This window comes from Streptomyces sp. NPDC087263 (genome assembly GCF_044744645.1).
Lineage (GTDB): Bacteria > Actinomycetota > Actinomycetes > Streptomycetales > Streptomycetaceae > Streptomyces.
This window is the reverse complement of record NZ_JBIUYT010000020.1, coordinates 1-57,671: the sequence shown is the minus strand read 5'-3', so window position 1 is coordinate 57,671 and position 57,671 is coordinate 1. Positions and strand designations below refer to the sequence as shown.

42 protein-coding genes and 1 pseudogene (1 of these 43 running past the window's edge) are annotated in these 57,671 nt (G+C 68.7%); 13 read left to right on the top strand and 30 right to left on the bottom strand.

Going from position 1 to position 57,671, the window contains the following annotated elements:
- Positions 1 to 703, top strand: partial view of a tyrosine-type recombinase/integrase gene (locus ACIPC1_RS39420; RefSeq protein ID WP_402526426.1) — the 3' portion only. It extends 164 nt beyond the left edge of the window; only the last 703 of its 867 coding nucleotides appear in the window; its start codon lies beyond the left edge, outside the window; its stop codon occupies positions 701 to 703.
- 166 nt (positions 704 to 869) lie between these two features.
- Complete coding sequence (locus ACIPC1_RS39415; protein ID WP_402526423.1) at positions 870 to 1,418, top strand: GNAT family N-acetyltransferase; 549 nt, start codon at positions 870 to 872, stop codon at positions 1,416 to 1,418.
- 68 nt (positions 1,419 to 1,486) lie between these two features.
- Here the strand turns inward: ACIPC1_RS39415 and ACIPC1_RS39410 are convergent, their stop codons facing one another.
- Positions 1,487 to 1,738 carry a DUF6192 family protein gene (locus ACIPC1_RS39410; RefSeq protein ID WP_402526420.1) on the bottom strand — a complete coding sequence of 84 codons (252 nt, stop codon included), beginning with the start codon at positions 1,736 to 1,738 and terminating at the stop codon, positions 1,487 to 1,489.
- Positions 1,739 to 2,097: 359 nt separating this feature from the next.
- Between ACIPC1_RS39410 and ACIPC1_RS39405 the strand changes: the two genes are divergently transcribed.
- On the top strand, positions 2,098 to 2,412 hold the full coding sequence (locus tag ACIPC1_RS39405; RefSeq protein ID WP_402526418.1) for a hypothetical protein: 315 nt from the start codon (positions 2,098 to 2,100) through the stop codon (positions 2,410 to 2,412).
- A gap of 27 nt (positions 2,413 to 2,439) precedes the next feature.
- On the opposite strand, the gene ACIPC1_RS39400 is transcribed toward ACIPC1_RS39405, so the two are convergent.
- Entirely contained in the window at positions 2,440 to 4,731 is a 2,292-nt protein-coding gene (locus tag ACIPC1_RS39400; protein WP_402526415.1) for a caspase family protein, read from the bottom strand.
- A 2-nt stretch (positions 4,732 to 4,733) separates the two neighbouring features.
- A complete protein-coding gene (locus ACIPC1_RS39395; protein WP_402526412.1) occupies positions 4,734 to 5,132 on the bottom strand; it encodes a hypothetical protein in 399 nt (132 codons plus the stop codon).
- Between the two features lie 370 nt (positions 5,133 to 5,502).
- Between ACIPC1_RS39395 and ACIPC1_RS39390 the strand changes: the two genes are divergently transcribed.
- The gene (locus tag ACIPC1_RS39390) at positions 5,503 to 6,651 is read left to right on the top strand and encodes a hypothetical protein (RefSeq protein WP_402526409.1); all 1,149 of its coding nucleotides are present in this window, start codon (positions 5,503 to 5,505) and stop codon (positions 6,649 to 6,651) included.
- 205 nt (positions 6,652 to 6,856) lie between these two features.
- Here ACIPC1_RS39390 and ACIPC1_RS39385 read toward each other — a convergent pair whose 3' ends face one another.
- From ACIPC1_RS39385 to ACIPC1_RS39375, 3 genes are all read right to left on the bottom strand, one after another.
- Complete coding sequence (locus tag ACIPC1_RS39385; protein WP_402526406.1) at positions 6,857 to 7,900, bottom strand: hypothetical protein; 1,044 nt, start codon at positions 7,898 to 7,900, stop codon at positions 6,857 to 6,859.
- A gap of 321 nt (positions 7,901 to 8,221) precedes the next feature.
- Positions 8,222 to 8,560: a tetratricopeptide repeat protein gene (locus ACIPC1_RS39380; protein ID WP_402526403.1), complete on the bottom strand. Its 339-nt coding sequence runs from the start codon at positions 8,558 to 8,560 to the stop codon at positions 8,222 to 8,224.
- Positions 8,561 to 8,632: 72 nt separating this feature from the next.
- Positions 8,633 to 9,217 (bottom strand): hypothetical protein, encoded by a 585-nt coding sequence (locus ACIPC1_RS39375; protein WP_402526400.1) that lies wholly within the window; start codon positions 9,215 to 9,217, stop codon positions 8,633 to 8,635.
- Positions 9,218 to 9,378: 161 nt separating this feature from the next.
- Here ACIPC1_RS39375 and ACIPC1_RS39370 point away from each other — a divergent pair, with 161 nt between their 5' ends.
- The gene (locus tag ACIPC1_RS39370; protein ID WP_402526397.1) at positions 9,379 to 9,660 is read left to right on the top strand and encodes a hypothetical protein; all 282 of its coding nucleotides are present in this window, start codon (positions 9,379 to 9,381) and stop codon (positions 9,658 to 9,660) included.
- Here the strand turns inward: ACIPC1_RS39370 and ACIPC1_RS39365 are convergent.
- Positions 9,599 to 10,234: a hypothetical protein gene (locus tag ACIPC1_RS39365; RefSeq protein ID WP_402526441.1), complete on the bottom strand. Its 636-nt coding sequence runs from the start codon at positions 10,232 to 10,234 to the stop codon at positions 9,599 to 9,601. The genes ACIPC1_RS39370 and ACIPC1_RS39365 overlap by 62 nt on opposite strands.
- A 189-nt stretch (positions 10,235 to 10,423) precedes the next feature.
- Between ACIPC1_RS39365 and ACIPC1_RS39360 the strand changes: the two genes are divergently transcribed.
- Positions 10,424 to 10,963, top strand: coding sequence for a YrhB domain-containing protein (locus ACIPC1_RS39360; protein WP_402526395.1), 540 nt, complete (start codon positions 10,424 to 10,426; stop codon positions 10,961 to 10,963).
- A gap of 68 nt (positions 10,964 to 11,031) precedes the next feature.
- Here the strand turns inward: ACIPC1_RS39360 and ACIPC1_RS39355 are convergent, their stop codons facing one another.
- Positions 11,032 to 11,616, bottom strand: coding sequence for a hypothetical protein (locus tag ACIPC1_RS39355; RefSeq protein WP_402526392.1), 585 nt, complete (start codon positions 11,614 to 11,616; stop codon positions 11,032 to 11,034).
- 760 nt (positions 11,617 to 12,376) lie between these two features.
- Here ACIPC1_RS39355 and ACIPC1_RS39350 point away from each other — a divergent pair.
- The 5 genes from ACIPC1_RS39350 (at position 12,377) to ACIPC1_RS39330 (ending at position 16,400) form a co-directional block, all read left to right on the top strand.
- The gene (locus ACIPC1_RS39350) at positions 12,377 to 12,973 is read left to right on the top strand and encodes a hypothetical protein (protein ID WP_402526389.1); all 597 of its coding nucleotides are present in this window, start codon (positions 12,377 to 12,379) and stop codon (positions 12,971 to 12,973) included.
- Positions 12,974 to 13,492: 519 nt separating this feature from the next.
- A complete protein-coding gene (locus ACIPC1_RS39345; protein ID WP_402526386.1) occupies positions 13,493 to 13,738 on the top strand; it encodes a replication-relaxation family protein in 246 nt (81 codons plus the stop codon).
- Positions 13,735 to 14,283 (top strand): replication-relaxation family protein, encoded by a 549-nt coding sequence (locus tag ACIPC1_RS39340; protein ID WP_402526383.1) that lies wholly within the window; start codon positions 13,735 to 13,737, stop codon positions 14,281 to 14,283. The genes ACIPC1_RS39345 and ACIPC1_RS39340 overlap by 4 nt, the downstream gene beginning before the upstream one ends.
- Before the next feature lie 185 nt (positions 14,284 to 14,468).
- Entirely contained in the window at positions 14,469 to 14,951 is a 483-nt protein-coding gene (locus ACIPC1_RS39335; RefSeq protein WP_402526380.1) for a helix-turn-helix domain-containing protein, read from the top strand.
- A 180-nt stretch (positions 14,952 to 15,131) separates the two neighbouring features.
- On the top strand, positions 15,132 to 16,400 hold the full coding sequence (locus tag ACIPC1_RS39330; RefSeq protein WP_402526377.1) for an AAA family ATPase: 1,269 nt from the start codon (positions 15,132 to 15,134) through the stop codon (positions 16,398 to 16,400).
- Between the two features lie 901 nt (positions 16,401 to 17,301).
- On the opposite strand, the gene ACIPC1_RS39325 is transcribed toward ACIPC1_RS39330, so the two are convergent.
- From ACIPC1_RS39325 to ACIPC1_RS39280, 10 genes and pseudogenes are all read right to left on the bottom strand, one after another.
- Positions 17,302 to 17,859 carry a hypothetical protein gene (locus ACIPC1_RS39325; RefSeq protein WP_402526374.1) on the bottom strand — a complete coding sequence of 186 codons (558 nt, stop codon included), beginning with the start codon at positions 17,857 to 17,859 and terminating at the stop codon, positions 17,302 to 17,304.
- A gap of 24 nt (positions 17,860 to 17,883) precedes the next feature.
- Positions 17,884 to 19,353, bottom strand: coding sequence for a Wadjet anti-phage system protein JetD domain-containing protein (locus tag ACIPC1_RS39320; RefSeq protein ID WP_402526371.1), 1,470 nt, complete (start codon positions 19,351 to 19,353; stop codon positions 17,884 to 17,886).
- Positions 19,346 to 22,438, bottom strand: coding sequence for a hypothetical protein (locus tag ACIPC1_RS39315; protein WP_402526368.1), 3,093 nt, complete (start codon positions 22,436 to 22,438; stop codon positions 19,346 to 19,348). The genes ACIPC1_RS39320 and ACIPC1_RS39315 overlap by 8 nt, the downstream gene beginning before the upstream one ends.
- Positions 22,435 to 23,070 (bottom strand): hypothetical protein, encoded by a 636-nt coding sequence (locus ACIPC1_RS39310; protein WP_402526365.1) that lies wholly within the window; start codon positions 23,068 to 23,070, stop codon positions 22,435 to 22,437. Before ACIPC1_RS39310 ends, ACIPC1_RS39315 begins: the two co-directional genes overlap by 4 nt.
- Before the next feature lie 3 nt (positions 23,071 to 23,073).
- Positions 23,074 to 23,640 carry a hypothetical protein gene (locus ACIPC1_RS39305; RefSeq protein WP_402526363.1) on the bottom strand — a complete coding sequence of 189 codons (567 nt, stop codon included), beginning with the start codon at positions 23,638 to 23,640 and terminating at the stop codon, positions 23,074 to 23,076.
- Positions 23,637 to 24,806, bottom strand: coding sequence for a hypothetical protein (locus ACIPC1_RS39300; RefSeq protein WP_402526360.1), 1,170 nt, complete (start codon positions 24,804 to 24,806; stop codon positions 23,637 to 23,639). The genes ACIPC1_RS39305 and ACIPC1_RS39300 overlap by 4 nt, the downstream gene beginning before the upstream one ends.
- Before the next feature lie 333 nt (positions 24,807 to 25,139).
- Complete coding sequence (locus ACIPC1_RS39295; protein WP_402526357.1) at positions 25,140 to 27,509, bottom strand: hypothetical protein; 2,370 nt, start codon at positions 27,507 to 27,509, stop codon at positions 25,140 to 25,142.
- Positions 27,510 to 27,616: 107 nt separating this feature from the next.
- Positions 27,617 to 28,033: a hypothetical protein gene (locus ACIPC1_RS39290; RefSeq protein ID WP_402526354.1), complete on the bottom strand. Its 417-nt coding sequence runs from the start codon at positions 28,031 to 28,033 to the stop codon at positions 27,617 to 27,619.
- Between the two features lie 256 nt (positions 28,034 to 28,289).
- Positions 28,290 to 29,543: pseudogene (locus ACIPC1_RS39285) on the bottom strand (IS256 family transposase).
- A gap of 138 nt (positions 29,544 to 29,681) precedes the next feature.
- Entirely contained in the window at positions 29,682 to 32,510 is a 2,829-nt protein-coding gene (locus ACIPC1_RS39280; RefSeq protein WP_402526351.1) for a dsDNA nuclease domain-containing protein, read from the bottom strand.
- A gap of 397 nt (positions 32,511 to 32,907) precedes the next feature.
- On the opposite strand from ACIPC1_RS39280, the gene ACIPC1_RS39275 reads away from it, so the two are divergent.
- Together ACIPC1_RS39275 and ACIPC1_RS39270 are read left to right on the top strand one after the other, a co-directional pair.
- Positions 32,908 to 33,801 carry an endopeptidase gene (locus ACIPC1_RS39275; RefSeq protein ID WP_402526348.1) on the top strand — a complete coding sequence of 298 codons (894 nt, stop codon included), beginning with the start codon at positions 32,908 to 32,910 and terminating at the stop codon, positions 33,799 to 33,801.
- The gene (locus ACIPC1_RS39270) at positions 33,798 to 38,258 is read left to right on the top strand and encodes an AAA family ATPase (RefSeq protein WP_402526345.1); all 4,461 of its coding nucleotides are present in this window, start codon (positions 33,798 to 33,800) and stop codon (positions 38,256 to 38,258) included. The genes ACIPC1_RS39275 and ACIPC1_RS39270 overlap by 4 nt, the downstream gene beginning before the upstream one ends.
- Before the next feature lie 94 nt (positions 38,259 to 38,352).
- Here ACIPC1_RS39270 and ACIPC1_RS39265 read toward each other — a convergent pair whose 3' ends face one another.
- The 12 genes from ACIPC1_RS39265 to ACIPC1_RS39210 all read right to left on the bottom strand — a co-directional run bounded on the left by ACIPC1_RS39265 (position 38,353) and on the right by ACIPC1_RS39210 (position 57,105).
- Positions 38,353 to 38,598 (bottom strand): hypothetical protein, encoded by a 246-nt coding sequence (locus ACIPC1_RS39265; protein ID WP_402526342.1) that lies wholly within the window; start codon positions 38,596 to 38,598, stop codon positions 38,353 to 38,355.
- A 224-nt stretch (positions 38,599 to 38,822) separates the two neighbouring features.
- Positions 38,823 to 39,794, bottom strand: a complete 972-nt coding sequence (locus ACIPC1_RS39260; RefSeq protein WP_402526339.1) for a hypothetical protein — start codon at positions 39,792 to 39,794, stop codon at positions 38,823 to 38,825.
- Positions 39,791 to 40,021, bottom strand: coding sequence for a hypothetical protein (locus tag ACIPC1_RS39255; RefSeq protein ID WP_402526336.1), 231 nt, complete (start codon positions 40,019 to 40,021; stop codon positions 39,791 to 39,793). The genes ACIPC1_RS39260 and ACIPC1_RS39255 overlap by 4 nt, the downstream gene beginning before the upstream one ends.
- A gap of 46 nt (positions 40,022 to 40,067) precedes the next feature.
- On the bottom strand, positions 40,068 to 43,223 hold the full coding sequence (locus ACIPC1_RS39250; protein WP_402526333.1) for a Helicase associated domain protein: 3,156 nt from the start codon (positions 43,221 to 43,223) through the stop codon (positions 40,068 to 40,070).
- A 164-nt stretch (positions 43,224 to 43,387) separates the two neighbouring features.
- A complete protein-coding gene (locus ACIPC1_RS39245) occupies positions 43,388 to 44,416 on the bottom strand; it encodes a TniB family NTP-binding protein (RefSeq protein ID WP_402526330.1) in 1,029 nt (342 codons plus the stop codon).
- Positions 44,410 to 46,656: a transposase gene (locus ACIPC1_RS39240; RefSeq protein WP_402526327.1), complete on the bottom strand. Its 2,247-nt coding sequence runs from the start codon at positions 46,654 to 46,656 to the stop codon at positions 44,410 to 44,412. The genes ACIPC1_RS39245 and ACIPC1_RS39240 overlap by 7 nt, the downstream gene beginning before the upstream one ends.
- Positions 46,653 to 47,363, bottom strand: coding sequence for a TnsA-like heteromeric transposase endonuclease subunit (locus ACIPC1_RS39235; protein ID WP_402526324.1), 711 nt, complete (start codon positions 47,361 to 47,363; stop codon positions 46,653 to 46,655). Before ACIPC1_RS39235 ends, ACIPC1_RS39240 begins: the two co-directional genes overlap by 4 nt.
- Positions 47,364 to 47,743: 380 nt before the next feature.
- Entirely contained in the window at positions 47,744 to 48,547 is an 804-nt protein-coding gene (locus tag ACIPC1_RS39230; protein WP_402526321.1) for a hypothetical protein, read from the bottom strand.
- 1,121 nt (positions 48,548 to 49,668) lie between these two features.
- Positions 49,669 to 51,528, bottom strand: a complete 1,860-nt coding sequence (locus ACIPC1_RS39225; RefSeq protein ID WP_402526318.1) for an ATP-dependent nuclease — start codon at positions 51,526 to 51,528, stop codon at positions 49,669 to 49,671.
- 371 nt (positions 51,529 to 51,899) lie between these two features.
- Positions 51,900 to 52,457 (bottom strand): telomere-protecting terminal protein Tpg, encoded by a 558-nt coding sequence (gene tpg / locus ACIPC1_RS39220; RefSeq protein ID WP_402526315.1) that lies wholly within the window; start codon positions 52,455 to 52,457, stop codon positions 51,900 to 51,902.
- An 88-nt stretch (positions 52,458 to 52,545) separates the two neighbouring features.
- Complete coding sequence (gene tap, locus ACIPC1_RS39215) at positions 52,546 to 54,636, bottom strand: telomere-associated protein Tap (protein ID WP_402526312.1); 2,091 nt, start codon at positions 54,634 to 54,636, stop codon at positions 52,546 to 52,548.
- Positions 54,637 to 54,693: 57 nt separating this feature from the next.
- On the bottom strand, positions 54,694 to 57,105 hold the full coding sequence (locus ACIPC1_RS39210; protein WP_402526309.1) for a Helicase associated domain protein: 2,412 nt from the start codon (positions 57,103 to 57,105) through the stop codon (positions 54,694 to 54,696).
- Positions 57,106 to 57,671 lie beyond the last annotated feature (566 nt).

Genomic DNA, 57,671 nt, shown 5'->3' with positions numbered 1-57,671 from the left:
CGGGCCGCCGCTGCCGCACCTCTTCCAGCGACGGATCGGCTGGAAACACGACGTCATCAGCACGAACACGCTCTACCAGCTACTCAACGACACCCTGGCCCGAGCTGCCCTCACCGACCAGACGGGCAAGCCGCTGCACTTCACGCCGCATGACTTCCGCAGAATCTTCGCGACCGAGGCCGTCGCCGGCGGACTGCCCGTCCATATCGCCGCCCGTTTGCTCGGCCATACCAACACGAGCACCACGGAGGCGTACCTGGCCGTCTTCCAGGAGGACCTGATCCGCTCCTACCGGGCCTTCCTCGACCAGCGGCGAGCGACACGGCCCAAAGAGGAATACCGCGAACCCACGACGGACGAATGGCGCGAGTTCCAGGAACACTTCCACACCCGCAAGCTGGAACTCGGCGACTGCGCACGGCCCTACGGAACCCCGTGCCAGCATGAGCACTCGTGCCTGCGCTGCCCGATGCTACGGGTTTCCCCCAGGCAGCGGCCCCGGCTGGTCGAGATCATCCGCAACCTCGCCGAGCGCATCGCAGAAGCGCGGACGAATGGCTGGCTCGGCGAAGTCCAAGGACTCCAAGTCAGCCTCACCAAGGCCAAGGAGAAGCTCGTCGCCCTTGACCGCACTTTGGAACGAAGCCATGGCCAGGGTGGTCCCACCGACCTCGGCATGCCCGTCATCACCAGATCACGATGACGAGTTAGCTGACTGAGCTCAGAACCCATCCTTAAACCCGCAGGGCGAAGCAGTGCGGCTGTGGCTCGTTGGAGGGGATGTGAGAGAAGAAGGACGGGCCCGGGCAGGAGGGGTGACCGGTCCGCGAACCTTGATCGCTGCTGAGCCTGCTGATTAGCTGGCCGACATGACTGAATTAGGACCCGTCGCCTGGCCGCCTGCCCCGATCAGGGCCGAGAGGCTCATGCTCCGTGAGCCCGAGGCCCGGGACCGTGCAGCGGTCATCGAGTTGTTCACCTCGCCCGAGGTGGGCACCTACATCGGTGGCCCTCGACAGCGTGACGAGTTCGAGCGTGCGGTGCCCGAGGCGCCCAAGCGGCGCCCTGGCCTCTTCTTGGTCGATCTCGACGGGGCGATGATCGGGATCGTCACGCTCGAACGGCGCGACCCGAAGCATCCAGTCCACGTCCGCCCCGGGGCCTCGGAGGTCGAGCTCGGCTACATGTTCCTGCCGCAGGCGTGGGGACACGGCTACGCCGCGGAGGCGTGCGCGGCGGCACTCGACTGGTGTGCCAAAGCGCTGCCCGGTGAGCCAGTGGTGCTCACCACCCAAACTGCCAACGAGCGCTCGATGCGCCTCGCGGCGAAGCTGGGGTTCACCGAGGTGCAACGGTACGAGGATTGGGGCGCCGAGCAGTGGTTCGGCATGTGGTCCCCGGTCGCGCTGTCCAACTGAGGTCGTGCTCGGCAGTGTCCGCACTCATCGCGATGAAGCCGGGCGAGCGTGAGGAGACCAATCGAGGTTCAAGGATGGGTTCTCAAGCCGCCCGCCGGTAGTCCGGATAACCGTCGGCCATCGCTTTCGAGGCGACCGCCGCGCAGGAAGTCGGTGGCCACCTGCGCGGCCACCTGGTCGTCGGCGGCCAGGTCGTGGATCGCGTCCACCTTCTCCTGGACGCTCTCGGGGGTGTCGACCTTCCAGCCGACGATCCGTTTCGCGCTGTCGTGCGTCCAGCGCGCGGGCCCGCCGCGCGCATTGGGCGGGGGGTTGTCCACCGCCTCGAACCGTTCCTGCAGGAGCGCATCGGCTCGATCTCCACGGCCGCGGCCCCGAGCTGCCACTGGACGCTGCTCATCTCGGAGACCCAGTCCCGCCCCAGCTTGACCAGCTCGTCGTAGCGCTGCCGGGTCACACTGCCAACCATCCCGGTCATCCGGACACCACCCCCACGAGCCCGGCTGCGACACCCGTGCGTGCCGTCAACTCGCCCTGGAAACCCGTCACTTCGCACCATCCGACCGCCTCGCCCCGCAGACAAGGGCGTACGGCCCCGGCGCCCGAAGCAGCCCCGCATCCATCGAACGCGCAGGCTCACACCCCGCCAGGCCGCGCGCGCCGCGCATGCCAGGCCCGTTTGCGGCAGGCGGGAGAGCAGTACACCGCCGAGACCAGACGGTCGACCCCCACCGTCCACACCGCCCCGCACTGCGGGCACGAGGCCGTCACGCCGGCCTTCACCGCCCCGGTCCGAGCCCGCGCCCGACGCATCCGCCGCCAGTGCCTGGAGCGGCACGCGTCCTCACAGAACGCCGCCGTCGACTTCACCGACGGCCCACCGCACCCCCGGCACAACCTCGGACCGGTGTCGTCACCTGCGACCACGACCAGCCGTAACCGGAGCATATCCAACCTGCCCATGTCGTCACCGTACGACTTCTTCTCAAGGTGAGCTGATCCCTGACGCTGGCAACGAAGCCTACGAGGCTGCCTTCACGCGGGCGACATCCCACAGTCGCACCTCGGCCTTGTCGGCGTCGCCTGTGGCGAGGGTGCGGCCGTCCGGGGACCACGCGACGGAGGACAAGCCTCTTTCGCTTGCGGTGAATTGGGTGATGACCTTGTGTGTGGTCACGTTCCATAGCAGTAGTCCGCCGTTGTCGCCGACGGAGGCCAGGATGTTTCCGTCCTTGGGATCGAAGGCCACCCCCGTCACGCTGCCGCTGGACCGGGTGTCCGTCTGCAAGGTGCCCAGGGGTTTGCCCGTGGCCACGTTCCGGAGCCGGATCGTGCCGTCGATGCTGCCGGAGGCGAGCGTCTGTCCGTCCGGGCTGAACGCCAGAGTGTTCACCCCGTACGTATGGCCGGTCAGGGTGCGCCGGAGCTTGCGGGCGGCGACGTCCCACAGTCGCACGGTCTTGTCGCTGCTCCCGGTGGCGAGCGTTTTGCCGTCGGGGCTGAACGCCACGCTGCAAACGCACCGAGGCCAGTCGTCTTGAACGCGGATCAGTGTGGTGAGCAGCTTTCCCGTGGCCGCGTCCCACAGTTTGGCGGTGCCGTCCCAGTCGCCGGTGGCGAGCATCTTGCCGTCAGGGCTGAGGGCCACACTGGCCACCGCTTCCGTGTGGCCGGTCGTCGTGGCACCGCTATCCCCGGCAGGAAGCTGCCATACCTGTGCCTTGCCGCCCGTGCCGAGGCCGTTGGTGGTTCCGGCAGCCAGGGCCTTGCCGTCGGGGCTGAACGTCACGCTGGTCACAGCCTTGCTGGTGGTAGTGATCGATGTGAGGGACCGATGGGTAGCGGCATCCCACAGCTGTACCGCCCGGTCACCGTTGCTGACAGCGGCGAGCTTTTTGCCGTCGGGGCTGAAGGCCAGGTCGCTGACGGAACCGATTGCACTGCTGCGGACGGTCAGGACGGCACTGGGCCGGTCCAGCTCGATTTTGGGGGCGCCCGTGGAATCGGAAGAGGCGCTGCCGTCGAAAGAATCCGCAAGGTGCCAGGGGCCGAACGCGAGGACAGCCGCGACCAGAACCGCAAAACCGGCGGTCATGGCCCTGACACGGCGGGTGCGGGGTATGAGGCGTGACGCCCAAGGGGTGGTCGGGGTAGGAGTCCTGGCGCTCGGCGCGGTAGGTGGCGCGGACCCGGCGAGTGGACGGCTGGATACGTGGGAGCCTTCCGCGTGTTGGACCGCACGGCTCGCCTGTGGCGGTGGCGCGGGAGTTGGTGCCGGTGACTCAGCCCGCTCCTGCGGCACCGGCCCCGTTGGGCCGGGCTCCTGCTCCAGCGGCCTGTGCTGTTCCGGCGGAGTCTCTGGAGAGTTCGGCTGAAGGGCCCGCAAGCGCCCGGCGGCGGCAATCGAGACGAGCTTGCTGTCGTCGTCCACCAACCCCTGGAGCCCATCGAGGGCGTGCCGCCGCACGAGGTCGTTACCGATCCGGTGCAAGTGAGCGAGCCCGTCCACGGCACCGAGGCGGTCGGTGGCGATGGGGCTGCCGAGCGCATGGCGCAGGTGTGCCGGCAGGGACCAGTTGATGTTCCGGGCGATGACGATGCGGCCCTCGACGTTGTCCTGTTTCTTGGGCCGCTGCTGTGGCATCTCGTCGACGACCCGGTCGTGAACGTAGCCGTACAACTCGTCGAGGGTGATGTCACCGTCGCCGTCGAGGTCCGCGCTGCCGTCGCGCAGACCCTGGACCAGGTAGCGGGTGAACACCGACTGCACCGCCTGGCCGTGCGCCTGGTTCCCCTCGAACGAGTACTGCGTCGCGTCCGACGCGGTCAGCACCGTGCGGCCGCGGCCCTGGAAGCGTTCCAGCGCGTGCACCGCCGTATCCGCCTTGGCAAGCCGACCGGTCGGGAACGCACCGCTGTAACAGCAGTCCAGAATCAGTACCTTCTGCCGCGAGACGCAGCCCTCCATGGCCTGGTCGATCTGCTCGGCGGAGATCGCGGTGAACAGCAGGCTGTCGCGGCGGGTGTTGGTCATCGCCAGGTACAGGAGGCCGTTGTCGTCCTTGAGGCCGTGGCCGGTGAAGTAGAGCAGGGTCAGATCGTCGCGGCGGCGGTCGCGGTAGAAGTCGCCGATGGCCTCGCCGATCCGGTGATGCGGTTTGTTGACCAGCGTGGTGACCTCGAACCCGGCGATGGCCGGGTCCCGCAGCACCGCGGCGAACGCCTCCGCGTCGTGCGCCGGAGCGGTCAGCCGCCGCAGTCCGGTGTCCTGGTAGTCGTAGGTGGCGATCAGCAGCGCCAGTCGGCGTCCCATGGCTAACTGCCGGTGTGGCGGCGGATGTAGGCGTCGATGAGGTCTCGCCGCTCGGCGGCGGATGCCCGCTCCAGTTCGATCGTGTCCCCGTCGATGGTCAGCGAGACGCGATGCCGGGCGGAAGACCTGGTCAGCCAGTCACGCAGGGACTCGATGAGCGCGGTGAACACGCCACCTGACGCGCTCAGTGCCACGACAATGGCCCCGGGAGTGACGGGATCGGTGCCCTTCACGCCGTCAGGAGCTGGGCCGCCGGGCCCGAGACGGATCGATTCGACGTCCAGCTCGGCGATCTCGGCCCGTAGCTGGCGTGCCAGCCGTTCCCCCGCCTCCGAGTCCAGCTCGGGGTCGGGCGAGAGGACCAGCAGTACTTTCATCGCGCCGTCCGCCCGCTGATCCATGTGGCCGCCTCTCATCGAAGCGTTGTCCTTCATTCGTCCCCCGGTGGCAAGTTGTCGCGAACTGCCCCTCACAGTGTGGCGGCATGCGGCTGCCGACGGCAGCCCGTCGGGACAACTTGCCGAGTCGACAGGGGAAGTGGCGGTCGCCTGCTCATCGGCAGCCATAGCCCCAACCCGAGGATTTGCCATGAACCATCACCGAAGCGTTCCCATCGCCTTTGACAGGTCGGGATCAGAAACAGCTTCTAAAGCCCCTCTGTGCTCGGACGGACTGACACTGATCCGGCAAGCCCCGTCCACGTTCGAGTGATGTCGCGCCGCTTGCATACGACCTCTGGCTACGCTGCCTGCTGGCGGCCATGGTTGGGCCGTGTTCTCCCTGGATGCTGTCGGCCCGTTGAGCGTCCTGCAGTGGGGAGCGAAGGAGTCCAGCTTCACGCCACGGCAACGCACGCAGCAGACACTCGGGAACGGCTCGATCGCCGTACCGGCGGCCGAACGGTACGGAGAACAGGACCTCCTGATGCGTCGTGACCGGATCAGTCGTCTCGCCGACCGCCGTCGCCTCTACACCAACGAGACGTACGACCAGGCCCGCTCGCAGCTGCGCGCCGGGCAGTCGCCGATCCCGGCCCCGTCCGGTGAACAGCTCCGCTTCGAGGCTGACCTCTTCCACCAGATCCTCGACTCCCGCTACGACTTCACGGCCTACCCCTTCGGGATCCGCCGCGTGCGCCCCGGCATTGACACCATCGAGCTGGAGGTGGAGAGCGAGAAGCGCGCGCACGAGATCCTCCGCACGATCCTTCCCTCGTACGAGCCCGGCGGCGAGGTTCACGGCATGCCCGGTCTACGGATCTGGCAGCGCACGAAGAACGGCATCGAGATCCACCAGTCCGGCCGGGCGACATCGGCGTGGCTGACGGGTTTGCCCGCCAGCGTGTGGAAGCGGGCAGAGGCGGATGCGCTCGACATCATCCTTTCCGAACTCGCCTGGCGGCCGCTGTGGAGGGGACCGGACCGATGGTCCGAGGAAGAGCTCGGCTTCGAGCAGCAATGGAACATGGGGGAGTGGTCCCGCAACTTCCAGGCCGGCGCATGGTGCACCAGCGGCCTGCTGCGCCGCGTCGCCCTCTTCCACACAATCGTGCCCGCCGACTACGTCGGCGGCTACCGGGGTCTCGGGATCCGCGGCTACGGGGGACTGGGACCGGTGAGGTGGTGCCTCGACCTCGATCACCGGACCGGCGTCAAGTACCGAAAGCAGGAACTGGTCGACGCGCTGACCGACCCTGAATTCGGTCTGCCCGTCGCGCGGGCCCACCACCTCGATGCGATCTACCCGCCGCACGAGTTCGGGAACTGGATCCGGCTGGACGATGAAGCCCGCACCGGCCTGATCGAGCTGCGGTTCGCCACCTTCAACTACCCCTCGCTCCAACAGAAGACGGACTCCCAGTACCGGGCGATCGTTGAAACCATCCAGACCCGAGTGGACGCGGTGCTGGCGTCTGGCTGACCAACAGGGACTTTGGCCTTCGGCCGGGTCAGGGTCCGGCGAGGACGTCATGGGTGCCGATGAGGCGCCAGACGATTTGCGGGACCCCTGACCCCTCGCAGCGAAGGTTGAGCATTCTCATCAAACACTGAGTGCCTGTCCGCAGGGGCCCAGAAGGAACACGTCCGGAGTGAGCGCCAGCGGTGCTGGTCAGAAGCCGAACGGCTCATTCATCCAGGCGAAGGTTGCGGTACCCGGGGATGTCGGGGTCCAAGTCGTCGGGCTCGTCCACGAGGGGGCCCATCACCGTTTCACTCTGATCAGGGTTGGGCGCGAACGCTCTCGCCCGCTTATCGCCGAGCACCGGCACCTCGGGTATCCCGGTTTCGCTCTGATCCGGGCTGGGCGCGCGCGGTATCACCCGATTCTCGCCGACCTCCGGCACCTTCCCGAAGATGGAGCGGCGACCCTTCGGGGTGTAGGGGTCTGGCGACCTCATGAGCGTGACGTGGGGCGGATAGATCGGCAGGGGGTCGTCGAACTTCGAGCCAGGGCTTTCTGACTGCGTCACGGGTTGGCTGTAGGACGTCGGCTCCGGTACGCCGACGGCGGAGGTCGGCACCTGCACCGCGGCGGGGTGGGGCGGTCGGGGGTCCGAGTAGTGCCGTAGCAAGCGCGTCAGATCGTACAGGCGGGTCACATTGATGCTGTGCAAGGCCTCGCCGGTGACGCCGGTCACGTCGTCGGCAAGGGCCAGGAAGGTGGGGTGCAGGACGTACTTGCCGAGCTTGACCACCGCCTCCAGCTTCTCGTCACCACGGGCCAGGTCGGTGACGAGGGTGGCGGTCCAGCCCTCGGACGAGGAGTCAGGGAGCATCAGCCGACCGAGGACGTCGAAAGCGTCAGCTGCCTGGCGCTCCCCGGGGTGCGGTACGTCGGCCTGGCCCAACACTCCGAGCGGGCCGAGGTCGGCCATCGCCCAACTGTGCGCGCGTACCTGCACGGCGAGAGCGAGGGCAGTGCGGACGAACTCCTCCTGCGCTGCGGCCCCGGCCGGCGGGTGGTCTGGCAGGTCGGGGCCCAGCATTGCCTGTATCTGGCCCGCGAGCTTACCGAGGGCCCACGTCCGTCGATCCGGGTCCGGAGACTCCCGCCGCAGCTCCCGGGCCGCGTCGCGGGCGGCCCTCAGCACTGCGCGGGCCAACCAGTCGAAATGCTCAGGCGACGTGGTGGTCCACTGACGCGGCCCAGTGCGGTCGTCGGCGTCCATGCTGCTCCCCCTCCCCGGCCGGTCCGACAGTATGAGCGGGAAAAGCCGGTAAGCACAGGATGCCCCGTCTGGTGCCGTTGTCCAGAAGCAGTACCAAACCCGCCAACGCAGGGAGAGCGAGGGACATATCCAGCACTCAACCTTCAGCGAGAATCGCTCAACTTTCGCTGAGACGGGTCAACCCCTTCTCTGAACGAGGAGTTGATCAAGCGACCGGGACGTCCTTGGGAGTCACCGACGGAATGCGCTGACCTGCGTGGATGCCTGACTGACTTTGATCCTTTCCCGGTTCGATCTGTGGTACTCCCAGGCGGCCAGTTGTCAGTCAGATGTCCTCAACGCCTGATTCCGCCAGTTGACGAGGTCACGCTGGGTAGTGAGGGTGTCGGGGTGGTCGGGGCCCAATACCCGAAGCCGGTCGGCCAGCATTTCGGCTAGGGCGGCCGCCGCACCCGCGGAATCGTCGGCCTCCCCCTGCCAGTTGGCGAGGTTGGCCCGAGTGGCGAGGGTGTTGGGGTGGTCGGGGCCGCTGAGGCCGAGCGTGAGGGCTGGCTCGGCGAAGTCGAAGGGCTGAAAGTCAGCCTCGCTGGAGCAGAGGAGAAACTCACCCAGCTGGACCGCCGTCCCACCGTCCACCTCGGTATGCCCGACATCGGCCACATCGTCGAGCCGACCGTCACGGGCCCGAAACCGTCAGAAGGCAATGCCTGACACCGTGGGCCCAGCCACCAATCATCGCCAGCCCGGGTTGTCGGCGGGCAGGAACGTCCCGAAGAGAGTTTCGTACTCGTCGCCCGACTCGGTGACCACAACGTGGCCCGGCTCGGTGCTGGTCACTGCATCTCGCAGCCGGGCGAGGAGTTCAGGCACGGGTACCCGGCGCAACGACAGCGCCGCGGCGACGCGGTCCCGGTGCTCGTCGATCTCGGGTTCGTCACGAACCAGGTCCCTTTCGAGGAGCGCAGCGGCGGCCGCCATAGCCTCCAAGCTTCCGCCACCGGAGAACTTCAGGCAGTCCTGCCACACAGCCAGGCCAGTGATGGTCTCTAGCGCGGCCTTCAAGTCGTCAGCGATCACGCCGCCCTGTCCCTCAGAGCTCGCATACACCACAGGTCGGCGCCCGCCCTCGTCATGGCTCAGGAAGAAGGTTCCGCCAGCCCAGTCACCAGCGATGGGCTCCAGCGCGGCACCCGAGGCCGCTCGGACCTCCTCGCCGTGGTCGTTGCGGAAGATGCCGAACTCGAAGGACGAATGCAGCAGGTCAGCGATGCCGGGGGTGTCTCGGATCAATGCGAGCAGATGATCGGTTGTGGTCACGGCGCGGACCCTAACAGGAGCCTGACACGGCCTCGGGCGCAAGGGTGAAGAGCACCTCGCCGGAAGCGAAGTGCCTACCGTGGACCCTCACTTGGAGGGCATTCAGTTAGTTCAGAGAAGCCTGTGTCAGATGCCCCCTACTGCTCGTGGATCCTGCCCAGATGCCACGCCTCCAGGAGATCCACACCAACCTCATCGACCGGCTCCAGGAGGCCAAGGAGCAGGGATGGCTCGGCGAAGTCGCCGCCATCGAGACCACCATGGCCGCCGCCGCGCAGAAACTGGAAGCCATGCGCGAGCGTGCAGCGCAACCGTCCACCGTCCACCTGGGCATGCCCGACTTCCGCCGGCACGCCGGACGGAGTGGCGGTTCCGGCCGTCCTACGACTCTGGTGGGACGGCCGGACCGGGCAGGTCGAGAACGCGGGCGAGAGCGGTTGTGACGGGAGCGCAGTAGTCAGGCAAGTGCCCGGATGCCCAGTCGGCTGCCAGTGCGAGGAAGTCAGCCAAGTCGCGCTCGGCGCCGGCGAGTAGGTGGTGGAGCTCGGTGATGGGCAGTGTGATCACCGGACTGTCGCGCTGCTCTGCGTTGACAGTGAGTCTGACAATGCCGCCGAAGCGCTCCGCAAGCGGTGACACGGGATCGTGGCCGAATCCAAGCGGGTTGCCGTCGTCGGCGAACCGATGCCAGTCGCGCCAGCTCTCCAGCCCGTCACAGCAGCCAGGCAGGAAGGTGACGCTCGTGGATGTGTCGATGACTCGCAGACCGCCCGGCGCGACGATGTCGTCCTCAAGCGTGAGCAGTCCGCGCAAGAAAGAGCCGAGAGCGTTGGCTGGCCGTGGTGTGTGATCGCCATCCGAGTCGGCCTCGTTGTAGTCGGCGATGCGCATCACGACCGCCCCTACTTCGGCGGGTGAGAGCTCCCCGCTGAGGCGCAGGAAGCTGAACGGCTCGAAGTCAGCGACAGGCCAAAGATCGAAGCCGTCAGGTGCGTACATCTCCAGGACGGGCTGCATCGTGATCACTCTGGGAAGTGTTCCGTACCCGCCGCCCGTATCGCCTCCCGATTACGCCGAGCCTCCTCGTCGCGGCCGACCGGGCTGAGCACCTTCGGCTGTACTGCCCTGCGCAAAAAGAGGTGTACGCCGACAAGCGGAGCGAATAACCGCTGTCCATGCGCGGCAGCGTGCGAGATGCTGCCGCGCATGATCGATCGCGAGTTCGCCGTTCGGGCGGCCCAGGAAGACCTGAACCGCCGATACTCAGGACAGCTGGTGGTGTCCGGGGCCGAAGAACACGAACTCGTCTGGATCGTCTACTACCAGAGCGCGGAGTACCTGCGGACCGGGGACTTGAGCCACATGCTGGGCGGCAACGGACCCTACCTGGTCGACCGTGTCGACGGCGGTCTCCACCAGATCGGGCCAGTGTCCGCCGCCATCGGCGCCTGGGAGGCCGACTACCGCAGCCGCATCCGGAAGATGCCTGTCCGGACCGCCGTGGACGACCTGCACGACGAGATCCGCCAGACTGCGGCGGCCCAGGGACGGAGCATGGCTATGCACCTGCTGCGACAGCACGTTCCAGAACTGGCACACGGCGAAGTCATCGAATACGTGACCACCCTGCAGACCGGCCCCGCACCACCTCATCTTGTGGACGCTGTCACCAGGGCCCTCATCCCAGCTCTTGATCCTGTTCTCGCCGTGCGCACTATCCACTCCGGGCAGAGCACTGAGCGCTGAACTCGGGCAACCATCCCGTGGTCCGGATAGGCCGTGCCCGACCGAGCACCTGGGACCACGAGATTAGTTCAGGCGTGCGGCGACAGGATCTCGATCACGGTAGCCGTTCCAGCAACAGGTCGGGCTTCGTGCATGGTGATCACATCGCCGCACTTCAGATGCCTCCACTGCTCGGGGCACAAGGGAGCCAGCCGAACGTCGGCGGTCTCTCCCGGGCCGAGCTCCTGCGCATACTCCACCCACAGCCTTGCGATGTTCAGCTCTCGCTCCCCGTCGGCATTGCGGTTGCCGATGTCCCACATCGGCCGGATCCGTCCGTCTGCGGCGAAAGCAGTCCGGCGGCAGCCCTCCTCTGCACTCACCAGGCTCAGGGTCGCCCGGACGGTGCCGTTTTGGACCTCCCAGCCACGCCACTCGCACCAACGACGGCTGCGGTCGAGCATCATCTGCCGAGCAGCTTCGGCTAGGAGGTCCCAGAAGTCCACGGACACGGGGTGGACATCCCCGATCTCGATGAGAACGCCGAGCACCATCTCCCACTCCTGGCGCCCGATTTCATCGCGCACATCCCCGACCGTCTGGCCGTTCTCTGCCGCTGCCTCCTCCGGCAGCAGGACGACGGCTTGGCGAAGGAGTGTGAACGCGTCATCCATGTGCTGCATTCTCCCCCGTCTCCGGACGCCCGCTGGAGGGCGACCAGGCCGGCCGGAGTTGGCAGCGCGACATGCCCGAATGCTCCCTGGCCTCGAGATTATTGCCCGCTACTTTGAGCAACTCGACTGCGATTCGGCCCCGCCAGGCAGTCTGGGCTAGTTCGGATAAACAGGAGTGTTCATGGATGCAGTCGGTTTCCGGCGTCGAGTCTCGGCCGGGCTCCCACAAACCCACTGGAGGAGTCACGTGACCACACCGCCCGTCGACCGACGCTCGGGGCCATCGCCGCCCTGGTGGAGGAAGCCATCCAGGAGCGCGGCGTCACGTACGGGGCTTCGACCTATCAGCCCCTCTGGAAGAGGCCCCGGAAGCCGAAGACGAAGAAGCAGAAGAATAAGGACCTGCGCGAGCAGCGCAAGCGGCTCAAGGCGGCTGGGATCCGCCGCCACGCATCCGGGCAGTCCCGACGGCCGGTGCCCGGCAGAGCCGCATCGGCAGCGCGGCCGCGCCCGCGACGCGCGCGCCCTGTCCCGGCTCCGGCACTCCAACGTCTGGCGGTGAACGACGGCGCCGCACCGGGTGCGCACGATGAACGCATCGGATGCGCACCGCCCCGCCGGAGCCAATCACTCACCTGCGGATTTCATGAGTGATGCCGGGCGTTGCAGCCTCCCGCGAAGGAGTCGCGAGCTCGACACGCAGCAGACCTCCACCTATTTGGTGTCATGCTCCTCCGACCATCCGTCACCATGTTCTGTCATGGATCTCTCTGGCGCCGCAGCGATCGTTGCTACCGCAGGTATCCCGGTGAGCGTGCTGATAGCTCGGTGGCAGAAGCGCACTGCTCTGGAGCAAGCGGAAGCGACCCATCGGACCGCGTTGGAGGTTGCGGAAGCGACCCATCGGACGGCGTTGGCGGTCGCCGATGCGACGCACCGCGCAACGCTGGAGCAGGCTGAGGCGAACCACCGCGCAGCACTGGAGATTGCAGACGGTCAGGCGGAGGCCGAGCGCATCCGGAGGTTGGTTGCCGCGCGATGGACTGCGTACGACCACCTCCGGTCCGAGTTGACCAAGTTTCGTACGTCCCTGTTGAACGGTGAAGATCAGAGCAAGCTGCGCGAGATCTACGACGGGATTCACGACGCAAATCATCAAATCCAGGAGGTCGGGCCTCTTGAGGTAGTCCGCATTGGCAGGCACATCCAGCTGAAGTGCGAGGACATTTTGAGGCAGGTCAGGGGGCAAGCGATGCCCCTTCAGGCATGCGAAGAGGCTTGGAAGACGGAGATATCTCCGCTGCGCACTGCTCTCCACCAGACCATCGCCCGCGTGATGGGTACCCACCAGACGTGAGCATTGCTCGGCCAGCAACGCATTGTTGTCCGTCGCAGTACCTGCGCCTTGCACGGCTCTGACCACGGCCGACATGAGGTCCGAGAGAGGCCGTCCACGGCCTCTTGCCGAGACCGGGTCGGCAACGGCGGGATGGCCGTGGCCGGGTGTTTCCCCTTGGCGAGCTGTACTCAAGGCCGCGAACAGACCGCGGACAAGGGGGTCGTCTTCACGCTGCTCCTTCGACCACCGCCACGGCGGCGGGGCAGCGAAGGAGACGAGACGATGACGTACACCAAAAGCCCGCGGGGCGGCCGGACAAGGGGTACGCGGCCGCCCGGATACGGCTCGGAGTCCAGTGCCGTGTCCAGTGCCGTGAACGATTCGCCGGCCGACGGCGAAGACGCAGGCCACACACCCCGCGCACGGGCCCGCGTGAACGCCGACACATCTCTGTCTGTGCCTGCTGTGTCAGCGGCAGGCCAGAGGTCTCCTTCTTCCACCCCCACATCGCCGAAGGTCCGCGCGGATGCTCTGCGGATGCTGGGGTGCGTACGGGTCGCCACGGCGTCGCAGATGGCCCGGGTGATCACGGCCGGGGACAAGGACGGACGCTCCTACGTACGCAGGGCGATGCGGAAGCTCGAAGAGCAGGGCCTGGCGGAGACGAACGGAAAGATCGACAAGGAGAAGATCTGGAACCTGACCCGGCACGGACAGCAGACCATCGTCAACGGGGGAGAACTGCTGCTGCGCCGACGGCCGGAACCGGCGCCGACGGGGTGAAGGCCGGCCTCGGTCCGCACGGCGTCGCGGTGACGGACATGATCCTCGCCTACGGCGGCCGCGAGCACCTGGCTTCCTGGCAGGTAGAGGTCAGCCACCGCATCAAGGAGACCGGCCTGAACTTCAACACGGACGCTGTCCTCGCGCTGCCCACCGCTTCCAGCGAGGTGCGGCTGTTCGAGCTCGACAACGGCACCATGAGCCAGGCCCGCCTCGCGAAGGAGGTCTGGGACTACGAGCGTTATGCCGGGCACCGGATCTGGGAGGGCGCCCGCGGCACCATCGGCAAGACGTACGCCTTCTGGTCGCGCTACCGCTACACGCGCAGCGAGCAATTCCCCACGCTGCACGTGGTCCTGGCGGGCAAGCCCGAGCACCTGCTCGACAACCGACTGAAGGCGCTCGCCCACAACGTGCGCGGCATCACCGTCCCCGTGCTCGCCATCACGCTGCCTGCCATCCAGCGCGGCGAGCCGTGGCGGCAGATCGGTGTCGATGACCCGTATCGCCGCAGGGAGCGCTACCCCGAGCCGGTCGGCCGCTGACCCGGCAAGTCGCCTCCAGGACAGCCCGCCAGACCACCGGCCGCCCGGCGGGCAAAGAGCCGGCCGGGGAGGATGCGCCCGCGCCGCGGACAGCGGGAATTTCGCGGCGCGGCGCCTTCCTGCTTCGCTAGCTTGACCAGGTGGACACCTTCGAACCACAGCATTCCAGCGCAGAGGCGGCCGGTATGACGTCTACCGCTTCCCTGTTCGCCTGCCGCTCCGAGGACGTGACCCTGGAGCGCGTCCGCGAGCTTGTCGCCGTCGGTCAGCCCGAAAGCCTGACCTTGGAGTACAAGGAAAGCTACGCGTCCAAGATCCCCGACTCGGTCGCGGCGATGGCCAACAGCTACGGCGGCCTCATCCTGGTCGGCGTCACCGAGCGCAACGTGGACGACCGGATCACCGGCGTTCCGGAGCCAACGATCGTCCAGGTGGTCAACGGCTGCCATCAGAAACTGGAGCCGCCCTGGGTACCGGAGATCATCCCGGTACCCCTCCCGGGGACCGACGGCCTGATGGTCCTGGTCATCCGTGTGGACCCCGCGAAGGCACCGCGCCCGCTTCTGATCCAAGGGGCCGCCCCTGCGATGTGCCGGTTTGGTGTCAGTGGGTGGGTGTCAGTGACGGCATGTCAGGCCAGGGTGTTTTCACTGTTGGTGGGGTGTTGAGCATGGCGGTCACTGACATGGGGCGGTGTCTGGTGTCGTCGCGGCTGTCATGGGGCGGTACACCCCGCTCCGCTCCGCTGTCATGGGAACGGCACTTCTGATCCTTCGGGGGCCGGGCGGCGGCACGGTGGTCGGCGTCGGGTTTGTGCGTCGGAAGGGTGTGGGGTGGGGGAGCCGGGCGTGTGGGGTGAGGTCACGGCGGGGCTGATGGTGTCCAGGCCGGTGCTGGTCGCGCGGCTGCTCGAGCTCGAGGCGGCCGGGGCGTGTACCACGGCGCACGTGCGTGCGGGCGCGCAGGTCGGTGGGGTGAATGTGCGCACGGTGTGGCGCTGGCTGGATGCGGCGCGGACGGAAGGCCGTGTGGAGCGCAGGCCGCGGGCCCGGCTGGAGTTGTCCGAGCAGGTGTGGGAGGTGCTGGCACAGGCGGGCGGGAACGTGTCGGTGCTGCACCGGCATTTGAAGGATGCCGGGGGAGAGGTGCCGTCGCTGGCGTCGCTGTACCGGGTGGTGCGCCGGGACCTGGAGGCCGGAAGGGTCCTGCCGGACCGCGTGGTGGTGCGGCGGGCGCGGGAGGAGCAGCGGACACGGCAGGCGCTGGCTGACCTTGCGCTGGCTGGGCCGCGCGAGGGCGGCGCGGCGAAGGCGGCGGCGCGCCGGCCGCCGCACTCCGTGCCGGCGGCGTCCGAAGTCCTGTCGTCGGGGGAGAGCGGTGCGGTGACGGGCGTGGCGTTGCCAGCCGGAGCGCAGCTGGTGGGGACGTCGTCGGTGCGGGCGGTGGCCGAGGCGATCGGGCAGGCGATGGCGGCGGAGGGCGCGGTGTGTGTGTTCGGCGACCCGGGCCGGGGCAAGACTGCGGCCGTGCGGATGGCGCTCCACGAGGTCCCGCCGGGCTGGAAGGTGACGTGGGTGCCGGTGCCGGTGCGCCCGTCGGTGTCCGGCGTGAGGCGGGCGGTGTTCGACGCTCTGGCGCTGCCGGGCCGCTTCCCGCACACGTCGGCGCGGGCCGACGCCGTGGTCGCGGGGGCTTTGGGTGAGGCGCGGGTGCTGGTGGTCGATGAGGCGCAGCGCCTGCCTGTGCCGTGCCTGGAGTACCTGCAGAGCCTGTGGGACCACCCCGGCACGCGGATCACGCTGGTGCTGTGCGGGTCGGGCAGCGAACGGGCGCTGTCCCGACTGCCGCAGCTGGCGTCGCGGGTCGGCGCGTGGCAGGAGGTTCCGCGCCTGGCCGCAGAGGAAGTGCCGGCCGTGGTGACCGGCTTCCATCCGCTGTGGCGCACCGTCCCGGCCCCGGATCTGGCGTGGATCGACCGGTCGTGCGCCCACGGCACGTTCCGCATGTGGGCCGCTCTGACCGCGCACCTGCAGAACGCGCTGCTGACCACCGCTGACGCGGCCGTCGACCGGGCTTTGCTGGGACGGCTGCTGCGCAGGGTCGCGCCGCCGCTGTGAACCAAGCGCTCCTGCAAGAGGCGGGAGGCGATCGCATGCGCTCGGCACGTACACGAGGTCCCGCCGCGCGAGGGGAACTGACATGGAGGACGGTGACGCCTGTGAGGTCTCATCGATGTTGCGGTAGCCGGACGGCTGTGACCTGCGGTCCTGCAGATGTGCTGAGACAGCCTTGAGGGGTGGTTCGGGGGAGGGGAGCACGCCTGAACTGCGATCCTGCAAGTCGATTGAGACTGCCGCAGATGTTGTGAGAACGCCTATGGGCCTCCACGGATGGCCGTCGAGATGGGAACCAGGTGACACTGAAGCAGGTGGTCTTGCCGTCGTTGGGATCGAATGCGGTCCGGCCGGTGCTGTTCGGCGCGGGGTGCAGGGGCTCAAGGGTCTGGGATCGGGGAAAACGGGCCGGGGCGCCCCAGCAGTCCAGCACCTGCAGTGCGGTTCTCCCTGATGTGGGGCTGTCCCGGTCTACGGTGTCCCACAGGTCTGGCCATGGCGCAGCGTGGCCAGACCACACGACGTCTTCCGGGCGACCGTGGACCTACGGGTGTCCGGTGCGAGACAGGTGCAGCAAACCGGCGCTCGCTGTACCGCCACGAAGTACTCCACCTTGCCGCCTCGACAGACGAGCTGCCGCCGGTGCCAACGGCTCATCCGGCAGCGTCTTCAGGAGGGGCTGTTCGACCAATGCCCCATCGCAGAACGGAACATGTCCACGCCCCCTACCGCAAGCCTGGTGGTGCTGCGTTGCCGAACGCACCGACACCCGTGTGCCTCAACGTTCCGCTCTCTGCAACTTCACGTTCGAATCGGCTGTGGCCTGACGCCTTGGGGGGCGAACACACCACACACGTCGAGCCAGAGCGACAAACCATGGCGTGCTGATGCGGCGGGTTGGCAGTCAAATTTCCGACAGGAAGTTGTCGTCGGTCAGCCGCCAAGTCACGCCGGACGCGTCGGTGAAGACGGTGGTGACGGCGATCTCCTCGACGCGGTCCATCGAGGAGTCCTTGGAGGCGAACTGGTAGGCCTGCCGCGGGCCGATGCCACACGGTGCATCGACGATTCGGTGATCCGGTACACGGGTCGCCTGAACCTGATCCGCAGTGAGATCACCGAACTCGACGTCGACATCGGTGATGGGGCGGTCGCTGCTGTTGCTCACGACGGCCTGGAGATAGCAGCCGTCGGCTGCGTCCGGCCCGTCGGGGCCGATCACCAGCCGGGTGCGCAGCGTGACCTGGCGGGCCTGAGCGGAGCGCCGGTCTTGTGCCGCAACTACGAGCGCATCACGCTCCGCCTGCAGATTCACCAGCTGCTCGCCGATGAAAACGCGCTGCTCGTCCAGCTGTTGGCGCTGGCTGCGCAGTGTGATGAAGGTGAAGGCCGCTGCGGCTGCAGCGAATATGGCGCCGGCCCAGGTGGGCGCGTCACCCCAGTTGATCGATTCCAAGCTCATGGAAGGGGACTGTAGAGGCGGTGATCACGCGGTGTCTGCGCGTCCGGGTGCTTCCTCAGCCAGCCTGGTCGCGGTGGAGCCGTCGGTGAGCTGGTTCAGTATGTCGGCCAGGGTCGGCAGGACTTCGTCGTAGAGGGTTTCATGCTCGCAGCCGTCGCCGCCGTTGCGGGCGATCTCGGAGGCCAGGGCGCGCAAGGAGGGCGGACCGCTGACGGCGAGCCGGTGGGCGAGCTTGAGGTTCTCCTCCTGCTTTCCAGGTTTCTGGCGGTACTTCGTACCGTCCTTGTACAGGTTGACGTCCATACCGACGGGGGTGATGGTGCGGCCGATGCGTTCGGTGAGGTTGGCGATGATCTGGATGCCGTGGGCGTCCAAGTCCTGCCAGGCGGCCACCGGCAGCGGTGCCATGGCCTTGAGGAACGCGGCCAGCCCGTGCGTGGCGTAGCCGGCACCCCACATGCACAGCCACCGGTCGGCGATCTTCGGATGCTTGCACACCTCAGTGAAGGTGTCCTCGTTCTCGATGAGGAGCACACCCACAGCTGAGCAGTCGATCAGGCCGAGACTGAGCAAGCCGCGGGCGGGCAGGCCCAGCCAGGGGTGGCATGCCGCGGCGTCGGCGATGACGGTGTCGACCCGCCAGCGCAGTGGGCCGCGCATCCGCAACTCGGTCTCGCTCTCTTCCACGGCCTGGTCGAAGGGCATACCGACGAGGTTGGCGAACGCCTGCCGACGTGGCGGGGTCCAGGGGACCTTGGTGTCACGCATGCTCTTGCCGACCAGGGCTTTGGCGGTCAGTTGCCGAGATCTGGGCTGGGCGGACCACCACACCGCGGCGGACCTGACTGCCACCTCGTACACCCGCCAGTCCTCGGTGCCGGTGGCGCTGCCTACCGGGACCTTGACGGTACGGCCCGGGGGAGTGGCGGCCAACAGGGCGTGTTCATTGGCAAGTTGGGGGACCCCTGCCATGGCGTGCAGCAGCTCGGCATGCAACTGCAGCGGGTCCGGGTGTCCCCGTAGTTGTGTGAGCTTGTCTTCACGCAGGTGGGCCCAGGACTGTGTCAGTCGCCAGGAGTCGGGGACGAATCCGGTGGTCTTCACGACCTTGCAGCGCAGGACGACAGCCCCGCTCCGGATCAGGGACACCGCGGTGCGCCATGCCTCCTGCGGACCGAACTCGGCCTCGATGGTCGCCCACCGCTTGTAGGTCCGGGTCGACAGGACCTTGATCAATTCGCTGGTCGACATGCCGGGCGGTGGGTCGTAGGCCTGGACAGGGTCGGAGGCGATGAGGTCAACGATGGTGGGTTTGACGCGTCGTTTGCGGTCGAGGGGCACGCGCAGGAGTACCTCGTTGCCGTCCTTGCTGGTGCGGGGCACGGTGACCGCGACAACCCCGGCCGGAAGGCCGGTGAGCGGCACCTCTCGTCGGCCGTAGGCTTCGCCGATCAGCAACGGAGGGCGGGGGAGGGGCGTGGGGGTGTCAGGCATGGGAGCGTCCTGCGGTGATCCAGTCGGCGGTCAGTTCCACGCGCTGGGCGTTCGGGTCGTATCCCCAGGCGCGGGTGGGCTGGTTGTAGGCGTCGGAGGAGGCGGCGTGGGTGAACCACAGCAGCTCGTCGCAGACGTCCGCGGCATCCACCAGGACGCTGTCCTGGCAGGTGCCCAGGATGGTCAGTTGCTGCCGGCGGGCCACGTCGCGCAGGGCGGCGAGCATGTCCTTGCGGTTGACCTCGCCCAGGCTGTTGCCGAGCTCGTCCAGGATCAGGACGCGGCCGCGGGTCTCGGCGTCGGCGAGGAGGGCAGCCAGGACCAGCTGGATGGCATACACCTTCACCTGGGCGCCGTTGGCGTTCTCCCGGTAATGCACGTAGCCGCCGCGAGCTGAGCGTTTCCAGTGGGGGGTGACCTCCCAGCGCCAGGGCATGGCGCCCTCGGGCCGCACGCTCGCCTTCTCCAAGCGGGCCCCATCGCCGCCGCGCTGGCGGTCCAGGGCGTCGAAGGCGTCGTTGATCTGGGTGAGCAGCCCGTCGATATGCCGCTCGATCATGTCCTGCAGCGTCTCAAGGGTGCGGGCACTGTTCTCCGCCCCCTCGGTGAGCTCGGCCAGGGCCTGCTTGCCCAGGGCACGGTCGGCGGCGATCTGGGCGGCCACGACGGTATCCCGTTCGGCGTATCCGTCCAGCCGGATCTGCAAAGGCAAGGCCATGTTGTCAAAGCTGGTTCCTGGCAGCGCCGACGGGTCTTCTTCGGCGAAACGGGCCCGCGCCTGCCCTGCGAGACGCAAGTCGCCCTCGGCGGCAGCCAGCGCACCGTCCGGCAGGCCGTAGTGTCCGTAGGCGATGCGCAGTTGGTCCTCGACCTCGCGCCGCAGCCGGCCGGGCCGGGGTACCGGCGTGTCGACGTCACCCATCCCCAGCAGCTCAGCAGCCTCCTCGACTGAGGCCCCCCACAACTGCAGCCACGCCGGACAGGCGATCTCGGCCCGGGTCTTCTCCAGCGCGCCGTTCTCCCTGAGCCGCTCCTTGTGAGCCTTGACGGCCGTATCCAGAGTCAGCTGCGCGACCAATACTCTCTCCTGGTGGGCTGACAGGGCGGCCTGGGCCCGTTCCCACGCCCCTTGCAGTTTCTCCTCAGTGCCACGGACGGCGGTGACATCCACGTCCGCAGCCGCCACCGCGGCGGTCAATTCAGCGTCCTGCACCTGCAGGGCGGCCAGGCGCTGTGCTGCCACAGCAGCGTCGTACTCGATCTGAGCGATCTCCAGCTGCGCCTCGGCAGTCTCCACGCCCGCGTCCGCCGTACCCGCCTTGCTCCTGCACTGCTCCAGGTGCGCCCTGGCCTGGACGAGCCGGGCAGCCCGACCTGCAACCGGGGCGTCGAATCCTCCCAGGACCGTCAGGGACAGGCCGGGATCGCACACGGCCAGCGGCTCGTCGACCGTGCTCATGCGCTCCTGGAGCGTATTCAGGAACCCGGTGAGCGGCATCCGGCTGCGCACTCCCTGGGGCCACACCCCCACCACGTCGTCAGCATCCGCGGCGATGACCTGTGCACCGGGCAGGCTGCCCAGCGTCTCCCGCGCGCGTTCGGCCCACTCGTGCGGCACCACCACGGCATCACGCCAGGCCCACAGACGCGGCTCCCACGCCGCACGGGCCGACTCTTCCAGCTGCAGCTGGTCCATCAACCCGAGAGCGGTGATGCGTTCTGCGGCGAGAACCTCAAGCGCCTGGCCAGCTGCCCCGCTGCGCCCTTGCTCCACCGCCGTCATCAGCTCACGGGCCTCTCCGACGGCACGGTGTGCATCCTCCGCCTGCCGCTGTGCGCCGTACAGGCCGCCACGGGCCTCCTCCAGGCCGACACGTGCGTCGGCGGCGCTCGCCCCCCGCCACAGGGAGGTCTGCGGCCTCAGACTGGCCATCTCCTGGCGCACCAGGCCTTGCCTGGTAGCCGCCGAGGTCCGTACCGCACTGGCCTCCTCGGTGATCTGTTTGGCGTCCGACCACGCCTGGCGGGCTGTGTCGGCGAGGCCGGCCAGATCGGTGGCTGCCCGCAGCTCGTCGAAGCGGCTGCGGGCCTGCTCGACCAGATCCTGCGCCTGGCGCACCTGTTCGTTCTTGTCGTCCAGCTCCGCCCCCAGTTTCTGGTCGGCCTGGACGGACTGGAGACAGGAGGATGCCACGAAGCGCTGCCATGCGCGGCGCCCCTCTTCGAGAGCGGCACGTGCCAGGGCCCGGGCCCGCACACCCTCCAGCACGGACTCGCCTTCCGCCATGGTCTGTGCGTGATCGGCCTGAACCTTCTCCAGCTCCCGGGCATGCTCCAGAGCTTTGCCGCGGCGGGCCGCCTCCTGCTCCAGCAGATGGGTCATGCCGGACAGGGCGATCAGGGCCTCCCCGATCTCGTGCGGTTCCATCGCGGTCAGCTGCTGGCTCAGCAGCGAGGGCACTGCTGGCCGCAGCGGGGTGTCGAGGTAGGTCAGGCATCGCGGCGCGTTGCCGTAGAGCTCTTCGGCCATCCGGCGCACCGACAGGATGCGGGCGGTGCCCAGCTCCTGCCACCGGTCGTCCGCCTGCACCGCACGCTCGGCATCGGTTGAGGCGTCGGCCACATGGATGCCCTCAGTCCAGTTGGCCTGGACGTAGGGGGCGGACGCGGCGAGGCGTACCCACACCGTCAGCGCATCCGCGGCAGGATCGCTTTCAGCGCCGGTGAAAACACCTACCACGTAGCCGTGGGTGGCCGCCGGCATCTGCTGGGCCCGGTCCACCCCTGCCGCATCCGGCTTGAACAGGATGCCGCTGGCGTACAACCCGTGGTTGGACTCGAACCGCCACTGAGGATCGGCCAGCAGCAGGGAGACCGCGATGAGGAACGAGGTCTTGCCGGAACCGTTGGAGTCTTCCTTGGGGCCCATCCCGGATACGGCGACGAACGTCTCGGGGACCACAGGGACCGCGTGGGTGGTCAGCCGGGCGATGTCGAAGGTCTGGACCGCCACGAGGTGACGGTCGCCGACGATGCCGCGATGTTCGGCGAGCCGGGGGAGCTCCTCAAACAGATACTCGTTCACCACGCCTCTTCGCTCCAGTCAGCCTGGGATGTGTTGCGTGCTCTCAGCCGCAAGATTGACCCAGCGAGCGCCCCTGCCGGCTCAGCCAGCAGCACCAACTGCTCGAACAGGGCTGTCTGGGCCGCCGGGGTCAGCCGCAGCAGCTGGCTGCCCAGCACGATCCCCGCCGCCGTGAAGCGCACCAAGTCGGCCGCGGCCAGACGGCGCAGCGCGGCGTCCACCACACCGTCGGACACCGCAGACTCCTTCAGCCGCTCCCGGCTCACCGGCACGCCCTGGGTCCACAAGGTTTGCGGCAGAACGCTGCCGCGAGCCCGGGGGACGGCGACACTGAACAGCATCACCAGCGCCAGCACGGCGCGGTCCTCACGCGGCAGGATTCCGATCCCCTCGGCGGCCAGCCGCTCTCGGACCGCGTCGTCGTAGCCGGACAAGAACCCCTCGCCCACAGCGAGCAGCTCCCGCCCCGAGGCTGCCAGTACTTCTTCCACCACCCGGCGCAGCGGCACCTCCGCCAGCGCTCGGAAGTGGGCCGCAGGCACAGGAAGACGTGCGGTCTCCACCGCACATACCGCGGCCCGCACCTCTGCCCGGCGCTGTTCCGGCAGTGCCTGAAGCAATGTCAGCTCCATGCCCTACTCCTTTTCCGCACAAGGCAGACAGTTGTAGCCGCGCCGCAGCTCGTCGATGTCCCGCTCACTCCATGCGGCCACCATCGGTCCCAGGCGCACTAGACCGTCCCCCACATCGGCAGCCAGGTAGCCGCAGGCACGCAGGGTCCGCAGCGCACGGCGATAAGGAGAGGTCTGCCCGATCGATGCGATGCCCTCGAGCAGGGGGCCGTCGCCCGGCGGGGCGCAGGCCGCGAGCACGTCCTCCTCGGCCACCGCGCGCCCCGGGTAGGGGCCAGCGCGGTCGGGATCAGGCCAGCACAGGCGCAGCGCAGCCCCCAGTGTCAGCAACTGCGACGGCGTAGCCTCCCGGTGGGTCTTTGGATCCGCCACCACACCGCTGACCGGCTCCACATCAGGCAACCAGCGCATCATGACGCCCCGGCCACCGCCCGGCATCGCCACCTCCACCAGACGCCGCTCCACATCAGCCGCCGCCTGCTGCAACTCCCGCAGTTCACCGGCCGCTGCGGCAAGCGACACGGCCCGCACAGCGCGCGCCCGGGCCAGCCGATAGGCGTCATCGTTCACGCCCGCTCCTCCTGCTCCGCGGACGCATCCGGATCCGCAGCACCCGAGACGTCCTCAGGCAGGCGGTACAGCGACAGCGGGGAGGCGTACGTGACCGTGCCAGCCGGCTCCACCAGGATGCCGTCGCTGACCTGAACGAAATACGGAGTGGTGGGATCTGCGGACGCCTGCAGCAGGTCCACCACCGCGGCGATCGCCGCAGGCCACGGCAGCGCCCGCAACGGCGCAGTCAAATCCGCCTCCTGACCGCCACTCAGCCACAACTGCATGGACGCCGCCCGCCGTTGGCGCAGCTGCCGTGCCTTCTGACGGGCCACCTCCAGCGGATCAGGGCCCGGCGGCAGCGCCGCGGGCCGTGCCGGACGCCGACGAGGCACCGGAGGCCGCCGCTCCTCAGCCGCCACTAGCACCTGCGCCGCGGTAATCTCCACACTGGCCGGGTCGAAGACAGCGGCGGCGAACACCTCCGCAAGCGCATCTACCGGTGCGCTCAGCGCGGCGGACACATACTGCTCGGGCTGCAGCATGGTGAAGTCCCGCCGGGCCCTGGCCTGCTCCAGCAACCGGTCAGAGAACTCATCCACCGCAGCCGAATACCGCAGCGCCTCATCGATCAGACGCGTTCCCGATGCCCTCAGCCGCGGAAAATGGCTGCTGACCGCCTCGACCAGCCGATGCGCGTGGGTCAGCAAGACTGCCTTCGAGCGATGGTGATGACGCTCGCCCACCAACTCTTCGATGGGCTTGGACCGCACCAGCCGCAGCAGATGCCCGGTGTTGATGGACAGATCGCGCCGCGCCCGCAACAGCTTGGCCGCCAACTGGCCCTCATCCAGCAGCCCCTGTTGCAGGCTGTCATGCGTGCGGTCCAGCAGCGTCGTGATCTCCTCGACGCCGCCAACCTGCGCCAGCCGCTCGAAGACCAGCAGGGCCGCTCCGCTGGTCGGATTGAAGACGTAGCGCCCTTCATAGGCCTTGCCGCGGGGCCGCTCCAGCAGCCGCAGACCCACGAAGACCTTGAACCGGGCATCGAACGCTTCTCCCGACGCCACCGAAGCGCACGCCGTCGCAAGCTCCGAGCGGGTCAGTCCCAGTTCGGGGGCAAGGTCACCGAACACGTCATGGATGGCCTCGGCGAGCCGCAGCGACAGCGGATCCTCCGTCACCGCGTTGGCGGACGCTGCTACCGGAGCCATAAATGGCAGCACGTAGTCCAGGGGCCCAGGGCGCGTCTCATCGGCTAAGTCAGCGAACAGATCACCCTGCTCGGCGCTGCTCTCCTCTAAAGGCAAGGTCCCCCCTGGCCAGAACGGACGCCCCCGCCCCCTCCTTCAAGGGGCCGAACCTATCCGCCACGGGCGCCGCGCGCTGGCACATCGTCAACATCCCTCGCTTTAGTGACGGATGGCACAAACAGGCCGTCTGGATACCGGAGGGCACGCACCCGCAGGCAGTCCATTCCTCGGCCCGGACCTGGGGCGCAAGCCCGCGGGCAGGCGCTACGGGAGACCCGTGCGCAGAGTTCGCGGCCCACTATCGGTGAGGTGGAGGCGATGGAGGTCTTCGTGGAGCCAGGCGTAGGCGTAGTTGATGGCGGGCGCGTCGCCGAGGACTTCCGGTTCGCTGAGCACCGGCGTACTCGGGCGTGCCCACGGAGACCTTGCTGGCTCGTTCCCGGGTGGAACAGGAGGCACCGGAGCGTAGAGGTCGTCTTCTGACGGGACGAGACGGACGGTGACCGAACCTCTTGGCGAGGGGCGGAGGGAGAGCCGCATGAGGGGCGGTTCATACGAGTCGCTGTCGCCAGGCGGACAGTACAGGTCGGCGCCGAGTGCGAAGGGGGCGGCACTGGCCAGGCCGAGGACCTGCTTGAGGTGGGGGAACCAGGTGTCGACGAGCGCGGTGTAGATCTCGACTGCGGCGGTCAGGACCTGCTCGGTGCGCAGTCTGAACTGTTGTGCCTCCCAGGGCCCGTGTGCGTGAGGGCCGTGCGCCTGGTCGGGGACGGCGTAGGGGTGGTGAAGCATGCCGTTGGCGTCGGCCCATCGACCGCTGGCGAGTTCCTCGTCGATCCGGAGCAACTCCGCCCGCCAGGCGGTGAACTGCCGGCCGTAGCCGGACCGGACCGGCAGGCTTCCCCTGGAGTAGAGGCGTTGGCGCAGAGCCTGGTGCACTTCGTCCGCCCGCATCGGGGCGAAGCGACGAGAGGTACGTCCCAGCAGGCCCTCTCCCGCCAACCACAGGCGCTCCTTGGTGTAGGCGTCGCAGTCGGCCAGGTCGAAGTCCTTGCGCCCGCACAGCGTGTGCAGGCCTGAGGCGAGTACGCCCAGTGTCTGCTGCCAGGGCCAAGCGGCGTAGTCCGCCGCGATCAGCCCAGCCGATGCCGTCATGGGACGTATCCCACGTGGTTCCGCCCAGCGATGGGCAACCGGGATCGCGAGTCCCGGAGTGTGGTTGCCGTCGCGGCGCAGGATGTGCAGCCCCAGCCTGTTGCCCTCCAGACGGGCATCGACCGTCACCGGACCGGTCCATCCCGCGTAGAGGAAGATACGGTCACCCGCCGGGCTGAGCGTGCGTTGCCAGGCCTCAAGCGTCATCTGCAGACGACGGCTGACCACGCTGGCAGGAAGATCCGGCCACGGGCCTTCCCCCTCCGACACGTCACGCGGGATGGCCTCGTGGACAGCCCAGGCCGCGACGCCCGGCTGGGCACGCAGCAAAGGATCAAGCACCGTGCCTACCAACTCCCAGCCGCCCGAGGCGATCGCCATGGCCAGCCCGTAGCGCCACCGGTCCAGCAGCTCCACGCTCTGCATCACCTCTGCCAGCACCCCGCCGGCCAGCAGGGCCTGGCCGGCGAAGTACTGCTCGAGCACGGGCAGAGCGAAGGCCAGATGCCGGTCGCCGAGACGCACCACCAGCCGGGTGCCCAGCAGCGCCCGCACCTCGCCAGGGGTGCCCACGTCAGCGGCCGCCGCCAGGCCTCCGGTGCTGGCACAAGCCGCAGCCAGCCGCTGCAACAGCCGCTCGGCACGTTCTTCCTGGACGCTTTCGACATCGCGCAACGCCCGGGTGACCAGAGCGTCGAGGAAGGCCACCGGACTGTTCGGCAGACGCTCGCGATCGCGCTGGAGCTGCGCCCCGATGATGGCGAACAGAGGCCGACGCAGCACGCTGCGCACCATGCTCGATTGGCTGCGCACCGCGAGGCCGCTTCCGCCGAGCCGGTCCATCAGCGCCGCCGCTTCCTCTTCGGCCAGCTCTGGCATGACCCTGCGCAACTTGGCGTCCATCTCCAGGCCGGGACGGGCGGTGAGCAGGATGCGCCAGCGCCCACCGGTCGCAGACGCGGCCCAGCTGAGGGCTTGGTCCAGCAGCTCTTTACCGCGGATCGGACCGGGCTCATCCAGCCCGTCCACCACCAGCGCAACACCGCGTGCGGCAGGATCGCCGAGTGCGCGTGCCGCGCGGGTGGCCGCGTCGATCACGTTGCCCGGAATGTGCTGAGCGACGAGGTGAACTGGAATGGGGGCCTGCGCGTCGGCGCGGACGGCGGCGATGTCCTGCTGGTGCTGCCGCTCGGCGGCCAGCGACTTACCCGCTCCGAAGCCGCCCTCCAGAACGACAACACCGGTCTCCGGCAAGGTGGCCGCTACCGCTGTGGGCAGGGCTCCCAGCTGCGAGCTGTCAGCGAATTCGGCTGCCACCGCGAGGGGAACACCGGCCGCGTGCCAGCGCTGCACCATGCGGGCCCGGCCTGCGGCGGCCAGGTCATCCAGCGTTACCCGCTCATCAGGCCACAGCTGCCCCACGAACACGGTGTTGCCGTGCCCGGACACGGCAATCTCGGCAGACCCGCCGATCGCCATGGCTCCTTCACCCGATGCCGACACTGTGCCCGGCACGGCCGAAGTCTGGGGCGGGCACAGAGATGCATCGTTGCGCGGCCGGAAACCGAAGCAGCTCCACCAGGCTTTCACGTGCTGTTGCCGTCCCCGGTGACCGCCTCACCGATGGAACCGCCTGCCGACACCGACTTCGGGCCAGACGCCTCCACAGGCCCGCTCGGGGCTGCCGGCCCTGGGAGAGGAGAGGGCGCCGGGCCCGACGACTGGCTGCGGTTGCCCGTGACAGCTCTGCCAATGCTGCCGCCGGCGGCAACGGAACCTGCGCCGGACGCAGTGACCGTCTGGGCGGTCTGTTGCGCGGACTGCAGCAGCAAGCCACGGACGGCAAAGATGGTCATGACGAGCGTGGCGGTATCGGCAGCAAGACCCGCCACGCTGCCCGCTGTGCCGAGATCCTTCAGCCACAACAACAAGGCCAGCCCCACGCAGGTCAGGCCGGCTACTCCCGTCACCACCCACAACACGCCCCGGTGCCAGCCCGCCATCACAACACCCCGCCAGTCCCTGATCTGTTGCGGCACCCTAACCGAAGGACGGCAGACGTGCGCCGCACCTCTCAGCCCTGCGCGGTTGCTCTGCTGCCTGGCGCACCACGGACCTTGTGCCACACGGTCGGCTTGCCACCTCCGACGCCGCTCCCGAGACCCCGGCGACGTCGAACTCGACCGCCCACGCCAACACACGCACGCTGTCGAGCACAGCGGGAGTAATTGTCAATATCTGTGGATCGGTTGAGGTTGTTCAGGCTGCGTGAGCCTCGGGGCGTTCGACGAGGTGCCCGCGTTCGAAGCGGGCTCCGGCGCGGACGAGGGCCACGAGGTGGGGCGCGTTGACCGCCCTCCAGCGCGCCTGGGTGGACTCGACGAGCTTGAAGACCATGGCGAGCGCGGCGGCCGCGCTGCCCGCACCCTTGGTGACCTTGGTCCTCAGCCGCACGGTCGCGAAGGTCGATTCGATGGGATTCGTCGTGCGCAGGTGAACCCAGTGCTCGGCCGGGAAGCCGTAGAACGCCAGCAGCTCGTCGACATCATCGGTGATCTTCTTGACGGCCTTGGGCCACTTCGCGCCGTAGGTCTTCTCGAATGCGGCGACGGCCTTGACCGCGTGTTCGCGGTCCTCGGCGTTGAGATGTCCTGCAGCGCCTTTCGCGCGCCAGGCTGGGCCGACGACGGGATCGCGTTGAGCACATTGGCCGTTTTATGAACCCAGCACCGCTGATGGCGGGCCTCGGGGAAAACCTCTGCCAGGGCCTTCCAGAAGCCCAATGCTCCGTCGCCGACCGCGAGGACCGGAGCGCGCATCCCGCGCCGGGAGCAATCACGCAGGAGATCGGCCCAGGACTCGGCGGACTCGCGGTAGCCGTCGGCCATCGCGATCAGCTCCTTGGTGCCGTCCGCGCGCACGCCCATGACGACGAGCACGCAGGACTTCACCTCGGCCAGGCGGATCCGCAGGAGGGATCCCGTCGGCCCAGACGTAGACGTAGTCCGTGGCCGACAGGTCGCGCTCGCCGAATGCCTTGTGATCGGCCTGCCACTGCGTCGTCAGCCGGGTGATGGTGGCGGGCGAGAGGCCGGCGGAGGAACCGAGGAACTGCTCCAGAGCGGGCACGAAGTCACCCGATGACAGGCCGTGCAGGTAAAGCAGGGGCAGCACCTCGCTGATCTTCGGGGACTTGCGGGCCCAGGGCGGCAGGATCGCTGAGGAGAACCGCTTGCGCTCCCCGGTCGTCTCGTCGACGCGCTTGTCATTGACCCGCGGGGCCTTGACCTCGATCGCCCCGGCCGCGGTGGTGACCCTTCTGGGCTGGTGGTAGCCGTTGCGCACGACCAGACGCCGCCCGGACTCGTCTCGCTGATCGGCCAACTCGGCTATGTAGGTGTTGACTTCGGCTTCCAACGCGGCGGCCAGCATCCGCCGAGCACCCTCGCGGACGATCTCGTCAATCAGGGAGCCGTGTGGTGTCGTTCCGTCTTCGTTGACTACCGTGAGCACGGGCGTGCCTTCCCGACCGACGCGCCAACGTCGGCCTACTCGATGACCATCACAGGATCATTCGGGAAGGTACGCCCTTCGCGCGCCAACCCGAGGTTGATCCACAGGTCTTGAGCATTGCTCTTTCGGGCTCGGGTGTCAGAGGCCGGTTGAGAGCTCGCCGGTGATCTGCTGGCCGCCTTGGTCGCCCAGCTCGGTCAGGGCCTGGGTGGCGGCTACGCACCAGTCGAGCCAGTCCGGGTCGCCCCGGTAGTCCTCGATCAGTTTGTGCAGCGCGCGAACTGCCGCCTCGGGATCCAGGGGTGAGAGGCGGGTCGCTGCGTCGAGGCGGTCGTCGAAGTGGATGTCCGCTCCGGCGAGGTACACCAAGGCGGGGCGGGCGCGTTCGTCCCCGACAGACAGGAGTACCTCAGCGGCTCGTACCCGGACGGTCTCGTACAGGTGAGAGTCGCGGACGAGCCGGTGGCAGGCGTCTCTTCCACGCACCGGGTCCAGCTCCAGCAAAGACCTGGCAGCCAGGAGACGGTTGCTGAAATCCGGGCTGTGCGGGTCCTCGTTGAACTCCTCGTCCAGGAGCCGATCGTCCACCAGCGTCTCGAGCGCGGTGATGCCCTCCTGCAGGTCCAGTTCCGCCAGCACGCTCGCCGCCCAGACGCGTGAGGTGGCGTCGCTGTCGGGATCTGCGCTCGCTGTTGCCATGGCCTGTGCGGCCGTCTGGACCAGTGGCTTCCACGTGTCGGCGAGCAGGGTGCCCAGGGACAGCTGGGTGGCGATCAGCAGGCACCCGCGGATGTTGTCGGGCACCGCCAGCGCCCTGAGGGAAGTGGCGGGGTCGGTGGGCGGGGCGGTTCCGGGGTCGATGAGGAAGCCGATGTAGGAGGCGGTGTCCGGCGGTGCACCCCACGGGGTCGTCCCCCAGCCCTCCTCCCAGGGGTCGAGCAGCCGATCGAGCTCACGGGCATGGGCAAAAGGAGTGCGCGCGAGGTGGCGGGCAGCGCAGTACTCCTGAAGGGTCTGGTGGAGGAAGGCGAAACCGTCCCCGGAGCGAGTGAACAGCCCGCTGCGCCCCAGGACCGAGGCCAGGAAACCGTTCCAGTCGTCCTCCGGCACGGCGCGGGGGCGCCGCGCGCTGTCCAGGGAGGCCAGCGCGCCGACCCAGGACGTCAGACTGCCGCTGCGGTGGCCATACGCCAGGCTGTCGATCGTGTCCGGCAGTTGATCGAGCAGGTCATGGGCCCGTGACACGGCCGTGGGGCCGAAACACGCAAGGGCAGCTTCGGCCTGGCTCCGCACCCCCGACAGGCCCCTGCCGCTCATCCGGCGGTGCAGCAGGTCGGTGAATCTCGCATACAGAGCTCCCCGGGTGGCTGGCAGTGACTGCCCGGGATCTGCGGCATACAGCTGGCACAGCATCGTCGCCATGAGCGGAGTACGGGCGAAACCGGTCAGGTGTGCGTCGTCCAGCACGCGGACGAAGCGGCCCGCCGCCTCCTGGGAGTCGGGCACACCCAAGCCGTCCAGGACGCGCTGGGCAGCGCTGGACAGTTCACTGCGGGAGAAGGGCACCAACTGGTAGCGGGGCACGTCGTGGCCCAGGGCGCGGAGGTCCTTCCCGGGAAGCGGCCGGGTGGCCACGACGAACCGGTACAGGGGGTCGGGCTCGGCGGCGAAGTTGGCCAGGGTGCGCAGGAGGTTCTGCCGGTCGTCCCGGTCGGTGATCTCATCGAGTCCGTCGACCAGCACGAGCCAGCAGGCGCCCGGGGCGGGCCTGCTGAGGAAGAGCTCGTCGGACAGCGTCCGCTGCAGTGCGAAAGCGGCCAGCTGTGTGGTTGCCGCTGCAGCCAGAGCATTTGGCAGGGGAGAGCCGAGCAGCGCTGTGGCCGGCACGGTCACCCCGAGCAGTTGCTGGTCCTCGCGGGCGAGCCAGCGTTCGGCCGAGTCGGCCTGCACAGCGCGCAGGAGGCTGGACTTCCCGCCGCCCGGGCCGGCAAGCACCAGGCACACGGGTGCGCGTCCCAAGAGCGCGGAGGCGTCGGCAACATCGCCGGGAGACTGATCTGCCGGACTGTCGTGCTGTCGCCCGTTCTCCGAGGCGACCCGGTGCAGGCGCTGCGGCACGTAGACGGAACTCAGCGACGGCACGGTCGCCTGCCCGGCCTCGGGATAGGGATGCGTCTGTGCTGCGAGCCGGCTCGCGCGCACGTAGTCGGCCAGGTCCGGGCGGGTCAGACGCAGCGCGACGTCGCGGAGCTTCTGCGGCGTCAGGCGCTTGCGCAGGACCGGCTCCGGTACATCGGGCTGTGTCACTAGCGCCTGCCAGCGCGGTCCCAGGCTCCCGCCCATCGCGAGCCTGACCCGGTTGAGGAGATCCGCGCGCAGCACCTCGACTTCCCCGACCCGTAGATGCGGGGCCAAGGCGAAGAGCACATCGCGGTTGCAGCGCTCCAGCTCGTAACGGTCCGGCAGTTCCTTGATGCGTACCAGCCGCAGGAACTCTGCAGTCTCGGTAGGGTCCGCATCGAGGTACTTGGCGATCCTGCCCAGCCGCTTCGTGCTGTCGCTTCCCCGTCCCTGTGCGACAGCACGCACATCTGCCTCGGAGCTCAGCGGACCCTCCACGCCGACCGTTAGGAGGTACGGCAGGTCCTTGTGCTCCCACAGGGCCCGATGGGTGCGTAGAAGGCTTGCCAGAGCCTTGCTCCGGAGCACCTTGGACAAGGTCCAACTATCGTGCTTCTCTCGGGACTTGATTTGCTGGAAATCCCACAGCGCCACGCCGTCTGACACTGTGCCGCCGGCCCGGGCGACCAGGACATCCTCGAAATGCTCGCACGTCACGTGGACCACTCCGGCACCCGCCAGCATCTCCAACACCCCACGGAGCGTGGCCTGCGCCTGGTAGGTGAAACGCTCCTCGGTCGCCGAGCCCGTGTCGTCAGGCGCCGGAAGGCGGCCTGGATCCTGCATCCCCCGATGATCCTCTCTGTGGGCCGGTCCCCTCCGGCCGCAGCATAGTGACAACCCGTCACGCGGGTGCAGGCCGCGCGACCGGCGCCAGACGACGACCGGCACCGGCTGGAGCGCAGACCGGTGGCCGGGGAGCGCCACCGCGCAGCTGGGAACATCGATTACGGCGACTACGGCCGCAGTTCGGGAATGCCTCCTCCCGGACGTCCTTGACGGCCCTGCCGATGAGCCTGTGGAGCACCGGCCACAGCTCAAGCAGGATGCCCTTGTTGAGGAAGCGGCGCAGGTCGTGCTGCGTTTATCCGTGTGAGAGGGATTGGTGCTCCGATTGGGATGCGGCCGCACCCGTAGAGTGTCCTCCCGGCACGGCAGGTCAAGGGGACAGGGCGGGTAGCGGGTGGGGCAGCAGCATGTGCTCGGGGTGCACGGGATCGGGCAGGGCAAGACATCACAGCGTGAGCTGACCAAGAGTTGGCGCGATGCCCTCGACCGCGGTGTGAAACTGCTCCACAACGCTGCGATGCCCACGGCGGAGAGCGCGCTCGCCCCGGTGCTGAAGGTGCCGCACTGGTCGGCTCTCCTGGCTGATGACGGGGGCGGGCTGAGCACGCAGACGGCATTCCCTGACGACGCGACACCGTTCACCGCGGACGAGGAGGCTTTCATCGTCCAGGCGCTGGACGACCTGCTCACCTCACAGGAACGCGACTACGCCGCGCAGGTCGACCCCACGACCCTCGGGCTGGTCAAGGTGCCGCCGAGCATCACCCGGCGTGCGATCGCCTACGACCGGCGCAAGCCCGGCGGCCGGGCCAGCAAGATCATTCTTTCCCTGCGCGAGGTTCACACCTATCTGACCGAACCGGACCTGGCCGACCAGGTCCGCCAATACGTCCTGGAGAGCGCCGACGCGCGCACCACGGTCCTGATCGGCCACTCGTTGGGCAGCGTGATCGCCTACGATCTCGTCCGTCGCGAGGAGATCGCCGCGCCCGGCACGGCGGGTGCGACCGTGCACACCTTCGTCACCTGTGGCTCCCCCCTGGCCATCCCCACCGTCCAGCGGGGCATGGGGATCACCGGCGGGCGGCTGGCGCAGATCGCCCCCCACCTTCGGTGGATCAATGTGTTCGACCCGGACGACGCCGTCACCGGCGCCGCGGGCCTGGCCCTGGCGACGAATCAGGTCAGGGACGCCGAGGTCGACAACGGCCGCCTCGACCCGCATGCCGCCGTCAAGTACCTGCGCACCCTCCCCGTCGCCCGCGCCGTCACCGCCACCTGGTCATGACCGACGAGCACGCCCCCGCCACCTCCGAGCGCCGCCTCTTCGTGATCGCCGTCAGCGACTACGACGACGGCACCCCGGCCAAACGCAGGGCCTTCCGCGAGGGCATCGACGCCCAGGTCACCGTCGTCGAGGACTGGTGGAACAGCTCTCGCCTCGACGATCAGCGCCGCTTCACACCCACCCACCCGCCCAAACCACTGCAAAGCGTTCATGACCTGAGAACGTTCCTCATCGGCAAGGACCTCATCGGCGCATCCGACGACGAAGCCCTCGTCATCTACCTCACCGGCCACGGCCTGGCCCCTGCGGGACCGCAGCACTTCCTCCGTCTGCCCGACACCCACACTGACCGGCCCCTCGCCACCGCATTCCCCACAGCCGAACTCATCGCCGCGGCCCTCGACTCCCCGGCCGAGCACGTGCTGGTCATGGTCGACTCCTGCTTCTCCGGCCGCCTCGCCGAAGAGCTCGACCGCACCCTCAAGGCCCTGCACCCCGACCGGCATGCCCTGAGCTCGCTGGTCGTCCTGGCCGCAGGCAACGAAGACAGCACACCCCGCCTGCGCGCCTTCACCGCCGCCCTGGCGGCCGTTCACGCGCACTGTGCCGACGAAGCCAACGGCTATGCCCGCTCCCACCTGAGCTGGGAAGACTTCCACACCATCCTGGACACGGTGTGGGATTCGGCGCAGATGGCCGACCTCCATGTCCTGTGGCCGCCTCGCAGCGTCAGCCGCCGTCTCGCCGCCCGTGAGCTGAGCCCCTGCCTGCCCAACCCCGGCCACACCGACACCGCCCTGCTGGAGGACGCCCGCAGCCAACTGGGATGGACACGGCCCGACGTCGACGACTACTGGATCACCAGGGCCAGCGGTCAGATGTCCGGCGATGCGGGCTGGTACTTCACCGGCCGCACCGCACTCGTCACCCGCATGAACGCCTTCCTCGCCGGCAGCGGCAGCACGCTCATCGTCACCGGGCAGGCCGGCTCCGGCAAAAGCGCGCTGCTAGCTCGCCTGGTCACCCTCAGCGACCCGCGTTTCTGCGACAACCCCATCTACCGCCCCTACCTGGAGGCGATCCCAGAAGAACTGCGGGTGCCCATCGGCGCCATCGACGCCGCGGTGCTGGCCCGCAACACCGACCCGCAGGAACTGTCCGCCGCGCTCTACCGGGCACTCACCGGCCAGCCCGTGCCGGCCGGCACGGACGCCTCCGAACTGCTGCGCGGCCATGCCCGCACCGCCCTGGCCCGCACCGGCCGGCCGCTCACCGTGGTCGTCGACGGCATCGACGAAGCGAAGACCCCCCGCCGCATCATCACCGACGTCCTGGGCCCCCTCGCCGCCCTGCGCAGCGACGGCCAAAACGCGGTCCGGCTCATCCTCGGCATCCGCAGCTCACCACCCCCCTCCCGCCACACCCTGCCGGTCAGGGACACGCACGCCGAACGGGGCCTCCTCGACCTGCTCCGACAGGCCACCCACGCAACCGCCCCACTGCGTACCGACGATGACAGTGCACAAGAGGACATCGCCGCCTACACCGCAGCCCTGCTGCACGCCGAACCCGCCACAGGATCCCGGCTGGTCCACCGCAGTGACCAGCCCATTGCCGACATCGCCGCCGCCATCGCACAGGAAGTCACCCCTTCCTTCCTGGACGCCCGGCTGGCCGCCCAGCAACTGCACGCCCGCACTTTCCTGCCCGCGCCGTCCGACGCCTCATGGCGCCGCCAACTGCGCGAGGGCACCCAGGAACTGCTGCGGCAGGATCTCGCGGACGTCGCTCAGCACACCCGCACCAGGCCCGAGGACCTTCTGGCTGTCCTGCGCGCCACGGCGTTCGCACTGGGCGCCGGACTGCCGTGGGCGACCGTGTGGCCGACCGCCGTCCGCGGCCTCGAACCCGGCTGCGACAGCCCGGAAGCGACGATCCGGCTGGTGCGCAACAGCCGCCTCACCGGATACCTGACGACCGCCGTCGAGGACGGCCGAACCGTTTACCGGCCCATCCATGAACGCGTCAGCGAAACCCTGCGCACCGCCCCTCAGACCCTGCTCATCGAGCAGCCCCTGCCCGGTTTCGATGACACCCCTGACACCGGCAGCACCCAGGTACATGCCCATCTGACCCACGCCTTTGCCCGTCTGCTCGCCGCCGCACCCCAGCCGCCGCCGCATCCCTACCTGCGCCGTCACCTGATCGCCCACGCTGAAGCGGGCGGTGTCCTCGACGACGCGCACATCCCCGCATCGTTCCTGCCCTTCGAAACCCACGGCCGCATCCGCGGCGCCCTGGGACTTCCCGTCACCGCTCAGACAGCCACCCGGCGCCTGGCGGCCTGGTCCCGCATCGAGCCGTTCCTCGGCGACGCCCCGCCCGCCGCCCGGGCCGACAGCCTGGCACTGGCCGAACTGGCCGAACTGGCCGAACAGGCCGACAGCGCCCAACCCGTGCCGCACCCCGACACCCTGCCCCGGCCGCCGTCACTGGTGCCCCGTTGGAACCGGCTCCGCCTGCCCAACAACATCCTCGCGGGCACCCCCAGCGGTGTCTGCCAGCTTGTCACCTTCCGCAGCGCGGACCGATCGACCATCGTGGCTGCCGGTCACGTCGACGGCTCCGTCACCATGTGGGATGCCCGAACCGGAGTCCCCTTCGGCGCACCCTTCACCAACCTCGGACCCTATGTCCGCGCCATGACCGTCCTGAGCACACGCCGGAGGAGAACCGCCCCGCTCCTTGTGGTGGGCAGCGATGCCGGCCTGTGGCGGTGCGACCCGGACACCGGACGCATCTGGAAGATGCTGGAGGGCCGCATCAGAGCCATCGCATCCTTCACCGGACCGGACCGGGACACCTTGCTGGCCGTTGCGACGCCGCAGGGCGTGCTCACGATGGACCCCTACACCGGGGCCATCGTGCGCGAACGTCCGCACACGCTTGAACGCCGTCCCGCCACCGTCCACGCCCTGGAGACCGTCGCGCTGCCCGACGGCCAGACGCTGCTGGCCATCGGAGAAGACGGCTCACACATCCCGCTGCTGGACGCGCACTCTCTCGAGAGCGCCGGCCAGCTGCCCGGCATGGGCATGGGCACCTCGGCGCTGCAGGCATTCACCGACCGGCACGGCCAGCCTCGTCTGGCCATCGCCTCCCGCTCGGGCAAAGGCGTGCGGATCTTCGACCCCGTCACCAGACGACCACAACCCCACGCTCCCATCCGCCGGTCAGTGGCCTCGATGGCCCACTTCCCCGACCTCGCCTACAACGGGCTGCTGGTCCTCGCCAGCGGTGTCGACGGAAGCATCACCCTGGTCGACCCCGACGACGGAGAACAGTTCTACACACTGCCCGCCGAACACACCAAGGCCATCCGAGGCCTGGCCGTCCTGCGGGTGGGCAGGGAACCGTTCGTCGTGTCCGGTTCCATGGACGGAACCGTCCGGCTCTGGGATCCCGCCCGCGACGACATCCACGACAACCGGAGCGCCGGCCGGCACGCCGACCATGTCGCCCTCCTCCCGCAACAGGCCGGCCCGCCCCGCCTCATCACCGGCTACGACGCGAGCACCCTCACAGAGATCTCTCCCACAACCGGGCGCACGACGTCCTACCCGCACGATGGCCCCGACCTTCCCGGCCACCACATCACCGCCCTGGCCGCCCCGGAGAACGCCTCCCGCCACCGTCCCACGCCCCTTGCCGTCGGCTACAGCGACGGAAGTCTTCGCATCCTCACCGAAGAAGGCGGCCACCATGTCCTGCAGACACCGTTCGACCACACCCGCCGCAGCCATGCACGCACCCTGCTCTTCCTGCCGACCGCACCGTCCCAACCCCCTGTCCTGGCCGCGGGGTTCAGCAACTCCTGTCTCGTCTGCTACACCCTCGATGACGAGTACGCCCCAGGCAGGGACACACTGCACGCCGACGGCACCATCCGTGCCCTGGCCGCAGCACCAGCCGGCGAATCACCCCTGCTGGCGGTGGCCACCCGCACCGTCCGCCTGCTGCACCCCGGCCAACCGGCCCACGCCCGCCTGCCCCAGCGCATCGGCACCGCGCACAGCCTGGCCTTCATCACCCTCCCTGCTGCACCAGACCCGTTCCTCGCAACCGGCGGCGCCGACGGCGTCATCAGACTGTGGAACCCCGCCACGCCGCGTAGGGAAGCTCTGCCTGTTCTGCAAGGCCACCGAGGGAAAGTGACCGCCCTGACCGTTCTGCACCACCCGGCCCACTCCCAGCCCCTGCTGCTTAGCGCCAGCACGGACGACACCACTATCCGGGCATGGGACTGCCAGAGCGGCGAAGAGATACTGCGGTTGGTCACCGCGGCCCCCGTGACTGCACTCGCGGTGCTCCCGCCCGACACCCACGGCCAGGACAGTCAGCCGACCATTGTCTTCGGTAGCCCCCGAGGGATCGCCGCGTCGACCGTGCACCTCTGATCCTCGTCCGACCAGAAGCCGACAGCCCGGCCCCAGCCCTGTGCCTCGTGAACGGGGAAGACCCCGGATCGGGCAACGCGCCAGGCGAAGGTGATCACCGGCAGCCTCGACGGCCTGCACCATATGTGTCTGCTGCCAGGCTGCGCACCAACTCCCTTTGCCCGTCGTGCAGATGCTCTGATGAGGCCTGCTGCTCGTGCAGCCACTGGCGGGTCTGCGCCTCGTCCGGTCTGCCGGGCCACCACACCATGCCGTCGGGCAGACCGTGGAGGTGATGGCGGGCGGCCCAGTAGTACCGCTGCCAGTCCAGTGGCCAGGGCGGGTTCCACCAGGTGTCCACGGTAGTGAGCTGTCGGCCGAGATGTCGTCGCCCAGTTTTTCTGAGTTGTTGCTGTGGCTTCGAGCTGGGGTTTCTCAGTTCTTCTGAGTGTTGTTCGAGGCGTCCGGGGTGCGCGGGGGTGTGGTTCTGGGTGGAGCCGTGGTGGGCTGACCTGTGCAGATGTGGTCTGTGCAGGTTGGTTGATCGTGGTGCAGTTTCAGTGGGCTGCTATTTGGTGGGGTGGGTCAGGTGGTGTCGGGGTTGGTGAGTTCGTCGTGGGTGAGGGTGACGCGGGTGGCCTTGCCGGCTTTGCTGGCGGTGGGTGGCAGGACGCGGACGTGGATGAAGTAGACGCGGACGCCGGTGAGTTCGGTGTACGGGGGCCATGCGCCGGGGGTGCCGTGGGTGGGTAGTTCCAGGAGCTTGTCGGTGATGTTGTAGATGACGAGGTAGGCGGTGTGCTGCCCGTAGTCGTGGGCGTATTTGACGATCTGGTGGACGCCTTTGACGAGGTAGCTCTTGCCTCGGCCGCTCCCGTCGAAGATCTTTCCGTCGCAGACGAGGGGGTCGCGGCCGTCGAGGTCGCCGATGAGGTCGGCTTCGCCGGAGGCTGAGCGGGGTTTGGCGTGGGTGATGTGGTCGCCTTCGAGGAAGAGGAAGCGCTGGAGGTCGAGGTTGTAGACCTCTTCGCCGTTGGCGCGGTCGGTGTCGAAGCGGGTGTAGAGCTCTTCGCGGTCGAACCATTCGATGCGGGTTCGGTAGCGCTCGAGGGTGTGCAGGATGCTGCTCTCGGCGCCGACGCGTTCGCTGAGGTAGTCGAAGAGGGGCTGCAGGATGTCTTCGGCGAATTCCCGCCAGCTGTCCTGGGGGCGCCTGTTCATGCTGTAGCCGCTGGCGGTCTGCCACCCGATGGCGGGGTTATCTGCTTCGTCTTTGGCGATGCCCTGCATGAGGTTCCAGATGAGGGTGGCGCGTCCTTCGTCGGTTCGGCTGCTCCAGGTGAACTGAGCGTCGTCGGTCAGGCCGGCACGGAAGCGTCCGTGGTCCAGATCTGGTTCTGCCCGCGTTGCTTCTTCAAGGAGGCCTGTGAGGGCCGGTTGGCTGTTGATCCAGGTGACGGCGAGGTGGACTTCGTGGCCGGCGCTGGAGAAGGGCGCGGTCATGAGTTTGCGCAGGCGTTCGCGTACGGCGACCTGGAGGCGCTGCTGGTATTTCACCGGAAGAGGCCTTTCAGGGCTTGTGTGATCTGCTGCTGGATTGCATCGCCGGCGTTTTGGGCGCTGCCGGTCTCGTCGACCAGCCAGATGTGGGTGTAGCAGCAGGGGCAGGTCACGGCGGTCTGGGCCACGACCTCCGAGTAGCGGACCCACATCAGGTAGCCGCAGTTGGGACAGGCCGTCTCGAGGTCCGTGCTGAGGAGCTGTGTCGCGAGGGATTCGCCCATGGCGGAATTGTCCCGCATGGGTCTGGCAGTGGTGGTGTTGTCGGTTCTATCCGGGGTGGATGCCGATGGTGGTGAGGAGCTGTTGCTGGTCAGGGTGGAGGGTGTTCCAGCGGGTGCGTTGCCTGTTGGTCCATCGCTGGAGGGCGGGGGAGGGGGCCTGGCCGTTGCGGTGGTTGAACTTCGTCTGCTGGTAGGTGCGTTGCCAGATGCTGGGCCAGGGTGGGTTCCACCAGGGGTCGAGGGCGTCAAGGACGTGGCTGGTGGTGGGGGAGAGGCGGCCTTGTCGGGCTCTGCGGCGTGTTTGTACGAGCCAGTCGCCCAGGGCGAAACCGTCGTGGTGGGTGTCTTTGCTGCAGGCGAGGTGGCCGTGGGCCTGGGCGTAGGTGCGGGCGTGGGCGAGGCCGGGGCTTGTGGGGTAGACGCGGCTGGTCCGGCGGCGGGCGGCGGCTTCGGGGGTGATGTCCAGGTCGGTGAGGAGTTGTTGCTGTTGGGGGCGTAGCAGTGTCCAGGCGGCGTGTTGTGCTCTGATCCAGGTGCGTACGTCGGCCGGGACACCGTGGGGGCGGGTTTGTGTGGTGTGGGCGCGGGTGCAGGCGCGCTGCCAGGCCAGGTCCCAGGGCGGGTTCCACCACGGGTCGATCGTGGTGAGGGCCTGGTGGCGGGCGCTGGGGGTGGTGTCGCGTCGGGCTTGTTGGCGTTGGTCGTTGAGCCAGCGGCCGAGGGGGAAGCCGTCGTGGACGGTGGAGTAGGCCACGGCCAGGGTGTGGTGGATGTTGGCGTAGGCGCGGGCGTGCGCAAGCGCGGTTTCGGCGTAGGGGTTGAGGGGCCGGGTGCGGGCGCTGTCGTGGGTGAGGCCGATGTCGGCCAGGAGGCGCTGCTGGCCGGGGTGGAGGTCGTCGTAGTGGTTGCGTTGTGTGCGTAGCCAGGTGCGCTGGGCGGGGTCGAAGCTGCGGAAGTGGTGGTCGGCGTCGAGCCGGTGGCCGGCCTTGATCTGGTCGTGGATGTGCTGCCAGGCGCGCTGCCACGCCAGGCTCCAGGGCGGGCCCCACCAGGGATCGACCCTTTCCAGCGCCTTCGCCGCGGCAGAGGCAGGTGTACCCCGGCCGGCGTCGGTACGGGCGTGCTGGCGCTGCCGGCGCAGCCATCGCCCGAGCTGGAAGCCATCGTGGACGGTGTCGATTCCGGCGGCGAGGGTCCCGTGGATGGCGTGGTAGGAGCGTGCGTATCCGAGGCCGACGGTGAAGTCGGCTTCGCGTTCGGCGGGCCGGGCGGCGGCACTTCGGGCCTGGTCCGCGGTGATTCCGATGCGGGCGAGCAGGTCGTGTTGGTCGGGCAGGAGGGTGGCGTATTGGGCGCACTGGGTGGTCAGCCACGTTGCGAGTGCGCTGGTGGTGCCGGGGAATCCGGCCGCGGCGTCCAGGGCGTGGCCGTTGTGGACGTGTGTTTGGGCCTGGTGCCAGGAGCGCTGCCATTCCAGCGTCCAGGGCGGGTTCCACCAGGGGTCGATCGCCGACAGTGCCAGCGCGCGGGGCGAGGGGGTGCCGTGACGCAGCTGGTGGGCGCGGTCCTTGCTGCGCTGGTTGGACAGCCACTGTCCCAGCTTCAGTCCGTCCTGGATGGTGTCGGTGGTCGCGTTCGCCAGCGTGCCGTGGGAGTCGGCGTAGGTGCGGGCACAGGCGAGGAAACGCTGGAAGTGGGTGGCCATGTGCTTGCGGCGGGGCCGGGCCGCCCGGGCGCTGTCGTGGGTGAGGCCGATGTCGGCCAGGAGGCGCTGCTGGCCGGGGTGCAGGGTGTCGTAGCCGGTGCACTGGTTGTAGAGCCATTCACCCAGGCCGAAGCTGGTGGTGGGGAAGCCGTGTTCGGGCCGCAGGGCTCCGCGGGCGCGGGTGTGGTCGCGGGCCTGGTAGTAGAAGCGCTGCCACATCACTGTCCACGGTGGTCGCCACCACGGATCCAGCGTCTCGAGTTCCGCGACGTGTTCGGGTGGCATCGCGGGGAATTTCCGGTGGTTCGACAGCCACCGGCCCAGGGCGAAGCCGTTGAACCGGCTGTGGATCGGAGCGGCGAGGTGGCCGTGGACGGCGGCGTAGGCGCGGGCGTGCGCGAGACCGGTCGTGAATGCCTGGGTCGACGTGTGCCGAAGTCCCAGGTGAAGCCGCGTTGCGTCCTCTGCCTTCTCCGCCTTGTGGGCGGCGTCGCGGTAGGCCTGCAGTTCCCGGGCAACGGGCCGGGGCCGGTGCGCCATGTGCAGCGTCCACACCCGGCCCGCGGCGGCCGCGTCCGCAGGGGAGCGCACACAGTGCTGCGCCCAGACCAGCAGGGGACCGGCCGAGGTCGAGGCGATCCGCTCGGCAAGCCACGGCCGCCTCGTGACCCGCGCCAGCTCGGTGACCAGTTCCGGGGCGTACCCGAGAGTGTGCGGCACATGCCCACCGGTGTCGTCGAGCAGCCGCTGCCGGGTACGTTCGCCGGTCAGGACCGAGGCGAGGGCGACCGTCTCCGGATAGATGACCGCGTCCCGCACCAGCAGCCGCCACCAGCCCTGATCAGCCCCAGGCGGCGCAGTCTGACGTTCCCGGCGCGGCCACTGCTCCTCCTCGGGCCACTGCTGCGCCCACCAGGAGACGACCACGGCATGGGCGACCGCGAACGCCTCGACCGCGTCGGGCCGATGACGCAGCAGCGCCAAGTGCCGCCGGTGTGCCGAGAGCATCTCGGGCAGCCCCGCCAGATCGATCTGCTCGGTGCCGGCCGGCGCGCCGTCGATCCAATGGGTGCCGAGCATCCAGCACCGGTGGCGCGGGCAGATCCGGGTGTGCGGCTGCAGATACACCCGGGCGGGCTTGGTCCGTCCGGTGCGCGCGGCGGTGCACAGCCGGCAGCCTTCCCCCGCGACCGGCACCACACTCCCGAAGCGGAACCGCCCAGCTGCACCCGCACCGTCCGGCGAGACGGGCTCTTGGGCGCTCCAGGCGGGCAGGGCCCGCTGAAGGATCTCCTCGGGCACACGGCTGAACGCGGAGACGCGGGCACGGGCTTCGGCGTTGAGGTACATCTCGCCGTCCGTGCGGTAGCCCTTGAACAGGCCTCCGCCGACCTGGAGGAGTGCCGGGATGAGGTCTCTGACGCCGAGCCGGTAGCGGTCGGCCAGCCGGTCCAGGTACGACAGGTTCGTCTCGCCCTGCAGCGGTGCGAGTCGCACCGGCCCTGGACGTGCCGCAGCCGTACGCGGCGGCTGCGGCTGCGGTGGAAGAGAGTCGTGCATGAGGGGGCAGAGGTCGTTCCTGGAGGGGGTTCGGATGTGCTGGCATCCGAGCCGCGGCCAAGTGGGGGAGCGGGACGGACGGTTGAGGAAGACGCCGACAATCAGGGCCGGCGTTGCGAGGGCATCCGGCGGCGGTGCGGTGCCCGGGCCCGTTGTTCGGCGGCGCTGTCGAGCTCGATCTGTTCGAGCAGTTTCTTGGTGATCTTCTCGGTGCCGTCCAGCAGCGAGACCAGGGCGGCTTCGCGGACGAGGTGGGAGAGGCTGCCCATGCGGCCGCCGGTGCGGGCGTGCAGGTACGCGGCGTGCGTGAGCAGCGTGCCGGGCCGGTGGCGGCGCAGCCGCAGGGCGCTGTCCATGCTGTGTACCAGGTCGTGCCAGATCTGCTTGTCGGCCGGGCTGCCGTGGCGCAGCGGCTGGTTGCGCACGATTTTGAAGCGGCCGGCGAGCTGGGAGCCGCGCACACCGGTCAGCAGCGGTGAGGATTCGACGTCGATGCCGGAGTAGACGAAGGTGGCCGGGATCCGCTCGCCGAGGTACTTCAGCTGGTCGGAGGTCTCGGCGCCGGCCCGGCTGCGGGTGTCCATCAGGTGTACGTCGTCGACCAGGACCAGCTGGGTGCCCATCTCGCACAGCAACTCGCACACGGCGTTGGTGATCTGGATCTGGTTCATCCGCTCCAGCATCGGCAGGCCGAGGAAGCGGGCGAACTCGCTGATGAGCATCTTCGGGGTGGAGGACGGCGGCACCGTGATGAACAGGACCGGCAGACGCTCGTCCTGGTTCGGGTGGCGGCGCCGGTCGGCGAGTTCGACGGTGCGCCCGAGCTGCTGCATCGCGGTGGTCTTCCCGGTGGTGGCCGGCCCGGAGATGATCAGGCCGCGTCTGGCTCCGCCCTGCTGGCCGCGGTTGAGCAGCAGCAGGCGGCGTACCGCGGTGGAGATGATGTCCATCGCGGGGGTCTTCAGCACCACGAACCGTGCGTGGTAGTCCTCCCGTTGCTCCAGCGTCCATTCCTGGTCGTCGGCGTCCCGTGCCGGTGCGTGGGGCGTGTCGACGAACTGCTGCCATCCGTCCCACGTGGTCAGCGGACTGAAAGTGCTCGTGGTGGCGGGTTGGGCCGCTGTCACCATGCCTGGGCCTCCTGGTACGGGTCGTAGATGCGCATGCCGCCCGCTCCGGCGGCGTCCAGCGTCTGCTCAGCGGCCTGGTCCCGGGGCGTTTCGGCCGTCGGCTCGGATGCTTCATCCGCGCGGCCTGCCGCGGCGTCCTGGCCGTCGGCGAGGGCGGCGAGAAGGTAGTCCTCGTCGTCCGGGTCGTCCTCGATGTCGTCCAGGCTGTCGTCGGCGTCCCAGCCGTCAGCATCCTGAAGCGGGACGGTGAAGGAACCGGGCAGCCCGAACGAGGCCCCCGGTGCGAGAGGAGCAGGCCACTGCTGCGGGGTGGTGGCGGGGGAGGGATCGGTCATCTGCGCGGCCGCCTGGGCCCGGGCGGCTACCGTCCGCTCTCGCCTGCTGCCTAGTCCCTGGCCGGCACGGCGCAGCAGCTCATCGAGTGCCTGGGCGATCGCTGCCTCGTGCTCTTCACGGCCATGCCGGCGTTCCACGGTACGGCGGACGTGGTCGAAGGTGAACGCGGTGAACGGGCGCCTCACCGCCCCCGCGTGGACCCACGGCACCTCGAGCCATCCCTCGGGCAGGCGCACCCACACCCGGTTCGGATCGTAGGGGTTGTGGTGGACCTCCCACCGTCCGTTCTTGTCCGCCCGCGGTGAGCGGCGGCGCCGGTAGGGGTTCAGGCCGGGGTGGTCGTAGGTGCGGTAGCTGAAGCGGACGCCGTAGTCGTTGACGGCCTGCCACCGAAGAGGCAGCAGCTCGACGTAATCATCGGCGGACAAAGGCACCGGTACATGCCCCGTCAACGCCACCAAAGCCGCCCACATCTCGTTCGGGGAGACGGCGACCCGCGGCATCATCGGGTGCCGCAGCGCCTCGTGCCGGCGCTCCTGCCACCCGCAGATGACCCACTCGTCCAGCAGTTCCTGAAGCTGCGTCAGGCTCCAGCAGGCATCCTGCTCCGCGGCCGCGCCCCGCTGGGAGACTTCCGAGCCGGTGTGGCCCGGCAGGTACTGGCTGAACCCGTCGGCAATCGCGCGGAAGGTCCGCTCCACGTTCCCCTTCGCCGGGCCGTTCGCCGGCGGCACCGGCTGCACCGACACCCCCAGGCTCTCGCACGCCGAGACGAACGACGCCGACACGTACACCCGGCCCTGGTCCACCACCACCGTCTCCGGCATGATCACCGGCCGGGCGGCAGCCCGCTCCAGCCGCGCGTCCAACGCGATCAGCCGCTCGTAGGGAATGACCGACCGCTGCATGGACAGTGCCGCATCCCAGCCCGGCCGCATCGCCGTCGGCACCACCATCTGCGCCAGCAACATCGCCGCGTCCACCGACGTCGTGCCCACCGGACGCACCACCGCGGCGCAGATGCTGCGCGTCGCCACGTCCAGCGCGATGCACAGTTCAAGACGGCCGGTCACCCCGTCGTCCAGCACCGCCAGTACATCCAGCGGCGTGCTGTCCAGCATCACCAGCTCGCCCGGCCGCAGTGCCACCGTCGGCGTGAACGGAGGTGCTGGCCGCGACGCATGCCACCGCCGCTGCGCCGCCGTCCCCAAAAGGCCCTGTCCGTCGGCCACCGCGTGCACCAGCCGGTTGAACGTCGACGCCGGAGGCAGGGCCACCGCCCCGGCGCCGTACTCCTCCTCCAGCAGCCACCCCACCCGTCGGCGCAGCCGCACCAGCGTGCCCGTCGACCGCTCCCGCTGTCCCTCCAGCACCTTCCTGACTGCCGCGACCACCCGCTCATCGGCCCGCCCCACCGCCGATCGCTCCCGCGCCGCCCGGCCGTCCACCAGCCCCCACAAGCCCTCGCTGCGGTAGCGCGCCCGCATCCGGCGCACCGTCGCCGCACTCGCCGCCCAGCCCGCCGCCGTCAACTCCTCGGCCTTGGCCCGCTCCCGCTGCGCCAGGCTCCGTGTCGCCGGATCGAACTGCTCACGCGGGGCGCCCTGCCCGACCGCGTCAGGAAAGCCGGTCTCCACCTCCCGCACATGCCGCTGCCACGCCAGAGCCCGCTCCCGCACCTCCACCGGCAGCGCCTCCAGCAGGCCGAACGGCGGCACGCTCCCCGGCGCCGGTCCGCCTTCCACCTCGAAGGACGGATCGGCGAACAGGTAGGGCAGCAGCACCACCGCCGAGGCGCCCTCGTCGGTCACCAGCGTGGCCCGGGCGCCCTCCAGCACGGCGAGTGTCCATACCCGTCCGTCGTAGCGAAGGCGCGCCCCGACCTCGACAACCGCCTGCGTCACGCCGCTTCGGCCTCCTGCCGTGCGACCGAGACGGCGGCACGCTCGTGCAGCGGCTCGTCCAGCCGCACCCGCAGCACACCGCTCCACAGCGCGTGAAAGACCGCAGGCCACACGGCGATCGGGTCACCCAACTCACACACCGCCTCCACCGCCGGCCGCGGACTGGCGAACACCTCCACCAGAGCTGGCGTCCGCGGCCCTGCGGCGTACCTGGGATGCCGGTAACCCGCCAGCCACCGCACATTGGCCACCAACACCGGATCCGGCGGCCCCGCCAGCCGGTAGGACCAGCCCGCTGCCTTGGCGGCAGCCGCCACAACCCGTGCCCGCGCCGCCAGCCGGACAGAGGGTCCGCTACGTCCGGCGCAGTCGAGCAACAGGCCGCTGCCGTCCTGAAGCCTGGCCATCAGCTGCGGCGCATGACCGACGGCCTTGCTTTCCTCACGCCACACCAGCTCCACTGGCCGACAGGCCAGCGCCACCACCGCCGGTTCCCGGTCCAGCAGCATGAGCTGGGTCCGCATGACACCGGACCCGTACGCCACCAGCCGCCCGGTCGTCGACGACCACCACCAGCCCGGAGCCACACGCCGCCCGGGCCGGACGGGGAAAGGCCGTACCGCAGGACTCTCCTCGAAGACGACGTCCTGCGCAGCCTCAAGCCACGGGACCTGACGCGAGCACCCCAGAGGGTCTCGAAAGCGCACATCGATCAGGCCGGCATCTACAGCCGCAGCTTCTTCGCGTCGAACAGCACCACCCGTACTGTGCGGCTCGGGGATGCGGCACCCGGCCCCGGGCACCGCGGACGATGCGGCCTCCTGGCTGCTGTCGATGATCACGAACTCCACATAACGCCATGCCTGTCCTGCCGCGCAGGTGAACCGGCCGGTAACCCCCAACCGCGTCAACTGCGTTACCTCGCAAGCCTGTTGGGCTGCGTGCGCGGGCCAGGATGCCACCCAAGCTCGCCGGTGTCAGTGCGAACTCCTGCACTTTCCGGCTGCCGGTCCGCCCTTCTTCGGCGCCCCTCGCCGCTCCCAGAGCGGACTGTGGCGCCAGGGTCGTTGCTCAGCCGCCGCCGGCGTCAGCCTTCGGTACGGCTTGCTGCGAGCACCCGGGACAGCTCCGCGGCGGGCATTCCCGCCCACCGGGCGACCTCTTCCAGAGGCATCCCGGCGTTCACCGCCAGCAGGGCGGTCCGCTTCCAGGCGTTGTCGATGAGGGCGGCGCTGTGGCGGAGAGTGCGCAGGAGCTGTTGGGCGACGTCGGCGGTCGGCCCGGTCTGTACCCCGCGCAGCTGCAACAGTTGTTCCTCGGCGTTCTTGATCGTGCTGGTGATCAGTGCCCGCTGTTCGGCGGGCACCGTCGCGCGCCACATCGTCCCCGAGCCGGGCGCCTTCTTCTCCTTGCCCAGTACCCGCAGCTGTCCGGCCATGGTGGCGGGCTGGTGTTCCTGGCGCAGCCACCAGGGGTCGTTGTCGTATCCGGGCGGTCCGCCGGTGCCGCGGCGGAGGCGGATGACGGCGCCCATCCAGGAGGTCAGCGGGCCGCCGTAGTCGGTCGCCGCCAACGGCCCCAGCCACTCCCGCCCGACCCGCTCACCGAGCCTGCGGCAGAACGCCCCGTCGGCAGGCAGCCCCCGCGGCCGCCCGGCACCACTGTCGGCCCACACCAGTTCGGCCATGGCCGGGTCCAGCAGCGCGTCGGCAACAGCCACCACCTCAGGGAAGACGACCGCGTCCCGCCCCACGATCCGCCACCACTCCAGCTCCGCCCCGGCGTTGCCGCCCGCGACCTGATGCAGCCGCCCCGGCCAGATGGTCTCGCGCTCCCAGTGCAGGGCCTGTTCCCACCACCGGGCGACCACCGCATAAGCCAGTGCGAACACCCTCTCCGGCTCTGCTCCGGCCCGTGCTGCGCCGCGCCACACCGGCCCACCGCCGCTGCGCCGCGGCCACCTCCGGCACACCCCGCACGTCCAGATGCTCAAGCGGCTGGTCGGCGTCCGCGTCCAGGAGCCACCGCGGGTGCCGGAGGCACACCCGTTCCCATCGCGGCGCGTACCGCACCACCCGCACGGCCGTCCCCGTGCGCCCGGCGGTGCACAGGCGGCAGCCGAAGGCGACCGGACCGGCGACCGCGCCGCCGGTCCGCCACGCCGCCGCCGGCACCCCGTTCTTTCCGGCCGACAGCTTGGCGTCCTCCTGTCCCCAGGACGGCAATGCCCGCGCCAGGACGTTTTCCTCGACGCCGCACAGGCCTGCCAGGAACTGCCGTCCGGCTGCGTTGAGCAGCACCTCGGCGTCGGCCCGCGCGCCCCCGCCGTCGTGCCCAGGCGGGTAGTTGCGCCACTGCCAGCACAACCGCAGCACTTTCGCTTCCATCCTGTAGCGGTTTGCGATGCGGCAGATCAGCGACGAGGTCGTCTCCCCTCGCAGAGGGGCTGTCCGCAGGAGGGCGGGGCGATGGGTCACTTCACTACGGTCTCGTGTTCGCCGATCCGGGTGGGCTTTTTCGCAGTAAGTGAAGGGGCTTCTCGGGGGCCCGCAGAGCCAAGCAGTGGCTCGAGAGCACGATGCGGCCAAGCCCAAGTGTCTACCTGGAGCTCGTCGACGCAGGTCGACACACTCCAAGCTTCCGTACGGTGATGCACCGGGGGCTGGCCGGCATCGCTTCTTCGGGACAGCGTTGACAGACGCGGAAGGTTGCACAGACCAGTACGGATCTCTGCCTGCTCGGCTGGGTTCTCGCTCTGCCGATTGTCAGTGCTTCGTGGGACTCTTTGAGTACGCCAGTGACGGACCGAGTGGAGAGTGTTGAGGTGTGTGCCATGGCCGTGCGTGTTCGGCATACAGATCCACCCGCGCCGTCCGGGTGCCGGTGGTGCGGTGAGGAAAAGAGCAGACACGGCCGACGGTGGGTGGCTTCTGCTGGAGTGCACTCGTGGGAGGCGCCCACCCGTGAGCAGCGTCTGAGCAGGATGAAAGCCCGCCGTTCAGCGCGGCTGGCTCATTCGTCCTCGGACCAGTGACGCAGCCCAGCCTCGCTGGCCACCTTGATCGCGTCATTGAACGACTTCACCAGGGCCGGCGGAACATCTGAGGGCTGCCGCAGTCGCTGTGCCAGCTCGACGACCATGCTCTCCTTTTTACGCGGAGCCTGCTCGGAGTGCTGGTACAGCAGGCTGTGAAGCGACTTGCTGAACTTGCCGGTCCGGCGCAGGTCTGCGACATCCTTGGGTGTCCATTGCTGCTCGTCCTTGCGAGGCCATTCGGCGTTCATGGTGTCGGCCCACTGATCATCGCTGAAGACGTCCTCCAGTTCGTTCGGGTCTCCGAGGAAGAGGCAGTCCTTCTCGGTGAAACCGTACTTCTCCAGACGATTGAGGCTGAACTCCTTTTCCTTGTCGCGGATCGAGTCGCCGTCGACCAGGAACATGACGGTGCGCTTGTGCTTCTTGAGGAATTTGGCGAAGTTGAGGGCGCCGTCGTTGCCGCCGCAGTCCCACAGTGCGATGCCCGCGGACTGGATCGGGTAGCCGAACGCCAGCTTGAACAGTGCCGGCAGTGCCGCGTACTCGGTGGGACCCTCCACGCCGACGAAACACCGTTCGTGCAGGAGGACACTGTTGCGGAAGCCCAGGGAAACCGCCATGTTCGACATGAAGCGCCGGGTGTCCTCGTCGCTGTCCTCTGCGCCGAGCGACTGTACGTAGGCTCGTCCGTCTCGGCTGTTGAGGTGCACGATGTCTTGGATGTCGACGCCGTCGATCAGGTTCAGTGAATGAGTGGCGACGATCACGGTGGACTGCTCGGCCGATGCCGACACCTTGATCATCTGCATGATGCGACGCTGGTGGTCGTAGTCCAGATGGGTGTCGGGCTCGTCATAGGCGATGATCACGCCGGGACTGTCGTCGGAATTCTCCGACAGCAGTTCCTGACTGGCTTCCCACAGCGCCAGGGAAACACGGCGTGACCGGCCAGAACCTGCTGCTGTCAACGACACGGCCCGCTGGCCCGGAGCTGCAGCGGTCAACGACAGGCTGTTGACGGTCGGTCGGAACTGGACGCCCGGCTCCACGGTGAAGGCATCGAATGCGCACCGCTCCTCGACCAGCTTCTGCAACCGGACGACGTCGTCTTTGAGGAGAGCGGCGAACTCCTCCTCCAGATCCGTGACTTTCTTCCGGGTCTCCTCCCGCAACGTGTACTCACGCAGCTTCGCCGTCAGGATGCTGCGTACGACTGCTTCAGGAGACTCGGCCGCTTCTCCCTTGAAATACAGCAACTGAGGAAGTGCAGAAGCGACCGCCTCGGGCGCCACTACCCAGTCGGTGACTTTGTCGTCGGTGCCGGCGGCGTGCTCCTTGAGCAGCTCTGCCCAGCTGTCCTTCACGTTCGGCTTGCCCTCGGCCAGCTTGAGCCCAAGCTCAGAGGCCAGGTCCCTCAACTCGCCGGCCTTCAGAGGGGTGATGTCCCGCAGGGCCGGATTCCGCGGCACCTCCGTCAACCACTCCAGACAGCTGCGCCCACCCTCCACATAGCGCCGGCGCACCCGCAGAAACGGTCCCGTGCCGAGCGACTTCTCCTCCGCCGCAGAAAGAGCGAATCTGCCTTCGACCGTGACCGTACGCTGCTCCTCGTCCTGGTCCGCGGGCAACGCTGCGCGCACGGGCTCAGCCTCGGCGAAATCGGAGATGTCGCTATCGATGATGCTGCGTTCACCGAGGAGGACCGCGATCGCGTCTAGCGTCGCTGTCTTCCCACAGTCGTTGTGCCCGGTCAAGATCGTCTGCTTGTGGATCGGAATGCTCTCGACGTGGCCCAACGAACGGAAGTTGCTGACGCTGAGTTCGACGAGTCGCACGCTGCTCCCTTGCAGTACGGCACGCGCGCGTGCGGTGGGCAGCCAGCAACGCGTCGGTGTAACGCCCCCATTTACAACGAGATGGAACTCTAGCGCCTGCCGGGACGTGGGGGAGGGCCATCACTCGAAGGTGCGCTTGGTGGCTCTGGGCTACGTGTTGCTCTCGAGCGGCAGTCGGGAAGCAACTGCCCATCCGGAGCGCCAAGCCGTCGAACTCACGTGAGTGACCAGAGGACGGAGATCTCAGCGCGGATCGAAGCGTGATCTGGCCGCGTGCCGTTCGGTCAGATGGATGAGCGGTTGGGGCCGGGGGCGCGGACGGTGGGGAGGTCGGTTCAGTCGGGGTGCGGGGCCCGCCGGTGGGCGTGAGGTTAGTAGTCGAGGTCGAGGTAGTCGATGTCGTTGAGGGTGACGTCGGAGAGGCCTATGGCGCGGCCTCCACCGTCTTGGAAGTAGATCTCTTTGAATCCCTCAGCGATGATCCCTCGCATTTGCTGGTCGCTGGCGCCCGTGTTGCGGGCGTCGAACAGGCGTTGCGCGTAGGCCGGGGGGAGGTGCACGGTGAGCCGCCGGAAGCGTCCGTCGTCGGTCGTGCCGACCGGTGCGGTGTACCCGAAGCGGGCCCTCGTCTCCACCGTGATCCCGCCGGAGGTCGCGGCCTGCTTCTGCCGGCGTTTGCGCACCTGGGGCTGCCAGCGTTGCCGTACCGCGTCGTCGATCTTCGCGGCGACGTCGGCGCGGGCGTGTTTGCGGGCGCCGCGCCGGTAGCGGTTGACGGAGTCGGCGGTGACCCCGAGCTCCTGCGCGACGGCCTTCGCGCTGCCCAACTGCTTGAGCAGGTAGCCGATCTGACCCTTCAATGTCTTCGGCGGCTGACGGGTGAACGCTTCCCGGTCGGCCCGCTCGATGGCGTCCTCGATCTCTGCCACGGCTCAGCCCTTCTCGACGGTGTGGTCCTGGCAGCCCGTGTCGGCCAGCGGGAAGCTCTTGGGCGTCGAACCGGCGTCGGGCACTGGCCTACTCTCCTTCGTCGAGGACGGCGTCGCCGCCCTTGATGTGGCGGGCCGGGTTGAGGCCCTTCTCCATCAGGTCGACCGCCCACAGCATCGTCTGGACGCCCTCCAGCTTGGCCAGGCCCGGCGTTGGTCCGAGGCGGAATCCGCCGGGCTGCGGCTTACCGGAGGCGGCGTACGGCAGGAAGTCCAGCGGGCTGTCGCCCGGGCTCGGGTAGACGACGCAGTCGGACAGTACGGCGAGCGGGTACAGGCCCGTCATCTTGACCATGTTGTTGAGCTTGCGGTGCATGTTGACCCGGGCCTTGGAGATGACGGCGGCGCGGATGTCGGGGCGCCAGGTCGGGCGTTCCAGGGCCGGCCACCGCTCGCCTTCCTTGTAGTGCTTGCCCTGGGGGCGCTCGCGGAGCTTGCCGACGCCGCCCTTCACGGTCGCCTTGACGGCGGCGAGCACGGCGGCCATCGCCGGGTCGACCTGCTTGTGCTGCTCCATCGCGGCGAGGAACTGGCGGTCGTCCAGGTCCTTTGTGACGCCGAGGTCGGCGAGGGTGTCGACGTACGCGGTCTTGAGCCGGTCGTGCCACGGGTCCAGGTACGCGCCGGTCTCGCGGCGCAGGTACGCCTCGATCGGAGCGACGTTGTGGCCGAGCTCCTGGGCGTAGGCGGCGGTGTGCGTCTGGTACCAGGCAGGTCCCGTCGGACGCTCGCCGGTCGGCGTGAACGGCGAGGGGAGACGCGGGTCCAGTTCGATGTGGGACAGGTCGACCAGCCAGGAGCCGGGGATCTTCGGGTTGAACGCCGGGGCGTGGAAGTGGTCCGGGGCGGAGAGGCCGACGACCAGACGGGCCGCGGCGGCGAGGAACGCGGTGTTGAGGTCCAGCCCGACCGCCAAGGGCAGCACACACTCCTCATCGGACAGCGTCTCCACCGACCGTACCCACTGGTACGCCTCTTCATTGAGGAACCCGCCGCTCCAGCCGGAGTTCACGACGACGGGGTGCTCCGGGGTGGCCTCCGGCGGCGCCGGGTCCATCGGCTCCGTCCCCAGGGAGCCCGCGTTGTGGCCGGACACCCAGCTCCCGCTCGCCGGGTCCTGCACGGCCTTCGTCGGCGGACGCAGCGCCGTCATCAACTCCAGGCCCGAGACGGCCGTGGAGCCGCGCGGCGTGATGACCCGCTGGGCGTAGACACCGAGGACGCGGGCGATGTCGGCTGGCTCCATCTCACAGAGGCCGGGCCACGACCGCTCATCGAGGGCGTCCCACGACAGGATCGCCAGCTGCACGCACTGCCGCTCACGCCCCTGAGCCTTGCGGTAGACCCTTGCCCACGGACCGAACCCACGCTGCGTCAACTGCCACTTCGCCTTCGCCACTTCCTTGACCACCGGGTGGTCCTCGGGCAGGCGCAAGGAGCGGCGCTGCTCATGGCCCTCCAGGCGCTCGGGCAGCCCGAGCTTCACGGCGGCCGCCGCGGTGAGGACGATCAGCGGGTCGGAGTCCTTGCCGTACCTGTTGAGCTTCGCCGCACCGAGACCGGACTCGCGCAGCGTCCACTCCACCAACTCCGGGATGGTGGTCGCCGGGCAGTCGAGCACGATGCCGCCCACGCCGTACGCGGAACCGTCACCGTCCAGCACCGCGAGCGGACCATGCGGGAACCGCGAGTCGACGGCGGGCGCGGAACGCTTCTTCGCCGGACGGTGCGACGTCGCCGACTCAGCCTGGACGACGGGCACCTCCACTACGGCGGGCGCCTCGGGCACGGCCGGGCCGGTGAACGTCTCCGCAACCGGTTCCGGGTTGAGCGCGGGAGCCGGGGCGGGCGTGACAGCGGGAGCTCCGTGGGCCGGGTACTTCGCGGCCCACCCGTTCAGCAGCCGCTGGTAGGCATCCAGGCGCGGCGCTTTTGGCTCCGAGCGGCCGTTCTCCCAGTTCTTCACCGACTGGGTCGTCGTCTTCAACGCGGTGGCGAGGCGGGCCTGGGTGATGCCGGCGGCCTCACGAAGCCGGGCACGCTCCGCCGGAGGCGGGAGATGCGGCTCCTCGTTCAACAGGGCGTCGACGGACGCGAACAGCTCTTCCTCAGATGCCATTCCCTGCACCTTCACATCAGGACCCGATACTGCTTAACCAAAAACTTAGCCCACTCCTTAACCTTCCTGTGCCCATTCCAACCCCAGCGCGGCGAGCGCGGCGAGTTTGTCGGCGGTGAGCTTCGCGCGGCGGCTTTTGCTGTTGCTGAGGAACACTCCGAGTTTCACGGGGTGTTCCTGACCGTCGACCATGATCGTTTCTGTGTGGCCTCTGGGGACGGTCACGGAGCCGGTGCGGGCCTTGTACTGCGCCAGGGCCGCCACGCCCCGTTCGAAGGCTCCCACGGGTGTCGTGGACGGTTTCGCGGGCGCCTCGGGCTGCGGGGCGGGCGCTACGACACCGAGAGCCTCCAGGCGTTCGTGCTGTCCTTCGGTCAGGGCCTGCCAGATCGCCGGGGTCTGCTGTTTCGCGGCCCATCGTCCGATGTCCATCCCGTGGACGGTGACGCCGGGTAGGACGTCGACTCCACGGGCTTGGCCGTCTTCGTCGGCTACGAGCTCGCGCAGCGCCGCATAGTGCCGCTGCCAGTCCGCTGGCCATGCCGGGTTCCAGTCTTCGTCGACGGCTTCGAGTGCTGTCTTCCAGTCGGGGTGGTCGTCCAGCGCACCGGGACGCCGCAAATTCGCGAGCCACATTCCCAAGGGTCTGTCCAGCATGGCTGCTGTGCGGGGTGCGCAGAGTGTCCAGTGTTGGTCGTAGTAGGCCTTGGCGGCTTCCAGGTTTTCCTGGAACCTTTCATCGGCCATCGACCAGACCATGCCGAGCCGCTCCAGCCGTTGCGCGCGCTGCCCGTTCATCTCGCCGGCTCCGTACGCCCGTCGCTGCTCCGCCACCCACTGTCCAAGTGGTGTCGCGCCCTCGCGGTGTCCGTAGGGCACCCTCGCGTTCCCGACTCGCTCGACGTACGTCTTCAGCTTCGCCCAGCCGCGTGCCCAGTCCTGGCGTTCGGTGTCGATGACGTTGAAGGACACCCAGTCCGCGACCATCACCGGATCTCTGGGGGCGGCGAAACGGAGCAGCAGGCGAGATTCGTCCTCGCCTTCCTCGGGCGGCGTGCCGATGTGCTGGGACGGTTGCGCGACGTCCTTCTGCGGCTCCTGGGGGATCGCCAGTAATTCGATTGCCTCTTCGTCATGAGCGCGTAGACCTTCCAATACCTTCACCAACGGGCGATACGATCCCGAGGTGAACATGTCTTCCGGCTTCTCCCCGGGCTGGAGAAATACCGGCACGATCAGAGAGGCAATCTTGCCCTGTCCCGGCTTCTGACGCAAAGCGCGCCCGATGGCCTGGACAATGTCATGCGGCGCGCCCTTGGGATCCAACAGAGCAACACTGTCCACCGCTCTGATATCAACGCCCTCACCCAGGACGCGGCAATTCGAGAGAATGGCACGCAGTGCCGTGGTGCCGAATTTTCCCAGGACTCCGCGCCGGCGCTCGGGCACGTGCTCGCCGCACAGCCAGTCGGCCCAGATCTGCGCCGGGTACCTCTCGGGCTGGTCCGCGTGCAGCTTGGCCGCAACCCTCTCCAGGCCTTCCGCGTACGCCTGTGCCTCAATGGTGCGGTGGTGGAAGGTGATGCACGTCGACAGGTCGTGCTGCGCCATGGTGTGCAGGAGCGCGGCCTGCAAGGCCCCGAGCCGCTGACCACGTACCTCCTCGCTGCGCCGCTCTTCGCCCATCAGCCGCTCGGGCGTGACGACCGGGTCCTGGAGCTCCAGCACGATGATCTGGTACCGCGCGAGCAAGCCACGGGACACGGCCGACGCGAGCGACAGTTTGTACAGGACGGGCCCGAAGACGTCCTCATCGTCCATGGAGGCTGCCATCTCCTGGGGGAGCGGGTCCCGCACGCCCTCGGCGATCTCCCAGGTCGGGGGGCGCTCCTGCCAGATCCGCGGCGTCGCTGTCAGGTACAGTCGGCGCGCCGCCGGGATGATCCCCTGGTCGTGCACGGCGGCCCAGGCCTTGCCCATCGATCCGCTTGTCCTGTGGGCCTCATCGACACACACCAGATCCATCGGAGTCAGCTGCTGGCCGTAGGCGCCCTCGAAAGCCTCCGCGAGGACACCGAGGCTGGCGTACGTCGCGTAGATGGTGACCGGCCCCTGCCCGTGCCACAAGGCGAGCTGGACAGGATTGGTCGTGCTCCTGACTTTGAGGCTCCACAATTCCGGGTCGTCCTGGAGCGAACACACTGCGACCGCCGGACCCGCATGCCCAGCCGCATTCCACGCCTGCACCGTCTGACTCAGCAGATCCAGCGTCGGCACCAGAACGAGAATGCGCCCCTTGGGTGCGATCCGCTTTGCCGACGCAGCCGCGATGATGGTCTTTCCCGTCCCGCACGCGGCGTGCACTTGACCGCGCAGGCCGTTCACGGGAATACCGCCCGGCGAGACATCGAGCCCGCGCACAATAGCCGCAACAGCCTCGGTCTGATGGTCACGCAGTTTCACGGCCATTCCCGTGTTCTCCTTTTCGCGGAATGTGACCCACAACCCGAAAGGGAATCCAGGAGCGGCGAGAGGTTCGGGGTGGTGCTGTCTGTTCCCAGACTCTACACAGCGCACCCCCAAGATGCATCACCCTCACATGAGGTTCGCCCTCTAGGATGACACTTGACTGATTCCCGCCCATGGCGACAGGTTGACGTGTACGTTGGCGGGGTGTCGTTGGGTTGCCCGTGCGGGCAGTTGAGCACGGGGGAGGAGTTCGGGTGGAGCGCAGCGGAGCCCGTCACTGCGGTGGGCTGGCACCTGCTCGGCCGACGATCCGTCACTTCCGTTGCAGGGGTGGTGGCTGGGATTTCCAATAGCTACACAGGCCCACACATGATGCAGCCCTCTTGCTGCCAGCCTCGGCGACCGCGCTTGCGCGGGTGCCCCAATTCGCGCTTGCGCGAATTGCATTCCGTTCCAGAATTCCGTTTACGGAATTCCATTCCCGCGTTTACGCGGGAATTCGAATTGCGCTTGCGCAATTCGCGCACTATGCAGCGCGCCAGCGCTGCATATCCCGCTCCGCGGGG

What these genes read in the sequence shown, in the direction of transcription:
- ACIPC1_RS39415 (WP_402526423.1), top strand. Translation starts at nt 870, where the DNA reads ATGACTGAATTAGGACCCGTCGCCTGGCCGCCTGCCCCGATCAGGGCC.
- ACIPC1_RS39400 (WP_402526415.1), bottom strand. Translation starts at nt 4,731, where the DNA reads ATGGGACGCCGACTGGCGCTGCTGATCGCCACCTACGACTACCAGGAC.
- ACIPC1_RS39395 (WP_402526412.1), bottom strand. Translation starts at nt 5,132, where the DNA reads ATGGATCAGCGGGCGGACGGCGCGATGAAAGTACTGCTGGTCCTCTCG.
- ACIPC1_RS39385 (WP_402526406.1), bottom strand. Translation starts at nt 7,900, where the DNA reads ATGGACGCCGACGACCGCACTGGGCCGCGTCAGTGGACCACCACGTCG.
- ACIPC1_RS39370 (WP_402526397.1), top strand. Translation starts at nt 9,379, where the DNA reads ATGCCACGCCTCCAGGAGATCCACACCAACCTCATCGACCGGCTCCAG.
- ACIPC1_RS39365 (WP_402526441.1), bottom strand. Translation starts at nt 10,234, where the DNA reads ATGCAGCCCGTCCTGGAGATGTACGCACCTGACGGCTTCGATCTTTGG.
- ACIPC1_RS39360 (WP_402526395.1), top strand. Translation starts at nt 10,424, where the DNA reads ATGATCGATCGCGAGTTCGCCGTTCGGGCGGCCCAGGAAGACCTGAAC.
- ACIPC1_RS39355 (WP_402526392.1), bottom strand. Translation starts at nt 11,616, where the DNA reads ATGGATGACGCGTTCACACTCCTTCGCCAAGCCGTCGTCCTGCTGCCG.
- ACIPC1_RS39350 (WP_402526389.1), top strand. Translation starts at nt 12,377, where the DNA reads ATGGATCTCTCTGGCGCCGCAGCGATCGTTGCTACCGCAGGTATCCCG.
- ACIPC1_RS39345 (WP_402526386.1), top strand. Translation starts at nt 13,493, where the DNA reads ATGCTGGGGTGCGTACGGGTCGCCACGGCGTCGCAGATGGCCCGGGTG.
- ACIPC1_RS39335 (WP_402526380.1), top strand. Translation starts at nt 14,469, where the DNA reads ATGACGTCTACCGCTTCCCTGTTCGCCTGCCGCTCCGAGGACGTGACC.
- ACIPC1_RS39325 (WP_402526374.1), bottom strand. Translation starts at nt 17,859, where the DNA reads ATGAGCTTGGAATCGATCAACTGGGGTGACGCGCCCACCTGGGCCGGC.
- ACIPC1_RS39320 (WP_402526371.1), bottom strand. Translation starts at nt 19,353, where the DNA reads ATGCCTGACACCCCCACGCCCCTCCCCCGCCCTCCGTTGCTGATCGGC.
- ACIPC1_RS39310 (WP_402526365.1), bottom strand. Translation starts at nt 23,070, where the DNA reads ATGGAGCTGACATTGCTTCAGGCACTGCCGGAACAGCGCCGGGCAGAG.
- ACIPC1_RS39295 (WP_402526357.1), bottom strand. Translation starts at nt 27,509, where the DNA reads ATGGCGATCGGCGGGTCTGCCGAGATTGCCGTGTCCGGGCACGGCAAC.
- ACIPC1_RS39290 (WP_402526354.1), bottom strand. Translation starts at nt 28,033, where the DNA reads ATGGCGGGCTGGCACCGGGGCGTGTTGTGGGTGGTGACGGGAGTAGCC.
- ACIPC1_RS39280 (WP_402526351.1), bottom strand. Translation starts at nt 32,510, where the DNA reads ATGCAGGATCCAGGCCGCCTTCCGGCGCCTGACGACACGGGCTCGGCG.
- ACIPC1_RS39270 (WP_402526345.1), top strand. Translation starts at nt 33,798, where the DNA reads ATGACCGACGAGCACGCCCCCGCCACCTCCGAGCGCCGCCTCTTCGTG.
- ACIPC1_RS39255 (WP_402526336.1), bottom strand. Translation starts at nt 40,021, where the DNA reads ATGGGCGAATCCCTCGCGACACAGCTCCTCAGCACGGACCTCGAGACG.
- ACIPC1_RS39245 (WP_402526330.1), bottom strand. Translation starts at nt 44,416, where the DNA reads ATGGTGACAGCGGCCCAACCCGCCACCACGAGCACTTTCAGTCCGCTG.
- tap (WP_402526312.1), bottom strand. Translation starts at nt 54,636, where the DNA reads ATGGCATCTGAGGAAGAGCTGTTCGCGTCCGTCGACGCCCTGTTGAAC.
- ACIPC1_RS39210 (WP_402526309.1), bottom strand. Translation starts at nt 57,105, where the DNA reads ATGGCCGTGAAACTGCGTGACCATCAGACCGAGGCTGTTGCGGCTATT.